Origin of the sequence: Paucibacter sp. XJ19-41 (genome assembly GCF_028462495.1) — a bacterium.
In the GTDB taxonomy this organism is placed as follows: Bacteria; Pseudomonadota; Gammaproteobacteria; order Burkholderiales; family Burkholderiaceae_C; genus Roseateles_E.
The window spans coordinates 1-40786 of sequence record NZ_JAQOWX010000046.1; the positions used below are offsets into that span (position 1 = coordinate 1).

Consider the following 40786-nt stretch of genomic DNA (forward strand, 5'->3'; position numbering starts at 1 on the left):
CCGCCCAGCTGCGGCGCCATCTCGATCAGCGTGACGCGGTGCCCGGCGTCGGTGGCCCGCACCGCCGCCGCCAGGCCGGCCCAGCCGCCGCCGATGACGGCGACGCGCTTCACCGGCCGCGCCAATTGGTCTTCATCGCGATCCAGAGCTTGCGCAGCGGCGTCAGCGAGATGCGCTGATGCAGCACCTGGAACTGCTCGGCCTCGATCTCCCGCAGCAGCGCGCGGTAGATATGGGCCATCATCAGCCCGGGCTTTTGCGTGCGCCGGTCGGTCTCGGGCAGCAGTGCGAAGGCTTCGTCGTAGAGCGCATGGGCACGCCGGGCCTGGAACTGCATCAGCGCGCTGAAGCGTTCGCTATAGCCCCAGGGCTTCTCACGCTTGAGAATTTCGTGGGCCTTGACGTCGAACTGCTGCAGCTCCGAGATCGGCAGATAGATGCGGCCGCGTCGCGCATCGTCGCCAACGTCGCGGATGATATTGGTCAGCTGCAGGGCCTGGCCCAGCTTGTGGGCGTAGGCGATGGTGGCCGGTTCGCTGCGGCCGAAGATGCCCGAGGCCACCTCGCCGACCACGCCGGCCACCAGATGGCAGTAGCGCTGCAGGCCCGGGTAGTCCAGATAGCGGGTCTGCTCCAGGTCCATCTGGCAGCCGTCGATGACGGCCATCAGATGCTCGAGCCGGATGTCGTAGTCGGCCACATGGGGCATCAGCGCCTTCATCGCCGGATGCTGCGGCGAGCCGGCAAAAGCGCCGGCCGCTTCCTTGCGCCACCAGGCCAGCTTGGTGGCGGCGATGCCGGGGTCCTGGATTTCGTCGACCACATCGTCGATCTCGCGGCAGAAGGCGTAGAAGGCGGTGATCGCGGCGCGGCGCGGCGGCGGCAGGAAGAGGAAGGCGTAGTAGAAGCTCGATCCGCTCTTGGCCGCCTTGTCCTGAACGTATTGCTCGGGTGTCACTGGGCCTCCACGCGAGCGTTCTGGCTCGCATTCATACGCAGGGCCCGCCACAGCATCGTGGGCAGGTCTATCGCATGCAGACGGGGGCGGGTGAGCAGGGTGGCGTGATCCATGGCCTTGATTTTCGCAAGAATGCGCAGGCCGCCTTGTACCACCAGGCGCAGCTCCCAGCCGGTCCGACCGGGCAGCCGGTGCACCAGCGGCGCGCCCTCGTGCATCAGGTACTCGGCCCAGTCGCACAGTTCGCGCAGCAGGGCGCGGGCGGCGGGGCTGTCTTCGCAGCGCTGCAGGGCCTCGGCGCTCAGGCCGTGGCGTGCCAGGTCTTGCTGGGGCGCGTAAACGCGGCCGCGCGGGCCGTCGCGGCTCATGTCCTGCCAGAAATTGATCAGCTGCAGGCTGGAGCAGATCGCGTCCGACTGGCGCAGCGCCTGTGCGTCGCCGACGCCATACAGATGCAGCAGCAGCCGACCGACCGGGTCGGCCGAGCGGCGGCAGTAATCGAGCAGCTCGGCGCGGTCGGCATAGCGGGTCTTGACCAGGTCCTGCTCGAAGGCGTCCAGCAGCGCTTCGAGCAGGGGCAGCGGCAGCCGGTGGCGCTGCAACACCGGGCCCAGCGGCGTGAAGACGCGGGCAGCCCAGCGCGGCGAGGGCGGCTGGCCCCGCGAGACCGCCTGCAGATCCGCGCGGTAGGCGCGCAGCTCGGCCAGGCGCTGTTCGGCCGAGGCCTCGCCCTCGTCGGCGATGTCGTCGGCGGTGCGGGCGAAGTGGTAGATCGCGGCAATGGCCGGGCGCAGGGCCGGCGGACAGAGCCAGGAAGCGACGGGAAAGTTTTCGTAGTGTTCTATGCTCACGGCCGGCATTGTGTGCGCAGCCGGAGGGTGTGCTGATGCGCGAGGTCGCCAAAACAAGGCACAGCCGGGTTTGACAGGCCTCAAAGCGACAAATACATTACTGACCAATTAGTCAGTTACTGCGGCGCTGCCGGCTTTGATGAGGTTACCCATGTCCCAAGTCCAATCCCTGGGTCTGCTGCTGGCGTCGGCCCTGCTGCTGTCCGCCTGCAGCAAGCCCGCTCCCGCGCCCGAGCCCGAGCGGGCCGTGCGCACCCTGGTGGTGGCCAGTGACAGCGCCGGGCTGACCCATGAGTACGCGGCCGAGCTGCGCGCCCGCACCGAGTCGCGCCTGTCCTTCCGGGTCAGCGGCAAGCTGCTGGAGCGCCGCGTCAATCTGGGCGATACCGTCAAGCCGGGTCAGCTGCTGGCCCGCATCGATGCGCAGGACCTGCTGCTCGCCCAGGACGCGGCGCGCGCCGGCATGCAGGCCGCCCGCGTCAACCGCGACCAGGCCGGTGCCGACTACAAGCGTTTCATCGAGCTGCACCAGCAGGGCTTCATCAGCGCGGCCGAGCTGGAGCGGCGCGACGCCGCCTTCAAGGCCGCCCAGGCCCAGCTGGATCAGGCCAAGGCGCAGTCCAGTGCGCAGAGCAATCAGTCGGCCTATGCCCAGCTGACGGCCGATGCCGGCGGTGTGGTCACGGCGGTGTATGCCGAGCCGGGCATGGTGGTGGCGGCCGGCACGCCGGTGCTGCAGCTGGCCCATGCGGGGCCGAAAGACGTGGTGTTCTCGGTGCCCGAGCAGATGATTGCCAGGCTGCGCGCGGCGGCCAGTCGGCCCGGCGCGCTGACCGTCAAGCTCTGGGGCAGCGAGCAGGCGGCGCAGCCGGTGCAACTGCGCGAGGTGTCGGCGGCGGCGGACCCGACCACGCGCACCTTCCTGGTCAAGGCCGATGCCGGCAAGCTCGATGCGCGGCTCGGCCAGACGGCGACCGTGCTGCTGGAGCTGCCCAAGCAAGCCCATGTGATCAAGCTGCCGCTGACGGCGGTGCTGGAGCAGCAGGGCAAGACCTCGGTCTGGCTGCTCGACGGCAAGACCATGACCTTGAAGCTGCAGCCCATCCAGGTGGCCGGTGCCGACGGCAATGAGGTGGTGGTGTCCGGCGGGCTGGTGCCCGGCCAGGAAGTCGTGACCGCCGGTGTCCATGTGCTGACTGCGGGCCTGAAGGTCAAGCGTTATGCCGAGCCCGCAGCCGCGGCCGCTTCCCGTTAAGAACAAGGCCAGGCGCGCATGAGCACTTCGACCAAGCCCTATGTGGGCTCACGCTTCAATGTGTCCCGCTGGGCCTTGGAGCATCCGGCCCTGACCCGCTATCTGATGGTGGTGCTGATGGTGATGGGCTTTGCCGCCTATTTCCAGCTGGGCCAGGACGAGGACCCGCCGTTCACCTTCCGCATCATGGTGGTCCAGGCCTTCTGGCCCGGCGCGACCGCGCAGCAGGTGGCCGAGCAGGTGACCGACAAGATCGAGAAGACGCTGCAGGAGGTGCCCCATGCCGACAAGATCCGCAGCTTCACGAAGCCGGGCGAGTCGCTGACCCTGTTCCAGCTGAAGGACAGCACGCCGGCCAAGGAGGTCGCCGGCACCTGGTATCTGGTGCGCAAAAAGGTCGGCGATATGCGCCACACCCTGCCCCAGGGGGTGCTCGGGCCGCTGTTCAATGACGAATTCGGCGATGTCTATGGCTCCATCCTGGCGCTGTCGGCCGATGGTTTCAGCCGCGAGGAGTTGCGCGAGCATGCCGACCGGGTGCGGGCCCAGTTGCTGAAGCTGCCCGATGTTGCCAAGGTCGAGACCTTTGGCGCCCAGGCGGAAAAACTCTTCATCGAGATCTCGCAGAAGCGCCTGGCCGAACTGGGCCTGGACTTCGGCCAGGTGATCAATCAGCTCGGGGCGCAGAACGCCGTCGAGGGCGCCGGCGTGCTGAATGCCGGCAGCGGCAATCTGCAGGTTCGTATCGGCGGCCAGCTCAATTCGGTGCAGGCGCTGAAGGACTTTCCGATCCGCGCGATCAATCCGGCCACCGGCATCGCCAGCAGCATCCGCCTGTCCGACATCGCGGAGATCAAGCGCGCCTATGCCGATCCGCCGTCCATCATGGTGCGCCACCAGGGCAAGGATGTGGTGGCGCTGGGCATCTCGATGTCCAAGGGCGGCGACATCATCGCGCTGGGCAAGGCCTTGCAGGCGGCCAGCGCCAAGATCCGCAAGGAGCTGCCGGCCGGCATCGAGCTGGCACAGATCCAGGATCAGCCGCAGGCGGTGACGCGCTCGGTCAACGAGTTCGTGCAGGTGCTGATCGAGGCGGTGGTGATCGTGCTGGCGGTCAGCTTCATCGCGCTGGGTCTGCACACCAAGCCGCTGCGCATCGACATCTGGCCCGGCCTGGTGGTGGCGATCACGATCCCGCTGGTGCTGGCGATCACCTTTGTGACGATGTTTTACTGGAGCGTGGGCCTGCACAAGATCTCGCTGGGCTCGCTGATCATCGCGCTGGGCCTGCTGGTCGACGACGCCATCATTGCGGTCGAGATGATGGTGCGCAAGCTCGAAGAGGGCTACGACAAGATGCACGCCGCGACCTTTGCCTATGACGCGACGGCAATGCCCATGCTGACCGGCACCCTGATCACGGCGGTGGGCTTCCTGCCCATCGGCATGGCCCAGTCGGCCACCGGCGAATACACCTTCGCGATCTTCGCGGTGACGGCGGCCGCGCTGGTGATCTCCTGGGTGGTGTCTATCTATTTCGTGCCCTATCTGGGCTCGCTGCTGCTGCGCAGCCATGTGGCCGGCGAGGGCGGGGCGCATGAGCTGTTCGACACGCCGTTCTACAACCGCTTTCGCCGCCTGGTGCTGTGGTGCGTGCAGAACCGCTGGAAGACCATCGGCATGACGGTGCTGATCTTCGCGTTGGGCCTAGTCGGCATGGGGCGGGTGCAGCAGCAGTTCTTCCCGGACTCCAGCCGCCCGGAGATCCTGGTCGACTTCACGCTGCCCGAGGGCGCGACGATAGAGCAGAGCCGCGCGATCGCGCAGCGCTTTGAGGCACGCATGATGCGCGAGCCGGGTGTCGACTCGGTCAGCACCTGGATAGGCAGCGGCGTGCCGCGCTTTTATCTGCCGCTGGACCAGATCTTCCCGGCGCCCAACGTCAGCCAGGCCATCGTGCTGCCGAAGAATCTGCGCGAGCGCGAGGCCTTGCGCAAGCGCCTGCCGGCGCTGGTGGCGGCCGAGTTCCCCGAGGTGCGCAGCCGCGTCAAGCTGCTCCCCAACGGGCCGCCGGTGTCGTATCCGGTGCAGTTCCGCGTCGCCGGCAGCGATGTCGCGACCGTGCGGCTGTGGGCCGACCAGGCCAAGGCGATTCTGCGCGCCAACCCGAATATGCGCGGCGTCAACGACAACTGGAACGAGTCGGTCAAGTCGCTGCGCCTGGAGGTTGATCAGGACAAGGCGCGCGCGCTGGGCGTCAGCAGCCAGAGCCTGGCGCAGGCCTCGCGCACCCTGCTGTCCGGCAGCACGATAGGCCAGTACCGCGAGGGCGACAAGCTGATCGACATCGTGCTGCGCCAGCCGCTGGCCGAGCGCGAGGCCATCACCGATCTGGGCAATGCCTATGTGCCGACCGCCAGCGGGCGCAGCATTCCGCTGACCCAGATCGCCAAGGTCAGCTTCGAATGGGAGCCGGGTCTGCTGCAGCGCGAGGGCCGCAATTACGCGATCACCGTGCAGGGCGATGTGGCCGAGGGCCTGCAAGGAGCCACGGTCTCGGCCCAGATCTGGCCGCAGCTCAAGGAGCTGCAGGCCAAGATGCCGCTGGGCTATTCGATCGATGTGGCCGGGGCGGTGGAGGAAAGCAGCAAGGGCCAGGGCTCGATCGCGGCCGGTGTGCCCATCATGCTGTTCATCACTTTCACCTTGCTGATGCTGCAGCTCCAGAGCTTCTCGCGCTCGATGCTGGTGTTCCTGACCGGGCCGCTGGGCATTGCCGGCGTGGCGGCGGCGCTGCTGCTGCTGGACCGGCCTTTCGGCTTTGTCGCGCTGCTGGGCGTGATCGCGCTGATGGGCATGATCATGCGCAACTCGGTGATCCTGATCGACCAGATCGAGCAGGACCGCGAGCGCGGGGTGCCGGCCTGGCAGGCGATTGTCGAGTCGGCCGTGCGGCGCTTCCGGCCCATCGTGCTGACGGCCGCGGCCGCCGTGCTGGCCATGGTGCCCCTGTCGCGCTCGGTGTTCTGGGGGCCGATGGCCGTGGCCATCATGGGCGGCCTGATCGTCGCGACCGCGCTGACCCTGCTGGCGCTGCCGGCGATGTATGCGGCCTGGTTCCGCATCCAGCGCCCCAGCGACGCCGCGTCGCGCTTCTGACAGCCCGGGTTTACCTGGGCCAAATTTTCATGCCGGCGAGAGGCTACAATCTCCGGTTTGCCGAATTGCCACAGGGTTGAGGCGGCGCCGGGGATCTTCTTCGGCGTCAACACAATCCTGGATCCACTCGCGCGGGTGGCGAAATTGGTAGACGCACCAGGTTTAGGTCCTGACGCCTTCACGGGCGTGCCGGTTCGAGTCCGGCCCCGCGCACCAGATAACTTTGTATTGAGTCAACTATGGCTGTCACCGTCGAAACCCTCGAAAAGCTCGAACGCCGCATCACGCTCACGCTGGCGGCCGCTGACATCAACAGCGAAGTCGAAACCCGTTTGAAGAAGCTGGCCCGCACGGTCAAGGCCGACGGCTTCCGCCCCGGCAAGGTGCCGATGAGCGTGGTCACCCAGCGTTATGGCTACTCGGTCCAGTACGAGGTCATGAACGACAAGCTGGGCGAGGCCTTCTCCAGCGCCGCCAACGAAGCCAAGCTGCGCGTGGCCGGCATGCCCCGCATCGCCCAGAAGGACGAGGCCGGCGAAGGCCAGATGGCGTTTGACGCCACCTTCGAGGTCTATCCCGAGGTCAAGATCGGCGACCTGTCGGCCGCCGAAGTCGAGCGCATCGGCAGCGAAGTGACCGATGCCGCGATCGACAAGACCGTCGAGATCCTGCGCAAGCAGCGTCGCACCTTCGCTCAGCGCGCCGCCGCCGAGGCTGCCAGCGACGAGGACCGCGTCACGATCGACTTCGAAGGCAAGATCGACGGCGAGCCCTTCGCCGGCGGCAAGGCCGAGGCCTTCCAGTTCATCATCGGCGAAGGCCAGATGCTGGAAGCCTTCGAGAAGGCCGTGCGCGGCATGAAGTCGGGCGAGTCCAAGACCTTCCCGCTGGCCTTCCCTGAGGACTACCACGGCAAGGACGTGGCCGGCAAGGAAGCCGACTTCCTGGTGACCTTGAAGAAGATCGAGGCCCAGCACCTGCCCGAAGTGAACGAGGCCTTTGCCAAGTCGCTGGGCATCAAGGAAGCCACGGTCGAGGCGCTGCGCGCCGACATCAAGAAGAATCTCGAGCGCGAGGTCAAGTTCCGCGTGCTGGCCCGCAACAAGGGCGCCGTGATGGACGCTCTGGTGGCTTCTGCCGAGCTGGACGTGCCGAACGCGCTGATCGCCAGCGAGACCGAGCGCCTGGTCGCCAATGCCCGCGAGGATCTGAAGAAGCGTGGCATCAAGGACGCCGACAAGGCGCCGATCCCCGAGGAGCTGTTCAAGCCCCAGGCCGAGCGCCGCGTGCGCCTGGGCTTGGTGGTGGCCGAGCTGGTGCGCGCCACCAGCCTGCAGGCCAAGCCCGAGCAGCTGCAAGCCCATATCGAAGAGCTGGCGCAGAGCTACGAGAAGCCGGCCGAGGTGGTGCGCTGGTATCTGAGCGACCGCGAGCGTCTGGCCGAGGTCGAGGCCGTCGTGATCGAGAACAATGTGACGGACTTTGTGCTGTCCAAGGTCAAGGTCACCGACAAGGCCCTGCCGTTCGACGAGCTGATGGCGACCGCCAACTGAGCGTTGGTCTGAGCTGAGCGCAAGGGCGCCGCGCCGCAAGGCCGGCGCCTTTGCCCTTTCTGCGGCCTCCCGTCTTGAAGCGACATAATCAGCCCCAATAACAAAGCCTCACTTGCGAGGACATTCATGAGCGCGCTGGAAACAAGCAATCTGGGCAAGGTGCCCATCGTCATCGAACAATCGGGCCGCGGCGAGCGCGCCTATGACATCTACAGCCGCCTGCTGCGTGAGCGCATCGTCTTCCTGGTCGGCCCGGTCAATGACGCGGTGGCCAATCTGGTGGTGGCCCAGCTGCTGTTCCTGGAAAGCGAAAATCCGGACAAGGACATTTCCCTCTATATCAACTCCCCCGGCGGCAGCGTCTCGGCCGGCATGTCGATCTTCGACACGATGAATTTCATCAAGCCCCAGGTGGCGACCCTGTGCATGGGCATGGCGGCCAGCATGGGCGCCTTCCTGCTGGCGGCCGGCGCCAAGGGCAAGCGCATGTCGCTGCCCAATGCCAAGATCATGATCCACCAGCCGCTGGGCGGCGCCCAGGGCCAGGCCACGGACATCGAGATCCATGCCCGCGAGATCCTGAAGACCCGCGAGCAGCTCAATCGCATCCTGGCAGAGCGTACCGGTCAGAGCCTGGAGAAGATCCAGCTGGACACCGAGCGCGACTATTTCATGTCCGCTCCCGAGGCGCAGAGCTACGGCCTGATCGATCAGGTGCTCGAAAAGCGCCCCTGAACTCGGGGCCGGACTCAACTGGTGCTGGATCGGGGCCCTTATCGACGCAAGGGCCCCGTCGGCGTTTGAACTATCATCCCATCAGGCACTCACGCCTGAATTTGAAGCAGATCCATGGCCGAGAAAAAAGGCAACTCCAGCGAAAAAGTCTTGTACTGCTCCTTCTGCGGCAAGAGCCAGCATGAGGTGAAGAAGCTCATCGCCGGCCCGTCGGTATTCATCTGCGACGAGTGCATCGAGCTGTGCAACGACATCATTCGCGATGAAGTGCCCGCCGACAGCACGCCGGCGCGCGCCAGCAAGTCCGATCTGCCCGTGCCCAGCGAGATCAAGGCCAGCCTCGACAACTATGTGATTGGCCAGGACGTCGCCAAGCGCACCCTGGCGGTGGCGGTCTACAACCATTACAAGCGCCTGCGCCATATGGCCGGCAACAAGGATTCGGTCGAGCTGTCCAAGAGCAACATCCTCTTGATCGGCCCCACCGGCTCCGGCAAGACCCTGCTGGCCCAGACCCTGGCGCGCCTGCTGAATGTCCCCTTCGTGATCGCTGATGCGACCACGCTGACCGAGGCCGGCTATGTCGGCGAGGATGTCGAGAACATCATCCAGAAGCTGCTGCAGAACTGCAATTACGATGTCGAGCGCGCCCAGCGCGGCATCGTCTACATCGACGAGATCGACAAGATCAGCCGCAAGGCCGACAACCCCTCAATCACCCGCGATGTCTCGGGCGAGGGCGTGCAGCAGGCCTTGCTGAAGCTGGTCGAGGGCACGATGGCTTCGGTGCCGCCGCAGGGCGGGCGCAAGCATCCGAACCAGGACTTCCTGCAGATCGACACGACCAACATCCTGTTCATCTGCGGCGGTGCTTTCGATGGCCTGGAGAAGGTCATCCAGAACCGCTCCGAGAAGTCGGGCATCGGCTTTGGCGCGACGGTCAAGACCAAGACCGAGCGCCGCGTCTCCGAGGTCTTCCGCGAGGTCGAGCCCGAGGATCTGATCAAGTTCGGTCTGATTCCCGAACTGGTCGGCCGTCTGCCGGTCGTGGCCACCTTGGGCGAGCTGACCGAGGACGCGCTGGTGCAGATCCTGACCGAGCCCAAGAACGCCTTGCTGAAGCAGTACCAGCAGTTGTTCGCGATGGACGGTGTGGAGCTGGAAGTGCGACCCTCCGGCCTGGCGGCGATTGCCCGCAAGGCCTTGGCCCGCAAGACCGGTGCCCGCGGCCTGCGCTCCATCATGGAGCAGTCGCTGATCGACACCATGTTCGAACTGCCCGCCCTGGATGGTGTGGCCAAGGTGGTGCTGGACGAGCACAACATCGAGGAAGAGGCCAAACCCCTGCTCGTGTATCGCGAGCAGGCCAAGGCCAGCGCCTGATCTATCCTTCCCCTTCGGCGTCTTGCATTTACCCCCTCAGGCCGCAGATGGGCCTGAGAAAGAGAGGTTTTCATGTCCGGTCATCCCGTTCTGCCCGCCGAACCCATCACCCTGCCGCTGCTGCCGCTGCGCGATGTGGTGGTGTTCCCGCATATGGTGATCCCGCTGTTCGTCGGGCGCCCCAAGTCCATCAAGGCTTTGGAAGCCGCGATGGAAGCCGGTCGTCAAATCATGCTGGTGGCCCAGAAGGCCGCCGGCAAGGACGAACCCAAGCCCGACGATATGTTCGAGGTTGGCTGCGTCTCCAGCATTCTGCAGATGCTCAAGTTGCCCGATGGCACGGTCAAGGTGCTGGTCGAAGGTCTGCAGCGCGCCAGCACCAGCAGCATCACCGAGACCGAGGAACACTTTGTTGCCGAGGTCGTGCCGATTCCGCCGGAGGCCGATACCAAGCCCGAGGTCGAGGCGCTGCGTCGCGCGGTGACCCAGCAGTTTGACCAGTACGTCAAGCTCAACAAGAAGATCCCGCCCGAGATCCTTACCTCGATCGCCGGCATCGACGATGCCGGTCGCCTGGCCGACACCATCGCCGCGCATCTGCCGCTCAAGCTCGACGCCAAGCAGTCGGTGCTGGACCTGTCCGAGGTCGGCAAGCGCCTGGAGAAGCTGCTTGATCTGCTCGAGCACGAGGTCGATATCCTGCAGGTCGAAAAGCGCATCCGTGGTCGCGTCAAGCGCCAGATGGAGAAGAGCCAGCGCGAGTACTACCTGAACGAGCAGGTCAAGGCGATCCAGAAGGAACTGGGCGACGGCGAAGAGGGCGCGGACCTCGAAGACCTGGACAAGAAGATCCAAGCTGCCCGCATGCCCAAGGAAGCCCGCAAGAAGGCCGACAGCGAGTTGAAGAAGCTCAAGCTGATGTCGCCGATGTCGGCCGAAGCCACCGTGGTGCGCAACTACATCGAGACCCTGGTCAACCTCCCCTGGAGCAAGAAGACCAAGATCAAGTACGACCTCAGCAATGCCGAAGGCGTGCTGAATGAAGACCATTACGGCCTGGACAAGGTCAAGGACCGCATCCTCGAGTACCTCGCGGTGCAACAGCGCGTCGACAAGGTCAAGGCGCCCATCCTGTGCCTGGTCGGCCCCCCGGGTGTCGGCAAGACCTCGCTGGGTCAGTCGGTGGCGCGCGCCACCGGCCGCAAGTTCGTGCGCATGGCCTTGGGCGGTGTGCGAGACGAGGCCGAGATCCGCGGCCACCGCCGCACCTATATCGGCTCTATGCCGGGCAAGGTGCTGCAGTCGCTGTCCAAGGTCGGCACGCGCAATCCGCTGTTCCTGCTCGACGAGATCGACAAGCTGGGCATGGATTTCCGCGGTGATCCGTCATCGGCGCTGCTGGAGGTTCTGGACCCCGAGCAGAACCACACCTTCGGCGACCATTACGTCGAGGTCGATTTCGACCTCAGCGATGTGATGTTCGTGGCCACCTCGAACTCGATGAATATCCCGCCGGCCCTGCTGGACCGGATGGAGGTCATTCGCCTGTCCGGCTACACCGAGGACGAGAAGGTCAATATCGCCCAGCGCTACTTGCTGCCCAAGCAGCGCAAGAACAATGGCGTCAAGGACGAGGAGATGGACGTCACCGAGTCGGCCATCCGCGGCATCATCCGCTACTACACCCGCGAGGCTGGCGTGCGCTCGCTGGAACGCGAGATCTCCAAGATCTGCCGCAAGGTGGTGAAGAATCTGGCGCTGAAGACCGTCGAGGGCCAAGCTGTCGTTACCGAGGACAACCTCAACGACTTCCTGGGCGTGCGCAAGTACGACTTCGGCCGTGCCGAGAAGAAGAACCAGGTCGGCCAGGTGGTCGGTCTGGCCTGGACCGAGGTGGGTGGCGATCTGCTGACCATCGAGGCGACAGCGATGCCGGGCAAGGGCAACATCATCCGCACCGGTTCGCTGGGCGATGTGATGAAGGAATCGGTCGAGGCGGCCCGCACCGTCGTGCGTTCGCGCGCCCGCCGCCTGGGCATCAAGGACGAGGCCTTCGAGAAGCGCGATGTGCACATCCATGTGCCCGATGGCGCGACGCCCAAGGACGGTCCCAGTGCCGGCGCGGCGATGACGACGGCCTTTGTCTCGGCGCTGACGGGCATCCCGGTGCGTGCCGATGTGGCGATGACCGGCGAAATCACGCTGCGTGGCGAGGTCACCGCGATCGGCGGCCTGAAGGAAAAGCTGCTGGCTGCGCACCGTGGTGGCATCAAGACCGTGATGATTCCGGAAGAGAACGTCAAGGACCTGCAGGACATTCCGGAGAACGTCAAGAACCAGCTCGAGATCGTGCCGGGGCGCTGGAGTGATCGGGTGCTGGACGGGGCGCTGGAGTCGAGGCCGGGGGCACGGCCTGATGAAGAGCCGGCCGGGGCGGCCACGGCCGACGCGGCCGTGGCGGCGCCTCCGGCGGCGACGCACTGAGATTTGAGTCATGCAAGGCCTGGAGGCCTTGCGTGAGTTCTAAAATCCGGTATAGAATAGCTGCTTCAGCGCAAACGGCGCAGGACGATTGAAGAAATTCAAACATCCAGCGAGCAGTGTGTTGAAACTATGCGGGTGTAGCTCAGTTGGTAGAGCGCGACCTTGCCAAGGTCGAGGTCACGAGTTCGAGCCTCGTTACCCGCTCCACAAAAACCGGTTCGCACCGGGTTCGGCCAGCAGGCTTGACAACAGTCTGCTAATGAAATGCGGGTGTAGCTCAGTTGGTAGAGCGCGACCTTGCCAAGGTCGAGGTCACGAGTTCGAGCCTCGTTACCCGCTCCAGGCATATAAATGGGAAGCCCCGGCTTCCCATTTCCATCAGTGCTTCACCAAAAGCAGTGATGGCGGTAAGAAAATCTGATTTCTAAGGCGCGGTAGCAAAGCGGTTATGCCCCGGATTGCAAATCCGGTTAGTCCGGTTCGACTCCGGACCGCGCCTCCAAGAATTCAATGCGGGTGTAGCTCAGTTGGTAGAGCGCGACCTTGCCAAGGTCGAGGTCACGAGTTCGAGCCTCGGTACCCGCTCCAAAAAAACCGGTTCGCCCCGGGGTCGGCCAGCAGGCCGGACACAATGCGTCGAATGAAATGCGGGTGTAGCTCAGTTGGTAGAGCGCGACCTTGCCAAGGTCGAGGTCACGAGTTCGAGCCTCGTTACCCGCTCCAAAAAAACCGGTTCGCACCGGGTTCGGCCAGCAGGCCGGACAAAATGCGGCGAATGAAATGCGGGTGTAGCTCAGTTGGTAGAGCGCGACCTTGCCAAGGTCGAGGTCACGAGTTCGAGCCTCGTTACCCGCTCCAAAAAAACCGGTTCGCACCGGGTTCGGCCAGCAGGCCGGACAAAATGCGGCGAATGAAATGCGGGTGTAGCTCAGTTGGTAGAGCGCGACCTTGCCAAGGTCGAGGTCACGAGTTCGAGCCTCGTTACCCGCTCCAAAATGAAAAGGGAAGCCTGATGGCTTCCCTTTCTCATTTGTGCCGCAGTGATAATGCAGCCCACGCCCGGGTGGTGAAATTGGTAGACGCAGCGGACTTAAAATCCGCCGACCTTGCGGTCGTACGGGTTCAAGTCCCGTCCCGGGCACCATGCCCTTCGAGGGCCATAACGACCAACGAGGGGTGGCGGTGGGACTGTTTGCACAAGAGTTGCTGAATCCGGGCGTCAAGAAGCGTGAGGTGTTCGGCTGGTCGATGTATGACTTCGCCAACTCCGGCTACACCACGGTGGTGCTGACCGCCGTCTATAACGCCTACTTCGTTGGCGTCATCGCGCAGTCCAGCGCTTCGGCCACCTTGCTGTGGACCTCGCTGATCGCGCTGTCCAGCTTTCTCGTCATGCTGATCATGCCGGCGCTGGGGGCTTATGCCGATGCGCGCGCGGCCAAGAAGCGGCTGCTGATGCTGATGACCACGGGCTGCGTCATCTCGACGATAGGGCTGGGCCTGGCCGGTCAGGGACAACTGGCTTGGGCCGCTCTGGCGGTCGTTGTCTCCAACACCTGCTATGCCTGCGGCGAGGCCTTGATCGGGGCTTTCCTGCCCGAACTGGCGCGGCGCGATTCGCTGGGGCGGGTGTCCGGCTGGGGCTGGGCCTTCGGCTATTTCGGCGGCATGCTGGCGCTGGGCCTGAGCCTGGCCTATGTGCTGCATGCGCAGGCGGCGGGGCTGAGCGCCAGCGAGTTTGTGCCGGTGACCATGTACATCACGGCCGGTGTCTACGCGCTGGCCGCGCTGCCGACCTTTGTGCTGCTGCGCGAGCGCGCCCAGGTTCAGACGCAGCCGGCGCCGGCGCAATCGGCGCTGAATCGCCTGAAGGCGTCCTGGCAGCGGGCGCGGCGCTACCCCGATTTCATGCGCTTTCTGGCCTGTGGTGTCAGCTATCAGGCGGGCATTGCGGTGGTGATCGCCTTGGCGGCGGTCTATGCCGAGCAGACCCTGGGCTTCAAGCAGGCCGAGACCATGGCTTTGGTGTTCCTGGTCAATATCGCGTCGGCGGTCGGAGCCTTTGTTTTCGGCTATTTCGAGGATCGTGTCGGCCACAGCCGGGCCTTGAAGTTCACCCTGCTGGGCTGGGTGGCGATGATTCTGCTGGCCTTTGTCGCTCAGGGGCCGGCGTTGTTCTGGGTGGCCGCCGTGCTGGCGGGCCTGTGCATGGGCTCGAGCCAGTCCTGCGGCCGAGCGATGGTCGGCGCGCTGGCGCCGCCGGCCAGCCTGGCCGAGTTCTTCGGCCTGTGGGCTTTTGCGACCCGGCTGGCGGCCATCATCGGGCCGCTGACCTATGGCCTGGTGACCTGGCTGACGGCCGGTAACCATCGCCTGGCCATCCTCAGCACCGGCGTCTTCTTCCTGCTGGGCTGGTGGGTGTTGGCCGGCGTCAATGTGCAGCGCGGCGTAGCGGCCGCGCGCGCTTAGATTCGGACCTGGCGCGTTGACGGCGTGGTTCCACCCATGGCGCTAGCGGCCAGGCGCCTCAGTATGGCGGGGTCGCCGGTGCTTTCCAGGACCAGGCTCGGTTGACCATCCCCGGCCCAATAACGCTGAGCCTGCTTGGCAACGGCCGCCTCGATCTTCAGCAGCTGGACCTCTGGGCCCAGTGCTTGCTGGAACAGGGGCTGGACCAGCGGGTAATGGGTGCAGCCCATCAGCACGGTGTCGACACCGGCCTCGCGCAGCGGTGCGCAGCAGCGCTCGATCAGGCCCCGCAGGGCCGGGCTGTCCAACTCACCGGTCTCGATCAGGTCGGCCAGTCCGGGGCAGGGCTGGCTGAAGACCTGCACGCCTCGGGCATGGGCCTCAATCAAGGTTTGGTAGCGCGCGCTGGCGATGGTGGCCGGTGTGGCCAGCACGCCGATGCGGCCATTGCGGCTAGCCGCCACGGCCGGCTTGATGCCGGGTTCGATGCCGACGATGGGCAGCTCGGGCCAGCGCTCGCGCAAGGCGTTGACCGCGTGGGCGGTGGCCGTATTGCAGGCGACGACCAGCATCACCGCACCTCGGTTCAGCAGGTACTCGCCGATCATCAGGCTGCGGGCGGCGATGAAGTCGCTGCTTTTCTCGCCATAGGGCGCATAAGCGGTATCGGCCAGATAGTGCAGCGGCGCACCCGGCAGGGCCTCGCGCAATTCGCGCAGCACGGTCAGGCCGCCGACACCGGAATCGAAAACGCCCAGGCAGGGGGAAGTGGGGCTGAAGGTGCTTGTCATCAGGTTGCGCAGTCTAGTTTGTCGGGCCGCTCGCGCCCAAGACGTCGCTAGAATAGAACGGTCGTGCTATTTTTTCGGACATTTGACGCCTGGATGACTCAGCGTTGCCGGGGCTGGCCCGTAGAATCCGATTAACGTTAACGTCAATTAGCCTTGGAGTACTTCGATGAAGGTCTTGGTTCCTGTCAAACGAGTGGTCGATTACAACGTCAAGGTGCGCGTCAAGAGCGACGGCACCGGTGTGGACATCGCCAATGTGAAGATGTCCATGAACCCCTTTGACGAGATCGCCGTCGAAGAAGCCGTGCGCCTGAAGGAAAAAGGCGTGGTCACCGAGGTGATCGCCGTCTCCTGCGGTGTGACGCAGTGCCAGGAAACCCTGCGCACCGCGATGGCCATCGGTGCTGACCGGGCCATCCTGGTCGAGACCGACGCCGAGCTGCAGCCGCTGGCCGTGGCCAAGATCCTTAAGGCCCTGGTCGACAAGGAGCAGCCGCAGCTGGTGATTCTCGGCAAGCAGGCCATCGACGACGATTGCAACCAGACCGGCCAGATGCTGGCCGCGCTGGCCGGCCTGCCGCAGGGCACCTTCGCCTCCAAGGTCGAAGTCGCCGACGGCAAGGTCTCCGTGACCCGCGAAGTCGACGGCGGCCTGGAAACCGTCAAGCTGAGCCTGCCGGCCGTGATCACGACCGATCTGCGCCTGAACGAGCCGCGCTACGTGACCCTGCCCAACATCATGAAGGCCAAGAAGAAGCAGCTCGACATCGTCAAGCCGGCCGATCTGGGCGTGGACGTGGCGCCGCGCATCAAGACCCTGAAGGTCGAGGAGCCGCCCAAGCGCAGCGCCGGCATCAAGGTGCCGGATGTGGCCACGCTGGTGAACAAGTTGAAGAATGAAGCGAAGGTCATTTAATGGCCTTGCGGGACAGACCGCCCGAGCGTAGCGAGTAGCTCTGTCCTCAACTGACTAGAAGTCTGGAGAAATGAATGACCTCTCTCGTAATTGCTGAACACGACAACGCCTCCATCAAGGGCGCGACGCTGAACACCGTCACCGCTGCCGCCGCCTGTGGTGGTGATGTCCACGTGCTGGTCGCCGGCTCCAATGCCGCCGCCGCTGCCGCCGCTGCCGCGCAGATCGCTGGCGTCAGCAAGGTGCTGCATGCCGACGCTGCCCAGCTGGCCGATGGCCTGGCCGAGAACCTGGCCGCGCAAGTGGTGGCCATCGCCGGTGGCTACAGCCACATCCTGTTCCCGGCCACCGCCTCCGGCAAGAACGTCGCGCCGCGCGTCGCGGCCCTGCTGGACGTGGCCCAGCTGAGCGATGTCACCAAGGTCATCAGCGCCGACACCTTCGAGCGCCCGATCTACGCCGGCAACGCGATCGCCACCGTGCAGTCCAGCGACGCCACCAAGGTGCTGACCGTGCGAACGACCGGCTTTGACGCCGCCGCCGCTGCGGGCGGTTCGGCCGCCGTCGAAACGCTGGCCGCCGCCACCGATTCCGGCAAGAGCAGCTTCGCCGGCCGTGAAGTGACCAAGAGCGACCGCCCCGAGCTGACCGCCGCCAAGATCATCGTCTCCGGTGGCCGCGCCCTGGGCAGCAGCGACAAGTTCAATGAAGTGCTGACCCCGCTGGCCGACAAGCTCGGCGCGGCGCTGGGCGCCTCGCGCGCCGCCGTGGATGCCGGCTACGCGCCGAACGACTGGCAGGTCGGCCAGACCGGCAAGATCGTCGCGCCCCAGCTCTATATCGCTGCCGGCATCTCCGGCGCGATCCAGCACCTTGCCGGCATGAAGGACTCCAAGGTGATCGTCGCGATCAACAAGGATCCGGAAGCGCCGATTTTCTCGGTGGCCGACTACGGCCTGGAAGCCGATCTGTTCACCGCCGTGCCCGAGCTGATCAACGCCCTCTGAGCGCCCGCTCGAAACCGATGAAGGGCGCCCGACTGTCTGGTCGCGGCGCCCTTGTTGTATCTGGAGACAAGACACCATGAGCTACCGAGCCCCCGTCAAAGACATGCTGTTCAATATGCAGGAGCTTGCCGGCCTGCAGGCGCTGACCGAGATTCCGGCCTTTGCCGACTTCGGCATCGACACGGCCCAGGCCGTGCTGGAGGAATGCGCCAAGCTCAATGAGGACGTGATCGCGCCGCTGAACTTCGAGGGCGACAAGAACCCCTCCTACTTCAAGGACGGCCAGGTCTTCACGACCCCGGGTTTCAAGGAGGCTTTCCGCCAGTTCGCCGACGGCGGCTGGCAGGGCTTGCAGCACCCGACCGAATTCGGCGGCCAGGGTCTGCCCAAGACCATAGGCGCGGCCTGCGGCGAGATGATCAACAGCGCCAATGTGAGCTTCGCCTTGTGTCCGCTGCTCAGCGATGGCGCCATCGAGGCCTTGCTGACGGCCGGCAGCGATGAGCAGAAGGCCATCTACCTGCCCAATCTGGTGGCCGGCAAATGGACCGGTACGATGAATCTGACCGAGCCGCAGGCGGGGTCAGATCTTGCCCAGGTGCGCACCCGCGCCGAGCCGCAGCCCGATGGCAGCTACAAGATCTTCGGCACCAAGATCTTCATCACCTATGGCGAGCACGATATGGCCGAGAACATCGTCCATCTGGTGCTGGCCCGCGTGGTCGGAGCGCCCGAGGGCGTCAAGGGCATCAGCCTCTTCATCGTGCCCAAGTTCCTGGTCAATGCCGACGGCTCGCTGGGCGCGCGCAATGACGCGCACTGCGTCTCGATCGAGCACAAGATGGGCATCAAGGCCAGCCCGACGGCGGTGCTGCAGTTCGGCGACCACGGCGGCGCGATCGGTACGCTGGTCGGCCAGGAGAATCGCGGCCTCGAGTACATGTTCATCATGATGAACGCCGCCCGCTTCGGCGTCGGCGTGCAGGGCATCGCGGTGGCCGAGCGGGCCTATCAGAAGGCGGTGAGCTACGCGCGCGACCGCGTGCAGTCGCGCCCGGTCGACGGCTCGGTGGCCGGCAGCGCCGCCATCATCCATCACCCCGATGTGCGCCGCATGCTGATGACGATGCGCGCACTGACCGAGGGCTGCCGTGCGATGTCCAGCGTGGCCGCCGCAGCCTATGACGCGGCCCACCACCATCCCGACGCCGACACCCGCAAGCATAACCAGGCCTTCTACGAATTCATGGTGCCGCTGGTCAAGGGCTACAGCACCGAGATGAGCCTGGAGGTCACCGACCTGGGTGTGCAGGTGCACGGCGGCATGGGCTTCATCGAGGAGACCGGCGCGGCCCAGCACTACCGCGACGCCAAGATCCTGACGATTTACGAAGGCACGACCGCGATCCAGGCCAATGACCTGGTCGGCCGCAAGACCACGCGCGACGGCGGCCAGCTCGCCCGTGCCATTGCCGGCCAGATTGAGGCCACCGAAGGGCTGCTGAAACAGCGCAGCAGCGTGGCATCCAAGGCCGTGGCCAAGCGCCTGGGCGCGGCCCGCCAGGCCTATCTCGATGTGGTGGACTTCATCGCCGCCCAGGGCAAGGGCAATCCGAACGCGGCCTACGCCGGCTCGGTGCCCTATCTGATGCTGGCCGGCAATCTGGTGGCCGGCTGGCAGCTTGCGCGCGCGCTGATCGTGGCCGAGGACAAGGTCGCCGCCGGCGAGGAGGTGCCCTTCATGAGCGCCAAGATCGCGACGGCGCGCTTTTATGCCGAGCACATCCTGAGCCGCAGCTCGGGCCTGCGCGACGCCATCGTCGAAGGCGCCGACAGCGTCACCGCGCTGGCGCTGGATGCCTTCTGATCGCCCACTGACACAACGAACGGAGACCTTTGTGGCCCTGCCTCCCGTCCTGCAAAATCTGCCCCTGCCCATCATCGGCTCGCCGCTGTTCATCATCAGCAATCCCAAGCTGGTGATCGAGCAGTGCAAGGCCGGCGTCGTCGGCGCTATGCCCGCACTCAATGCCCGTCCGGCCGAGCTGCTGGATGAATGGCTCAACGAGATCACCACCGAGCTGGCGGCCCATAACAAGGCCCATCCCGACAAGCCGGCCGCGCCGTTTGCGATCAACCAGATCGTGCACAAGAGCAATGACCGCTTGGAGCACGATATGGCGCTGTGCGCCAAGTACAAGGTGCCCATCATCATCACCTCGCTGGGCGCGCGCGAGGATGTCAATGCCGCGGTGCATGCCTGGGGCGGCGTGGTGCTTCACGACATCATCAATAACAAGTTCGCGAAGAAGGCGATCGAGAAGGGCGCCGACGGCCTGATCGCGGTGGCGGCCGGGGCCGGCGGCCATGCGGGCGTCAAGAGCCCGTTCGCGCTGATCCAGGAAATCCGCGAGTGGTTCGATGGCCCGATCGCACTGTCGGGCGCGATCGCCAGCGGCGATGCGGTGCTGGCCGCCCAGGCGATGGGCGCGGACTTCGCCTACATCGGCTCGGCCTTCATCGCGACCGAGGAGGCGCGCGCCACCGAGGCTTACAAGCAGATGATCGTCGCCTCCAACAGCGATGACATCGTCTACAGCAATTTGTTCACCGGCGTGCACGGCAACTATCTGCGCGGCTCCATCGTCAACGCCGGCATGGACCCCGACAAGCTGCCCGAGAGCGACCCCAGCGCGATGAACTTCGGCGGCGACTCGAAGAAGGCCTGGAAGGACATCTGGGGCAGCGGCCAGGGCATTGGCGCGGTGCGCGAGATCGTGCCGGCACGAGCACTGGTCGAGCGACTGGCGCGCGAGTACCGGGCGGCCCGCGAGCGTCTGGCCCTGGCCTGATACGGCGCCTGCATTGAAAAGGGCCACCCTCGGGTGGCCCTTCGCGTTGAGGCGCTGCGCGGCCTACTTGATGTTGGTGAAGCGCGCTTCCGGGCGGTCGTCCGAGCGGTGCACGGTCGAGACGCCCTTCTTCATCGCCCAGGGGCGCATCTGGTGATGGATGGGGATGAACAGATGCTCGTCGCGCATGCGCAGCAGGGCCTCGCGGATCAGGCCGTTGCGCTTGGTGACGTCGGACTCGATCTTCATCGCATCGGTCAGCTGGTCGATCTTGGCATCGCTGATGCGGAAGTAGTTCCAGTTGCCATCGGCACCGGTGGTCTTGGTGCGCACCAGGGACTGGATGGTGTAGAGCGCGTCATAGGTCGGCACGCCCCAGCCGAACAGGAAGAGCTGGTGCTCGAAGCCCTGGATCTTGGGGCTGAAGGTCGACATCGGCTCGGTCTGCAGCCTGGCCTTGATGCCTATCCTGGCCCACATCGAGACCACCGCCTGGCAGATCTCCTCGTCGTTGACGTAGCGGTTGTTCGGGCAGTTCAGCGGCACCTCGAAGCCGTCCGCATAGCCGGCCTCGGCCAGCAGCTTCTTGGCCTTGTCGGCATCGACCTTCAGCGGCGTGTCGATGTCCGGTGTGTTGCCGTTGACGCCCGGGGCGACCATGAGACCGGCCGGCACCGACAAGCCGCGCATGATGGCGCGCTTGATCGCCTCACGGTCGATCGCCACCGACAGGGCCTCGCGCACGCGCTTGTCTTTCAGCGGGTTCTTGCCCTTGATGCTGGAGCCGCGGATCTCGTCGCTGCCCTGGTCCATCGCGATGAAGATGGTGCGGATCTCGGTGCCTTCCAGCACCGCCAGCTTGGCGTCGTTGCGCAGCTTCTGCACGTCCTGGGTCGGCAGGTCGGTCAGCAGGTCCACCTCGCCGGACAGCAGGGCCGCGACGCGGGTGGCGTCGGACTTGATCGGCGAGTAGGTCACGCTATCGACATTGCTGGCGTTGGCGGCATCCCACCAGTCCTTGTTGGCCACCATGCTGATCTTCTGGTCGGGCTGCCAGCCGGTGATCTTGTAGGGGCCGGTGCCGTTGGTGTTGCGGGTTGCGAAGGTCTCTTCCTTGACCTTCACGTCCGGCAGGTTGACCGACTTGTTCTTCTCCGCCCAGCTCTTGCTGACCATGCGGAAGTCGACGATGTTGCGCAGCAGGATGGGGTTGGGGGCCGACAGGATGAAGTCCACCGTGTGGCTGTCGATCTTCTTGATCTCGGCGATGCCGTTCACGAAGGCCTGCAGGGTGCCCTGGGGCTGCTTGATGCGGGCCAGCGAGAACACCACGTCGTCGGCGGTGAAGGGTGTGCCGTCATGGAACTTGACACCCTTGCGCAGCTCGAAGCGCACCTGGGTCGGGCTGATGTGGGTCCACTTGGTGGCCAGCGCCGGCTCGATCTGGTAGGTCTTGCTGTAGCGGGTCAGGCCTTCATAGGCATGGGCCAGGATGGCGCTGGTGGTGCCATGGTTCTGCGAATGCGGATCCAGGGTCAGCACATCGTTCTGCGCGGCCCAGTGCAGCGGCACGGCTTGCACACCGCTGGCGGCCATCATGCCAAGCGAGAGGCCCAGCGACAGGCACAGTGCGGCCAGCTTGAACTTGCGATTCGGCATCTTCTTCCTCCGTGGAATACTGAAAAGCGGGCATCCTAGCCCGGCATCCACGGAGCAGCTCTACTGACTTGCCCGGGGCCTATGCCCCGGGCAGCCCCGGCTTACTTGATGTTGGTGAAGCGCGCTTCCGGACGGTCATCCGAGCGGTGCTCGGTCGTCACATTGGCGCGCATCGCCCAGGGGCGGACCTGGTGGTGCAGCGGCACGAACAGGTACTCGTCGCGGGTGCGCAGCAAGGCTTCCCGGATCATCGCGTTGCGCTTGGGGATGTCGACCTCGGTCTTCATCGCATCGACCAGCTGGTCGATCTTGGCGTCGCTGACCTTGGAGTAGTTGAAGTTGCCGTCGGCACCGGTGGTCTTGGTGCGCACCAGCGACTGCAGCGCGTACTGCGCGTCATAGGTGGCCACGCCCCAGCCCAGCATGTACAACGAGGTGTCGAACTTCTGGAAGGTCACGCTGTGCTGGGCCATAGGCGTGGCCACCAGGCGGCCCTTGACGCCGATCTTGGCCCACATCGCGACGACCGCCTGGCAGACCTCTTCGTCGTTGACGTAGCGGTTGTTCGGGCAGTTCATCTGGATCTCGAAGCCCTCGGGGTAGCCGGCCTCGGTCATCAGTTTCTTGGCCTTCTCGACATCGACCTTGAGCGGCTGGTCGATGTCCGGCGTGTTGCCGTTGACGCCCGGCGCCACCATGATGCCGGCCGGGATCGACAGGCCGCGCATGATGGTGCGCTTGATCGCCTCGCGGTCCACGGTCAGGTTCAGCGCCTCGCGCACGCGCTTGTCCTTGAAGGGGTTCTTGCCCTTGACATTGGAGCCCTTGAGTTCGTCACTGCCCTGGTCCAGCGCCAGGAAGATGGTGCGCACCTCGGGGCCTTCGACGACCTTGAGCTTGGGGTCGGACTTGAGCTTGGCGACGTCCTGCGTCGGCAGGTCGGTCAGCAGGTCGACGTCGCCGGACAGCAGGGCGGCGACGCGGGTCGGGTCCGACTTGATTGGCAGGTAGCTGACCTCGGTGATGTTGCTGGCGCGGGCCTTGTCCCACCAGTCGGGGTTCTGCACCATCGAGATCTTCTGGTCGGGCTGCCAGCCGGTGATCTTGTAGGCGCCGGTGCCCATCACATTGCGCGAGGCGTAGTTGTCTTCCTTGGCCTTGTAGTCCTGGGTGTTGACGGTGTTGTTCTTCTCCGCCCAGGCCTTGCTCATGATGCGGAAGTCGATGATGTTGCGCAGCAGGATGGGGTTGGGCGCTTCCAGGATCAGATCGACGGTGAGGCTGTCGATCTTCTTGACCTCCTTGATGCCGGTCACATAGATCTGCATCGTGCCCTGGGGCTGCTTGATGCGGCCGAAGGAGAACACCACGTCGTCGGCGGTGAAGGGCGTGCCGTCATGGAACTTGACACCCTTGCGCAGCTCGAAGCGCACCTGGGTCGGGCTGATGAAGGTCCATTTGGTGGCCAGGGCCGGCTCGACATCGTATTTGGTGTTGTAGCGGGTCAGACCTTCATAGGCGTGCATCAGGATCGCATTGGTGGTCGCATGGTTTTGCGAGTGCGGATCCGTCGTCAGGATGTCGTTCTGCGCTGCCCAGCGCAGCGGTACGGCATGGGCCGAGGTCGCGGCCAACAGGCCCAGGGCCAGCGAAATCGAAGCCAGCTTGAGCTGATGATTCATAGTCTGCGCACTCCACAACTGTTAGGAAGATTGATCCTAGCCCGTGGGTCTGTGCGCTGCTCTAGTGGCTTGCCCGGGTCTCAGTGCGGGCGCTGTTCGCCCGGTGCCGGCTGTACCAGCAGATCGGCATCACAACCCTTGCCGGCGGCGATCATGCGGCGCGCCCAGGCGCCGATCAGGCGGTTCAGCCAGCGCGGCCCGGGGCGGGCCCAGCCCAGAGCCGTCAGCGGCTCGATCAGCATGCCGCACAGATAGCGCCCGCCCTCGTCCGACCAGCGCAGGGCTGCGCAGGCGCCGTGCCGACGCCGGCTCGCCAGCACGCCCACCGGACAGGGCTCGGCCAGGCAGCAGACGCCGCAGCCATTGCATGTCGCGCCCAAGGCCGGCTTGGGCGGCGCCTCGGGATGGATGTGGATGAGCTGGCGCATGGGCCACTGTAGAGCAGACCGTCGCAAAAAAGCCGACCCTGGGGTCGGCTGTGGTGCGCGGCCGGCCTACTTCTTGACGCCCAGCTCGCGCAGCCGCTCTTCCAGATAGGCGTGGGCGGTGTAGCGGTCCGACAGCACGACCTCGTCGCGTGGATGCAGGAACAGCGGCAGCGAGACCCGGCTCTTCTTGGCGCCGTCGCCCGTCGGGTTGACGACGCGGTGCTGGGTCGACGGGTAATAGCCCTGCGAGGCTTCCTGCAGCATGTCGCCGATATTGATGATCAGCATGCCGAAGTCGCAGGGCACGTCGAACCATTCGCCGTCCTTGCCCTGCACCTGCAGGCCCGGCTCGTTGGCGGCCGGCAGGATGGTTAAGAGGTTGATGTCGCCATGCGGGGCGGCGCGCAGCGAGCCGGCCGGCTCCTTGCCGGTCAGCGGCGGATAGCGCAGCACGCGCAGCAGGGTCAGCTGGCTGTCCTGGATCATCTGGGACAGCGGCTCGCGGTAGTGGCGTGCGATCTCGGCCGGCGTGTAGCGCTCGACCCAGGACAGCAGTTCCTGCGCGAGGCCGTTGGCCTGGCTGTAGTACTGCATCGCATCTTCCTTGAGCGGCGCCGGAATGCGGCCCCAGGGGTAGATGTGGAAGTACTCCTTGATGTCCTTCTGGGTGAAGCCCTTGGCGGTCTCCGAGATCTCGGTGGAGAAGTAGCCGTCCTGCTTCTCCTTCGAGAAGGCGTACTGATGCTTCTCGTCGCCGTTGAAGAAGCCCAGCCAGTCTGCATAGATCTTCTCGACCAGGGCCTGCTGGATCGGATGGTTGACGAGCACACCGAAGCCGGTTTCGTGCAGCGAGCGGGTGAACTGCTCGGCCGCGTCGGCGGCCTGGTAGTCGACGACTTTGACTTGCATGGGATCTCCTCGATAGTGTCCCGACGCCAAGCCATTCAATCGCGGGGCTGTGGCGCGCGAGCTGAAGTCTAGGCCAAGCCAGCGACGTTCGCAAACGTTTGCCGGCAAAGATGAAGCGATGAGCCTGCCTCAGAAGAGACTTCAGTTCGAGGTCCACATGGCCGAAACTCCCGGCGTGAAAGTCTCACGATGCAAAAGCGCAGCCGGGCTCCTAGGGTTAGCCAGGAGTGCTACAGTCCGCCCCTTGAGACTTGAGGTCCTTCCCGTCCCCTTTTCTGGCAACAGTGAAGGCGGGTCGCAATCCGCCAACCGGTCGAGCCGTGTCGCGGAAGGTTTATTTACCAGCCAAATCCCTGGAAGCCGGGGTAAGAGGTGAGCGAAATGATGCAGCAATACAGGTCGAACTCGTACCTGTTCGGGGGCAATGCGCCCTACGTCGAGGAGATGTACGAGGCCTACCTCGACAACCCGGGTTCCGTGCCCGACAACTGGCGGGCGTATTTCGACGCCCTGCAGCATGTGCCTGCCACCGATGGCAGCGATGGCCGCGATGTGGCCCATGCGCCGGTGATCGAATCCTTCGCGCAGCGCGCCAAGGCCAATGCCTTCGGCAACAAGGCTTCCGGCGCCGAACTGGCCGTGGCCCGCAAGCAGGTCCATGTGCAGTCGCTGATCGCCGCCTACCGCAATGTCGGTTCGCGCTGGGCCGACCTGGACCCGCTCAAGCGCACCGAGCGCCCCAAGATTCCCGAGCTGGAGCCGGCGTTCTATGACCTGAGCGAGTCCGATATGGACATCTCGTTCAGCGCCACGAACACCTATTTCTCCAAGGCCGAGACCATGACCCTGCGCGAGATCGTGCAGGCCTTGCGTGAGACCTATTGCAGCTCCATCGGCGCGGAGTACATGCACATCACCGACCAGGTCGAGAAGCGCTGGTGGCAGGAGCGCCTGGAGTCGGTGCGCGCCAAGCCCGCCTTCTCGGCCGAGAAGAAGCAGCACATCCTCGGCCGCCTGACCGCCGCCGAAGGCCTGGAACGCTATCTGCACACCAAGTACGTCGGCCAGAAGCGCTTCTCGCTGGAAGGCGGCGAGAGCTTCATCGCCTCGATGGACGAGCTGGTGCAGCGCGGCGGTGAGATGGGCGTGCAGGAAATCGTCATCGGCATGGCCCACCGCGGCCGCCTGAACGTGCTGGTCAATACCCTGGGCAAGATGCCCAAGGACCTGTTCGCCGAGTTCGAGCACACCGCGCCCGAGGACCTGCCGGCCGGTGACGTCAAGTACCACCAGGGCTTCTCCAGCGATGTGACCAGCCCTGGCGGCCCGGTCCACCTGAGCCTGGCCTTCAACCCCTCGCACCTGGAAATCGTCAACCCGGTCGTCGAAGGCTCGGTCAAGGCCCGCATGGACCGCCGTGGCGATGCCAGCGGCGCGCAGGTGCTGCCGGTGCTGGTGCATGGCGACGCCGCCTTTGCCGGCCAGGGTGTCGTGATGGAGACGCTGGCGCTGGCCCAGACCCGCGGCTACTACACCGGCGGCACGGTTCACATCGTCATCAACAACCAGATCGGCTTCACGACCAGCGACCCGCGCGACAGCCGCTCGACGCTGTACTGCTCCGACGTCGTCAAGATGATCGAAGCCCCGGTGCTGCACGTCAACGGCGACGATCCGGAAGCCGTCGTTCTGTGCACGCAATGGGCGCTGGAGTATCGCCAGCAGTTCAAGAAGGACGTGGTCGTCGACATCGTCTGCTTCCGCAAGCTCGGCCACAACGAGCAGGACACGCCGGCACTGACCCAGCCGCTGATGTACAAGAAGATCGCTGCCCACCCCGGCACCCGCAAGCTCTACGGCGACCGTCTGGTGGCCCAGGGCGTGCTGGGCGCCGATGGCCCGGACGCGATGTTCAAGGCCTTCCGCGCCGCGATGGACGAGGGCCGCCACACGGTGGACCCGGTGCTGACCAACTTCAAGAGCAAGTACGCGACCGACTGGTCGCCGTACCTGGGCAAGAAGTGGACCGACAGCTGCGACACCGCGCTGCCGGTGGCCGAGTTCAAGCGCTTGGCCGAGAAGATCACGACCATTCCCGCGAACTTCAAGGTGCATCCGCTGGTCGAGAAGGTGATCGCCGACCGTGCGGCCATGGGCCGTGGCGAGATCAATATCGACTGGGGCATGGGCGAGCACATGGCCTATGCCTCGCTGGTGGCCTCCGGCTATCCGGTGCGCCTGTCCGGTGAGGACTGCGGCCGCGGCACCTTTGTGCACCGCCACGCGGTGCTGCACGACCAGAACCGCGAGAAGTTCGACGAAGGCACTTACATCCCGCTGCAGAACGTCGCCGAGGGCCAGGCCCCCTTCGTCGTGATCGACTCCATCCTGTCCGAAGAGGCGGTGCTGGGCTTCGAGTACGGCTATGCCAGCGCCGACCCGGTGACCCTGACGATCTGGGAAGCCCAGTTCGGCGACTTCGTCAACGGCGCCCAGGTCGTGATCGACCAGTTCATTGCCTCCGGCGAAGTCAAGTGGGGCCGCTCCAACGGCCTGACCCTGATGCTGCCGCACGGCTACGAAGGCCAGGGCCCCGAGCACAGCTCGGCGCGCCTGGAGCGCTTCATGCAGCTGGCCGCCGACAACAATATGCAGGTGGTGCAGCCGACCTCGGCCTCGCAGATCTTCCACCTGCTGCGTCGTCAGCAGCTGCGCATGTTCCGCAAGCCGCTGATCATCATGACGCCCAAGTCGCTGCTGCGTAACAAGGACGCCACCTCACCGATCAGCGAATTCACCAAGGGTGAGTTCAAGACCGTGATCAGCGAGCAGAACGCCGAGATCGACGCCGCCAAGGTCAAGCGCATCATCGCCTGCTCGGGCAAGGTCTATTACGACCTGGTCAAGGCGCGCGGCGACAAGAAGGACGTGGCCATCATCCGCGTCGAGCAGCTCTATCCCTTCCCGCACAAGGCCTTCTCGGCCGAGGTCAAGAAGTACCCGAACGTCACCGACATCGTCTGGTGCCAGGACGAGCCGCAGAACCAGGGTGCCTGGTTCTTCGTGCAGCACTACATCCACGAGAACATGGTGGAAGGCCAGAAGCTCGGCTACGCCGGTCGTCCGGCCTCGGCCTCGCCGGCGGTGGGTTATGCCCATCTGCACCAGGAGCAGCAGAAGGCGCTGCTGGATCAGGCCTTCGGCAAGCTCAAGGGCTTCATCCTGACGAAGTAAGTTTGTGACCGCCCCGGCCCACCGCAACAGGTGCTCAGCCGGGGCGCGACGCTTCAAGAACAGAAAGCAATAGACATCATGGCAATCGTAGAAGTCAAAGTTCCCCAGCTGTCCGAGTCCGTCGCCGAAGGCACGCTGATCTCCTGGAAGAAGAAGCCCGGCGAAGCCGTGGCCATCGATGAGATCCTGGTCGAGATCGAGACCGACAAGGTGGTGCTGGAAGTGCCGGCCCCCAGCGCCGGCGTGATGGCGCAAATCGTCAAGAACGACGGCGAGAGCGTCGTCAGCGAGGAAGTCATCGCCCGCATCGACACCGACGGCCAGGCCCAGGTCAGCCCGCTGGAAGTCAAGGCCGTCGTGACTACCGCGCCCGCCGCACCCGCACCGGCGGCCACCGGCGGCAACAAGGGCGATGTGGCCATGCCCGCCGCCGCCAAGATCCTGGCCGAGAAGGGCCTGGCCGCCACCGATGTGGCCGGCTCCGGCAAGGACGGCCGCGTCACCAAGGGTGATGCGCTGGCCGCATCGGCCAAGCCTGCTGCCGCCCCGGCCATCGCCGTGGCCGCTGCGCCGGCCGTCGCCAAGCCGCTGCCGGCCGTGGCCGCGCCGGTGGCCCCGAACCTGGGTGACCGCCCCGAGCAGCGTGTGCCGATGACACGCCTGCGCGCCCGCGTCGCCGAGCGTCTGCTGCAATCGCAATCGACCAACGCCATCCTGACCACCTTCAACGAGGTGAACATGGCGCCGGTGATGGAGATGCGCAAGAAGTTCCAGGAGAAGTTCGAGAAGGAACACGGCGTCAAGCTGGGCTTCATGAGCTTCTTCGTCAAGGCCGCCGTGGCCGCGCTGAAGAAGTACCCGGTGCTGAACGCCTCGGTCGACGGCAACGACATCGTCTACCACGGCTACTTCGACATCGGCATCGCCGTCGGCTCGCCGCGCGGCCTGGTCGTGCCCATCATCCGCAATGCCGACCAGCTGAGCTTCGCCGACATCGAGAAGACCATCGCGTCCTTCGGCCAGAAGGCCAAGGACGGCAAGCTGTCGATCGAGGAACTGACCGGCGGCACCTTCTCGATCTCCAACGGCGGTACCTTCGGCTCGATGCTGTCGACCCCCATCATCAACCCGCCGCAATCGGCCATCCTGGGCGTGCACGCGACCAAGGACCGCGCCGTCGTCGAGAACGGCCAAGTGGTGGTGCGCCCGATCAACTACCTGGCCATGTCCTACGACCACCGCATCATCGACGGCCGCGAAGCCGTGCTGGGCCTGGTGACGATGAAGGAAGCGCTGGAAGATCCGGCCCGCCTGCTGTTCGACATCTAAGCCGGAGACGAGATCCATGAGCGCTAAGCAATTCGATGTCGTCGTGATCGGCGGCGGCCCCGGCGGCTATATCGCCGCCATCCGCGCGGCCCAGCTGGGCTTCAACGTGGCCTGTGTGGACGAGTGGAAGAACGACAAGGGCGGCCCGGCTCCTGGCGGCACCTGCACCAATGTCGGCTGCATTCCGTCCAAGGCCTTGCTGCAGTCCAGCGAGCACTTCGACCACGCCAACCACCACTTTGCCGACCACGGCATCTCGGCCGACAACGTCAAGATCGACATCGCCAAGATGCTGGGTCGCAAGGACCAGGTGGTCAAGCAGAACAACGACGGCATCCTCTACCTGTTCAAGAAGAACAAGGTGAGCTTCTTCCACGGCCGCGGCTCCTTTGTCGCAGCCAAGGACGGCGGCTATGAGCTGAAGGCCGGCGACGAGACCCTGCAGGCCAAGCATGTGATCCTGGCCACCGGCTCGAACGCCCGCGCGCTGCCGGGTGCCGCCTTCGACGAGGAGAACATCCTGTCGAACGACGGCGCGCTGCGCATCGGCGCGGTGCCCAAGAAGCTGGGCGTGATCGGCTCCGGCGTGATCGGCCTGGAAATGGGTTCGGTGTGGCGCCGCCTCGGCTCCGAAGTCACCGTGCTGGAAGGTCTGCCGACCTTCCTCGGCGCGGTCGACGAGTCGGTCGCCAAGGAGGCCGCCAAGCTGTTCAAGAAGCAGGGCCTGAAGATCGAGCTGGGCGTCAAGATCGGCGAAGTCAAGTCGGGCAAGAAGGGTGTGGCTGTCGCCTACACCGACGCCAAGGGCGAGGCTCAGACGCTGGAGGTGGACAAGCTGATCATCTCGATCGGCCGGGTCCCGAACACCATCGGCCTGAATGCCGAAGCCGTGGGCCTGAAGCTCGACGAGCGCGGTGCCATCATCGTCGACGATGACTGCAAGACCAGCCTGCCCAATGTCTGGGCGGTCGGCGATGTGGTGCGCGGCCCGATGCTGGCGCACAAGGCCGAGGAAGAGGGCGTGGCCGTGGCCGAGCGCATTGCTGGCCAGCACGGTCATGTCAACTTCAACACGATTCCCTGGGTCATCTACACCAGCCCGGAAATCGCCTGGGTCGGCCGCACCGAGCAGCAGCTGAAGGCGGATGGCGTGGCCTACAAGGCCGGCCAGTTCCCCTTCCTGGCCAATGGCCGCGCGCGGGCGCTGGGCGATACCAATGGCTTCGTCAAGTTCCTGGCCGATGCCAAGACCGACGAGATCCTGGGCGTGCACATCATTGGCCCCTTTGCCTCCGAGCTGATCTCGGAAGCCGTGGTCGCGATGGAGTTCAAGGCTTCGGCCGAGGACATCGCCCGCCTCTGCCATGCGCACCCGAGCCTCAGCGAGGCGACCAAGGAAGCCGCGCTGGCCGTCGACAAGCGCACCCTCAACTTCTGATCGCCGCAGGCGTTTCAAAGTGAAAGGGGCGGCCTCGGTCGCCCCTTTGCCTTGCTGGATTCCCGATGACTTCTGTGACCGAGCTCTATCAGCAGACCCTTGCCGAGCGTGGCTACACGGCCGACGCGGCGCAGCTGCGCGCGATCACCTCGCTGCAGCGCTGCCAGGACGAATGGGCCGACTACAAGTCGCGCCGCAGCAATGCGGTGACCAAGCTGCTGGTGCGCCCGCCGCTGCCGCGCGGCGTCTATATGTACGGCGGCGTGGGCCGGGGCAAGAGCTTTCTGATGGACTGCTTCTTCCAGGCCGTGCCGCTGACGCGCAAGACCCGGCTGCACTTCCATGAGTTCATGCGCGAGGTGCACCGCGAGCTGCAGGACCTCAAAGGCATTGCCGACCCGCTCGAAGAGCTGGGCAAGCGCATCGCCAAGCGCTTCCGGCTGATCTGCTTCGACGAGTTCCATGTCTCGGACGTCACCGACGCGATGATTCTGCACCGGCTGCTGGACTCGCTGTTCAAGCACCGCGTCTCCATCGTCACGACCTCGAACTTCCACCCGGACGGCCTCTATCCCAACGGGCTGCACCGCGACCGCATCCTGCCGGCCATCGAGCTGCTGAAGGACAAGCTCGAGGTCATCAATGTCGATGCCGGCACCGACTACCGGCGCCGCAGCCTGGACCATGTCGAGCTTTATCACACACCGCTGGATGCGGCGGCCGACGCTTCGCTGAGCCAGGCCTTCGAGTCGCTGGCCGAGGCCCGCGATGAAGACCCGCTGCTGCATATCGAGCATCGCGAGCTGCGTGCGCGGCGCCGCGCCGGCGGCGTGGGCTGGTTCGATTTCCAGACCCTGTGTGGCGGCCCACGCTCGCAGAACGACTATCTGGAGCTGGCGACCCAGTTCCACACGCTGATACTCTCCAATGTGCCGGCGATGCCGCCGCGCCTGGCCAGCGAGGCGCGGCGCTTCACCTGGCTGGTCGACGTGCTGTATGACCGGCGCGTCAAGCTGCTGATCTCGGCGGCCGTGCCGCCCGAGCAGCTGTATACCGAGGGGCCGCTGGCCCATGAATTCCCGCGCACCATCTCGCGCTTGCAAGAGATGCAGAGTTCCGAATATCTTTCGCTGGCCCGCCGCGAGGTGGACACCTCGCTGACCTGAATCGCCGCCCCATGCCCAAGACCTCCTTGCTGCTGTTGAGCCTGATGCTGCTGAGTGTCGCGTCGGCCGCGTCGGCTGCGCCGGCCGGCGAGCGCGAGGCGCTGGCCGAGCAGCGCCGGCTGATCGAGGCCCGTCATGCCGAGGCGCTGCAGGCCTGCGCGCCGCGCTTCAATGTCAATGCCTGCGAGCAGCAGGCCCGGCTTGAGCGTTCGGCGGCGCTCAAGCCGCTGCTGGCGCGTGAGCAGGAGCTGGACAGCGCCCAGCGCCAGGCGCGCGCCCAGGCCCAGCGCGAGCGGGTGCAGGCCAAGCAGCAGGCCTTTGCCAACGAGGACGGCAAGCGCATGCAGCGCTCCTTGCTGGCCGATCTGCCAAAGCCGGCTGCGGCCGCGTCCAAGCCGCATCGCGTCGTCGATGAGCAGGCCCATGGCCGCGCGGTGCAGGCCGAGATCGCGCGTGGCGAGCGCGCCGCGGAACGGCGTCGCCAGCAGGCGGCCGAGCGCGAGCGGGAGGCCCAGGCGCGGCGCGCGGCGGCACAAAAGCGTCAGCAGCAGCGTGCGCAGTCCAGCAAGCCGGCAGCCAGCCTGCCGCAGCCGACGGCAGACGAGATCGCCAAGCTGCCGCCGGCCCCCAAGCCCTAAGCCCTAAGCCCTAAGCCCTTCTCAGGCCAGCGCTTCGACCCGCACGATGGCCAACGACAGGTTGTCGCCGGCGCCGTGGGCGCGCNGCACAAAAGCGTCAGCAGCAGCGTGCGCAGTCCAGCAAGCCGGCAGCCAGCCTGCCGCAGCCGACGGCAGACGAGATCGCCAAGCTGCCGCCGGCCCCCAAGCCCTAAGCCCTAAGCCCTAAGCCCTTCTCAGGCCAGCGCTTCGACCCGCACGATGGCCAACGACAGGTTGTCGCCGGCGCCGTGGGCGCGCTGGCGCGCCTTCTCGATCAGCAGCTCGGCGGCCTCGCGCGGCGGCAGGCCGTGCACTACGGTGCCCAGCTCGCGCGGGCTGAAGTAGTGCCAGAGCCCGTCGCTGCAGGCCAGCAGGCTGTCGCCGACCTGCAGCTGCTCGGTGATGTCCAGGCTGGGCGTCGGTTCCTGCACCGTGCCCAGGCAGCCGGTCAGCAGATTCGACTGCGGATGCACGGCGGCCTCGGCCTCGCTGATCTGGCCCTCGTCGATCAGGCGCTGCACAAAGGAGTGGTCCAGGCTGCGCTTGAGCATCTCGGCGCCGCGGAAATGGTAGAGCCGCGAATCGCCGGCATGCACCCAGTGGCAGCGCCGGTCCGGGCTGACCAGAAAGGCTGCCAAGGTGCTGTGCGGCTCCTCCTCGGTGGCAATGGCGGTCAGCTTGATCATCAGATGGGCTTCGGCCGCCATCTGGGCCAGGAAGTCGGCCGGCGGTTCCTCGCCGGGCACATAGCGCTCGAACAGCTGGCCGGCGGTCAGCACCACCTGGTCGGCAGCCTTGCGCCCGCCGCTCTTGCCGCCCATGCCGTCGGCCAGCACGGCCAGCAGGCAGCCGGTCTGGCGCGCATGGCTGAAGACCTCGACCTGGTCCTGCTGATAGAGGCGGTCCCCGCGATGGGTGCCGGTGGCGGCGCTGAGTCGAAATCCGGGGGAGCTACGCGTCATGGCAAAAACTATGGGTTTCGCAAAAACTATAATCGTCAACCGATGTCCAGCGTGCACTCAGCGCGCCATCCGTGCCAGCTTACCCTTTCATGGATGAACAGCTTCACTCTTTATCGCGCCGCCTGATCGAATTGCGCATGGAACACGCCGATCTGGATGTGCTGATCGATCAGCTGGCCCGGCAACAGCCGCTCGACGAGCTGGCGCTGCGACGGCTGAAGAAGCGCCGTCTGGCGCTGCGCGATCTGATTTCCCGCCTGGAGCAGGCCAATGACCCGGCCGAACCGGCCTGAACGAGGCACAGCCTGTTGAGCGAACAAGAAGCGGCGTTCCTGCGCGACCAGGACGACATCAGCGAGAAGGTCGAGAAGAGCGAGCTGGAGCAATGGGTGGCCGCCGCCTTCGACCGTGGCGGCCCGTTGTCCCGGGCCGATCCCGGTTATTCGCCGCGTGAGCCCCAGCTGCTGATGAGCCAGGCGGTCGCCCAGGCGATGGCACGGCGCGAGGCCCTGGTGGTGGAGGCGGGCACCGGCGTCGGCAAGACCTTTGCCTATCTGGTGCCGGCCCTGCTGTCGGGCGGCCGCGCCCTGATCAGCACCGCGACCAAGAGCTTGCAGGATCAGCTTTTCCTGCGCGATCTGCCGCGCCTGTGCGAGGCCTTGCAGACGCCCACCCGCATCGCCTTGCTGAAGGGCCGCAGCAGCTATCTGTGCCTGCACCGGATGAAGCATGCGCGCCACAGCGCCGAGCTGCCGGACCGGCGCGCGGTGATGCTGCTGGCCCGCGTCGAGCAATGGGCGCAGCAGACCGTCAGCGGCGATCTGGCCGAGATGGAGGGGCTGGACGAGCGCTCGCCCATCATCCCCATCGTCAGCTCGACGCGCGACAACTGTCTGGGTTCCGACTGCCCCGAGTTCCGCGCCTGCCATGTCGTGAAGGCGCGCCGCGAGGCGATGGAGGCCGATGTGGTGGTGGTCAACCACCATCTGTTCTTTGCCGATATGGCGCTGCGCGACAGCGGCGTTGCCGAGCTGCTGCCCGGGGTTGATGTCGCGGTGTTCGACGAGGCCCATCAGCTGCCCGAGGCCGGCGTGCAGTTTCTCGGCACCTTGCTGGGCACGGGCCAGTTGCTGGACTTCGCCCGCGATGTGCTGGCCCAGGGCCTGAGCGAGGCGCGCGGCCTGCAGGACTGGCAGGGCCTGCACGCCGGGCTGGAGCGGGCCGCGCGCGAGCTGCGCCTGGCCTGCGCCGGCTCGATGAAGGAGGTGCGCGGCATCCTGAAGCTGCGCTGGCAGGAGCGCGCCGGCAAGCCCGGCTTCGCCCCGGCGCTGGGCGAGGTGGCGAGGATGGCCGATCTGGCGGTCGAGATGCTGGCCACGGTCAACGAGATCTCGCCCGACTTCGTGCGCCTGCACGAGCGCGCCCAGCAACTGGCCGAGCAGGCCCGGCATTTCGCGGCGGTGCCCGAGGCCGGCGATGTGCGCTGGATCGATCTGAGCCCGCACCAGGCGCGCCTGGTCGAGTCGCCGCTGGACATCCGCGATGCGATGCAGGAGCAGCTGGCGGGGCCACCGAAAGCCTGGATCTTCACCTCGGCGACGCTGGGCGACGATGAGCGGCTCTCCTGGTTCACCGAGCCGGCCGGCCTGGACAGCGCGCGGGTGCTGCGCGTCGGCAGCCCCTTCGACTATCCCGCGCATGCGCGGCTCTACATCCCGCGTGGCTTCCCCAAGCCCAGCGAACCCGATCACCCGCTCGAAGTGGCGGCAATGGCGGCGCGCTGTGCCCGGGCGCTGGGTGGCCGCACCTTTGTGCTGACGACCACCTTGCGCGCCTTGCAAAGCATCGGCGACGCCTTGCGCGAGGAGTTCGAGCGCGGCTTCGATGCGATCAAGGTGCTGGTCCAGGGCGCGGCGCCCAAGCGCTTGCTGCTGCAGCAGTTCATGGCCGACCCCTGTGCGGTGCTGGTCGGCTCGGCCAGCTTCTGGGAGGGCATCGATGTGCCCGGCGACGATCTGCAGTGCGTGCTGATCGACAAGCTGCCGTTCCCGCCACCCAGCGACCCGCTGGTCGAGGCCCGTGTGCAGCGGCTCGAAGCCGCCGGCCGCAATGCCTTTGCCGAGTTCTTCATCGCCGAGGCCGCGATCGCGCTGAAGCAGGGCGGTGGCCGGCTGATACGCAGCGAGACCGACCATGGCCTGCTGATCGTCTGCGATCCGCGCATGGCCGGCATGAACTACGGCCGGCGCCTGCGCGAGGCCTTGCCGCCGATGACGCGGCTGGCCAGCGAGGACGAGGCGCTGGACTGGCTGCGTCTGCTGGCCGCCGAGCGGGCGTAAGGGCGGGCGTAAGAAAGCCCGCTGCTGCGGGCTTGGTCTTCAGCGCGGCGGCGTACCAGACCTGCCACCAGGCGCGCTTCTTCCCGGCAAAGCCGGCGCTCAGATAGGCGCTGTCCGGAAAGTTCTGCTTCAGCACGCGCTCGGCGTCGTCGCGCAGCGGCTTCAGGTTCAGCTTCTCGTAGCTTTGCATCATGATGTAGAGCGCCTCCTCGGCCGACGGTGCGCGCTGGAATTCGGTCACCGCCTGCTGGGCCCGGTTGGCCGCCGCGACATAGGCGCCGCGGGTGTAGTAGTAGCGCGCCACATGAACCTCGTAGCTGGCCAGCGTGTTGGTGATGTAGTCGACGCGCAGGCGCGAGTCGTCGGCGTACTTGGAGTCGGGGAACTGCTCGGCGACCTGCTTGAAGGCCAGCAAGGCATCGCGCGAGGCCTGCTGGTCGCGCTCCGAGATGTCCTGGCGGGCCAGGCGGCCGAACAGGCCCAGGTCCTCGTTGAAATTGACCAGGCCCTTCAGGTAGAGCGCGTAGTCCAGCGCCGCGCTCGACGGGTTGTTCTTGATGAAGCGGTCCAGCGTGACGATGGCGGCGGCGCGCTCGCCGCTGCGGTACTGGGCCCAGGCCAGATCGAGCCCGGCCTGCTGCGCCATCAGCGTGCCGGCAGCGCGGCCTTCGATGCGCTCCAGCGTCTTGATGCCGCGGTCGTAGCTGCCGCTGGCGATGTCAGCCTTGGCGTCTGCGTACAATTTGTCCAGATTGGCCTGCGAGTTCGGATCATCCGCCGGAGTGGAAGAGCAGGCCGCCAGCAAGGCCAGGGCGCCGGCCGCGACCAACGTGGCGAGCCGCGAGGCGGTTGCTGGGTTCGCCGGCGCCTGGGGGCGCTGCACGCAGTTTTCTGTCATGGTCCATGCCGGTGCCATGGCACCGAACTTCAGCTGAAATTGGAGAATTGATTATATGGTTCAGGCCTCGCCTGCCCTGGAGCTCTCGTCCGAGAGCGACGCCAGTGAAGAATTACAAGAACTCGAACAGGCGGAACAGCGCGAGGCCATGGTGGATGAGGCCGGCCATGGCCAGCGCCTGGACAAATGGCTGGTGGCGCTGGCACCGGAGTTTTCGCGCAACCATCTGCAGAGCCTGATCGAGCGCGCTCATGTGCAGATCAACGGCCAGGTCGCCACCAGCGCCTCGCGCAAGCTGCAGGCCGGCCAGCGCGTGCAGGTCGAGTTGCAGCCGACCGCCGAGAGCCTCGCCTTCCGCGCCGAGCCGCTGGTGCTGAACATCGTCTTCGAGGACGAGCATCTGATGGTGCTGGACAAGCCGCCGGCCATGGTCGTTCATCCGGCCGCCGGCAACTGGTCGGGCACGGTGATGAACGGCCTGCTCGCTCATCACCCGGTCGCCGCGACCTTGCCGCGCGCCGGCATCGTCCACCGCCTGGACAAGGACACCTCGGGCCTGATGGTGGTCGGCAAGACCCTGGAGGCGGTCACCGCGCTGAGCCGCATGATCGCGGCCCGCGAGGTGCATCGCGAGTATCTGGCGCTGACCCACGGCCGGGTGCCGGAGCAGATGACGGTCGATGCGCCGTTGCGGCGTGATCCGGCCTCGCGGGTCAAGATGGCGGTGCTGTCCAGCGGCAAGCCCTCGCGCACCGATGTCTATGGTCTGGCCCAGACCGAGATCGAGAACCGCAGCTACAGCGCCGTGCACTGTGTGCTGCACAGCGGCCGCACCCACCAGATCCGCGTCCATCTGGCCTGCAAGGGCTACCCTCTGGTGTCCGATGCGCTCTATGGCGGCGCGCCGGCTTTCGGCCTGGCGCGCCAGGCCCTGCATGCGGCGCGGCTGAGTTTTGCCCATCCGATCCAGGGGCGGCCGCTGGTGTTTGATGCGCCGCTGCCACAGGATTTGGCCAATAGTTGGGCTTTGGCCGGGCTGCCGATGCCGGAGCTGCCACCGTTGGCGGATTGAGCGCGCTACAATCGCAGCAACTTGGTTCAGCCGAGCGCGGCGGATGTCGTACCAATCCGCAGCGGCGCCTGGATCGAGGCCGTGCAGGCCATGCTCATCCCCGTGAGGGCTAGTTTGAAACCGCCCGGCCGATATGCCCCGCCTCCCATGCCGCTGAACAGGTCAGCCCCGGAGCCGGTTGCCCTGACCCGAACAGCCCGCTGAGAACAGCGACTTGATCAATGCCCGCCCGTACCGGTGAGCCAGCCGACAGCAGTCGATGAACACACAGGATGCAAAGCGCGTCCTCGAGACCGCGCTGATTTGCGCCCAGCAGCCGCTCACCTTGCGTGAGCTGCGTACCTTGTTTGCCGACGGTGTCGGCCCGGATACCTTGCGCAGCCTGCTGGACGAGCTGGTGCGCGACTGGGACGGGCGGGGCGTCGAGTTGGTGGCGGTGGCCTCGGGCTGGCGCTTCCAGAGCCGACCGGAGCTGCGCGAGTATCTGGACCGCCTGCATCCGGAGAAGCCGCAGCGCTATTCGCGGGCCGTGATGGAGACGCTGGCCATCATTGCCTACCGTCAGCCGGTGACGCGTGGTGATATCGAGGATATCCGCGGCGTCGTGGTGTCCACACAAATTGTCAAACAGCTGGAGGACCGGGGCTGGATCGAGGTGATAGGCTATCGCGAGGCGCCGGGTCGTCCGGCTCTGTATGCGACGACCCGCCAGTTTCTCGATGACCTCGGGCTGTCCAATCTGGAGCAATTGCCCCTGTTGAGTGCCGGTGGTGAGCCGGGCCCCGAGTTGGGCCAGCTGCTACAGGCACAGAGTTCGCTGCTGGAAGACGGCAGCCAAGAGGCGCAGGCCGCCAGCGAGCCTGCCGCCGCATCTGAATCCGAATCCGCGCCCATGGCTTCCCATGCGGGCGCTCCCGTTCCGGCTCTGCCGGACTCCGACCCTGAAGCCACCGAGAAGGTGCAAGCCGACGCATGAATTCCAACGACACCGATCCCAAGGCCGCCGAGGCCCCGAGCGACGCTCCCGAAGCCGCACCGAAGCGACGCCGTGCGCCGGCGCGCGCCAAGGCCGAGACCTTGGCCGAGACCGTGGCCGATGCAGCGGTGCCTGAGGCTGCGGCCGAGGCCAAGCCTGTGAAGCCGCGCGCACCGCGCAAGACGGCGGCCAAGAAGGTCGACGAGGCCGTGGCCGAACCGGTGATCGAGGCGGCGGCGCCGGTCGAGGCGGCCGTGGCGGAAGAGGCTGTGGCGCCCAAGCGCCGCGCGCCGCGCAAGACGGCGGTCAAGGCCGAGTCGGTCGACGCGGCGCCGGTGCAGCTGACGCTGGAGGCGGCGCCTGCCGCCGAGCCGGTCGTTGTCGATGCCGGCGAGCACCAGGAGTCGGCAGAGAGTGCCGAGGGTGCCGAGTCTGCTGGCGAGCGCGAGCCGCGCGGCAACCGCAACCGCCGTCGTGGCCGCAAGGATCGCAATGAGGCTGCCGATGGTGCCGAGCCTCGCGAGGCCCGCGAGCCCCGTCCCCCGCGTCAGGACGCCGTCGCGCCCGAGCAGCTGCAGGCCGAGACGGTCGAGCGCTTCGCCCAGGTGCTGGCCGGTGAGTTTGATACGGCTGATGAAGAGCCGGTGGCCGAGGTCGAGGAGCAGGAGGTCGAGACCAAGCGCGTGCTGGCGCCCGAGCCCGATGCCCCCAAGCTGCAGAAGGTGCTGGCCCAGGCCGGCATCGGCTCGCGCCGCGATATCGAGGACATGATTGCCGAGGGCAAGATCGAGGTGAACGGCGAGGTGGCCCATATCGGCCAGCGCATCTCCTTCGGTGACCGCGTCCATGTGGCCGGAAAGCCGATCAAGGTGCGCATCTCGCCCCCGCCGCCGCGCATCCTGGCCTATCACAAGCCGACCGGCGAAGTGGTCAGCTTCAATGACCCGGAGGGCCGTCCCACCGTGTTCCGCCACCTGCCCAAGCTCTATCAGGGCAAATGGCAGTCGGTCGGCCGGCTGGACCTGAACACCGAAGGTCTGCTGCTGTTCACCAACTCGGGTGAGCTGGCCAATCAGCTGATGCACCCGCGCTTCGGCGTCGAGCGCGAGTACGCGGTGCGCGTGCTGGGCACGCTCAGCGACGAGCAGCGCAGCCGCCTGCTGGAAGGCGTGATCATCGAAGGCCAGAAGGCCGGCTTCAAGAGCATCGAGGACGGCGGCGGCGAGGGCGTCAATCGCTGGTACCGCGTGGTCATCACCGAAGGCCGCAACCGCGAGGTGCGCAAGCTGTTCGAGGCCGTCGGCCTGGTGGTCAGCCGCCTGATCCGCATCCGCTACGGCACCGTGGTGCTGCCGCGCGGCCTCAAGCGCGGCGTCTGGGTGGAGCTGGGCGAGGACGATGTGCGCGTGATCCGTCGACTGGCCGGTGGCCCGCAGCAGCCGCGGGACGCGCAGCGCGAGTCGCGTGAGCCCCGCGAAGGTCAGGCGCCGCGTGGCGAGCGCGGTGGCCAGCCGCGCAATGAGCGCGAGCGTGGCAACGAGCGCTCGAACAATCGCCGCAGCGACGGCCGCCAGGCCGGCGTCGGCCCGCGCCCGAGCCGTCCGGAGGCGCCGCGCGAGCGT

30 protein-coding genes, 9 tRNA genes and 1 pseudogene are annotated in these 40786 nt (G+C 66.0%); 30 read left to right on the plus strand and 10 right to left on the minus strand.

Annotation, left to right across the window (positions count from 1 at the left end; all coding sequences use genetic code 11):
- The 3 genes from PO768_RS13515 to hpnC form a co-directional block, all read right to left on the minus strand.
- On the minus strand, positions 1-113 hold a 113-nt coding region (locus PO768_RS13515), incomplete at its 3' end, for an FAD-dependent oxidoreductase (protein WP_272646499.1).
- On the minus strand, positions 110-958 hold the full coding sequence (hpnD, locus tag PO768_RS13520; protein ID WP_272646479.1) for a presqualene diphosphate synthase HpnD: 849 nt from the start codon (positions 956-958) through the stop codon (positions 110-112). The genes hpnD and PO768_RS13515, both read right to left, overlap by 4 nt.
- Positions 955-1818, minus strand: coding sequence for a squalene synthase HpnC (gene hpnC, locus PO768_RS13525; protein ID WP_272646480.1), 864 nt, complete (start codon positions 1816-1818; stop codon positions 955-957). The genes hpnD and hpnC overlap by 4 nt, the downstream gene beginning before the upstream one ends.
- 142 nt (positions 1819-1960) lie before the next feature.
- Here hpnC and PO768_RS13530 point away from each other — a divergent pair, with 142 nt between their 5' ends.
- The 16 genes from PO768_RS13530 (at position 1961) to PO768_RS13605 (ending at position 14847) form a co-directional block, all read left to right on the plus strand.
- A complete protein-coding gene (locus tag PO768_RS13530) occupies positions 1961-3064 on the plus strand; it encodes an efflux RND transporter periplasmic adaptor subunit (protein WP_272646481.1) in 1104 nt (367 codons plus the stop codon).
- Between the two features lie 18 nt (positions 3065-3082).
- Positions 3083-6223 (plus strand): efflux RND transporter permease subunit, encoded by a 3141-nt coding sequence (locus tag PO768_RS13535; protein WP_262969587.1) that lies wholly within the window; start codon positions 3083-3085, stop codon positions 6221-6223.
- 129 nt (positions 6224-6352) lie between these two features.
- Positions 6353-6439, plus strand: a tRNA-Leu gene (locus PO768_RS13540).
- A 23-nt stretch (positions 6440-6462) separates the two neighbouring features.
- Entirely contained in the window at positions 6463-7776 is a 1314-nt protein-coding gene (gene tig, locus PO768_RS13545; protein ID WP_272646482.1) for a trigger factor, read from the plus strand.
- A 126-nt stretch (positions 7777-7902) separates the two neighbouring features.
- Entirely contained in the window at positions 7903-8511 is a 609-nt protein-coding gene (clpP, locus tag PO768_RS13550; protein WP_272646483.1) for an ATP-dependent Clp endopeptidase proteolytic subunit ClpP, read from the plus strand.
- A 114-nt stretch (positions 8512-8625) separates the two neighbouring features.
- Complete coding sequence (gene clpX / locus PO768_RS13555; protein WP_272646484.1) at positions 8626-9894, plus strand: ATP-dependent Clp protease ATP-binding subunit ClpX; 1269 nt, start codon at positions 8626-8628, stop codon at positions 9892-9894.
- 72 nt (positions 9895-9966) lie between these two features.
- Positions 9967-12378, plus strand: coding sequence for an endopeptidase La (gene lon, locus PO768_RS13560; RefSeq protein ID WP_272646485.1), 2412 nt, complete (start codon positions 9967-9969; stop codon positions 12376-12378).
- A 131-nt stretch (positions 12379-12509) separates the two neighbouring features.
- Positions 12510-12585, plus strand: a tRNA-Gly gene (locus tag PO768_RS13565).
- 59 nt (positions 12586-12644) lie between these two features.
- A tRNA-Gly gene (locus PO768_RS13570) sits at positions 12645-12720 on the plus strand.
- An 86-nt stretch (positions 12721-12806) separates the two neighbouring features.
- Positions 12807-12880, plus strand: a tRNA-Cys gene (locus PO768_RS13575).
- A gap of 10 nt (positions 12881-12890) precedes the next feature.
- A tRNA-Gly gene (locus PO768_RS13580) sits at positions 12891-12966 on the plus strand.
- A 59-nt stretch (positions 12967-13025) separates the two neighbouring features.
- Positions 13026-13101, plus strand: a tRNA-Gly gene (locus PO768_RS13585).
- Between the two features lie 59 nt (positions 13102-13160).
- Positions 13161-13236 (plus strand) — tRNA-Gly (locus PO768_RS13590).
- A 59-nt stretch (positions 13237-13295) separates the two neighbouring features.
- Positions 13296-13371 (plus strand) — tRNA-Gly (locus PO768_RS13595).
- Positions 13372-13435: 64 nt separating this feature from the next.
- Positions 13436-13522: transfer RNA gene (locus tag PO768_RS13600), tRNA-Leu, on the plus strand.
- Entirely contained in the window at positions 13522-14847 is a 1326-nt protein-coding gene (locus PO768_RS13605) for an MFS transporter (protein ID WP_440401928.1), read from the plus strand. Before PO768_RS13600 ends, PO768_RS13605 begins: the two co-directional genes overlap by 1 nt.
- Here the strand turns inward: PO768_RS13605 and murI are convergent.
- Complete coding sequence (murI, locus tag PO768_RS13610; protein ID WP_272646486.1) at positions 14844-15638, minus strand: glutamate racemase; 795 nt, start codon at positions 15636-15638, stop codon at positions 14844-14846. The two genes, PO768_RS13605 and murI, sit on opposite strands and share 4 nt — an antisense overlap.
- A gap of 166 nt (positions 15639-15804) precedes the next feature.
- On the opposite strand from murI, the gene PO768_RS13615 reads away from it, so the two are divergent.
- The 4 genes from PO768_RS13615 (at position 15805) to PO768_RS13630 (ending at position 20413) form a co-directional block, all read left to right on the plus strand.
- Positions 15805-16554, plus strand: a complete 750-nt coding sequence (locus tag PO768_RS13615) for an electron transfer flavoprotein subunit beta/FixA family protein (protein WP_137941728.1) — start codon at positions 15805-15807, stop codon at positions 16552-16554.
- 74 nt (positions 16555-16628) lie between these two features.
- Positions 16629-17561, plus strand: coding sequence for an electron transfer flavoprotein subunit alpha/FixB family protein (locus PO768_RS13620; RefSeq protein WP_272646487.1), 933 nt, complete (start codon positions 16629-16631; stop codon positions 17559-17561).
- Positions 17562-17637: 76 nt separating this feature from the next.
- Positions 17638-19428 carry an acyl-CoA dehydrogenase gene (locus tag PO768_RS13625; RefSeq protein ID WP_272646488.1) on the plus strand — a complete coding sequence of 597 codons (1791 nt, stop codon included), beginning with the start codon at positions 17638-17640 and terminating at the stop codon, positions 19426-19428.
- Positions 19418-20413 (plus strand): NAD(P)H-dependent flavin oxidoreductase, encoded by a 996-nt coding sequence (locus PO768_RS13630; protein WP_272646489.1) that lies wholly within the window; start codon positions 19418-19420, stop codon positions 20411-20413. Before PO768_RS13625 ends, PO768_RS13630 begins: the two co-directional genes overlap by 11 nt.
- Before the next feature lie 63 nt (positions 20414-20476).
- Here the strand turns inward: PO768_RS13630 and PO768_RS13635 are convergent, their stop codons facing one another.
- From PO768_RS13635 to PO768_RS13650, 4 genes are all read right to left on the minus strand, one after another.
- On the minus strand, positions 20477-22072 hold the full coding sequence (locus tag PO768_RS13635; RefSeq protein ID WP_272646490.1) for an ABC transporter substrate-binding protein: 1596 nt from the start codon (positions 22070-22072) through the stop codon (positions 20477-20479).
- A gap of 101 nt (positions 22073-22173) precedes the next feature.
- Positions 22174-23754, minus strand: coding sequence for an ABC transporter substrate-binding protein (locus PO768_RS13640; RefSeq protein WP_272646491.1), 1581 nt, complete (start codon positions 23752-23754; stop codon positions 22174-22176).
- Between the two features lie 80 nt (positions 23755-23834).
- Positions 23835-24182 (minus strand): hypothetical protein, encoded by a 348-nt coding sequence (locus tag PO768_RS13645; protein WP_137941733.1) that lies wholly within the window; start codon positions 24180-24182, stop codon positions 23835-23837.
- Positions 24183-24248: 66 nt separating this feature from the next.
- Complete coding sequence (locus PO768_RS13650; RefSeq protein ID WP_272646492.1) at positions 24249-25091, minus strand: isopenicillin N synthase family dioxygenase; 843 nt, start codon at positions 25089-25091, stop codon at positions 24249-24251.
- A 381-nt stretch (positions 25092-25472) separates the two neighbouring features.
- Here PO768_RS13650 and PO768_RS13655 point away from each other — a divergent pair, with 381 nt between their 5' ends.
- The 5 genes from PO768_RS13655 (at position 25473) to PO768_RS13675 (ending at position 32896) form a co-directional block, all read left to right on the plus strand.
- On the plus strand, positions 25473-28325 hold the full coding sequence (locus PO768_RS13655; protein WP_137941735.1) for a 2-oxoglutarate dehydrogenase E1 component: 2853 nt from the start codon (positions 25473-25475) through the stop codon (positions 28323-28325).
- A 78-nt stretch (positions 28326-28403) separates the two neighbouring features.
- Positions 28404-29654 (plus strand): 2-oxoglutarate dehydrogenase complex dihydrolipoyllysine-residue succinyltransferase, encoded by a 1251-nt coding sequence (gene odhB, locus PO768_RS13660; RefSeq protein ID WP_137941736.1) that lies wholly within the window; start codon positions 28404-28406, stop codon positions 29652-29654.
- 16 nt (positions 29655-29670) lie between these two features.
- Positions 29671-31092 carry a dihydrolipoyl dehydrogenase gene (gene lpdA, locus PO768_RS13665; protein ID WP_272646493.1) on the plus strand — a complete coding sequence of 474 codons (1422 nt, stop codon included), beginning with the start codon at positions 29671-29673 and terminating at the stop codon, positions 31090-31092.
- 65 nt (positions 31093-31157) lie between these two features.
- Positions 31158-32258, plus strand: coding sequence for a cell division protein ZapE (zapE, locus tag PO768_RS13670; RefSeq protein ID WP_272646494.1), 1101 nt, complete (start codon positions 31158-31160; stop codon positions 32256-32258).
- A gap of 11 nt (positions 32259-32269) precedes the next feature.
- On the plus strand, positions 32270-32896 hold the full coding sequence (locus tag PO768_RS13675) for a hypothetical protein (RefSeq protein WP_272646495.1): 627 nt from the start codon (positions 32270-32272) through the stop codon (positions 32894-32896).
- 215 nt (positions 32897-33111) lie between these two features.
- Here PO768_RS13675 and PO768_RS13680 read toward each other — a convergent pair whose 3' ends face one another.
- Complete coding sequence (locus tag PO768_RS13680; protein ID WP_269840571.1) at positions 33112-33879, minus strand: PP2C family protein-serine/threonine phosphatase; 768 nt, start codon at positions 33877-33879, stop codon at positions 33112-33114.
- An 89-nt stretch (positions 33880-33968) separates the two neighbouring features.
- On the opposite strand from PO768_RS13680, the gene PO768_RS13685 reads away from it, so the two are divergent.
- Both PO768_RS13685 and PO768_RS13690 read left to right on the plus strand, forming a co-directional pair.
- Positions 33969-34172 carry a YdcH family protein gene (locus tag PO768_RS13685; RefSeq protein ID WP_269840570.1) on the plus strand — a complete coding sequence of 68 codons (204 nt, stop codon included), beginning with the start codon at positions 33969-33971 and terminating at the stop codon, positions 34170-34172.
- Positions 34173-34346: 174 nt separating this feature from the next.
- On the plus strand, positions 34347-36218 hold the full coding sequence (locus tag PO768_RS13690) for an ATP-dependent DNA helicase (RefSeq protein ID WP_272646500.1): 1872 nt from the start codon (positions 34347-34349) through the stop codon (positions 36216-36218).
- Positions 36219-36273: 55 nt separating this feature from the next.
- On the opposite strand, the pseudogene PO768_RS13695 reads toward PO768_RS13690, so the two are convergent.
- Positions 36274-37116 (minus strand): annotated as a pseudogene (locus tag PO768_RS13695) (outer membrane protein assembly factor BamD); the annotation flags it as partial.
- Between the two features lie 55 nt (positions 37117-37171).
- On the opposite strand from PO768_RS13695, the gene PO768_RS13700 reads away from it, so the two are divergent.
- The 3 genes from PO768_RS13700 to PO768_RS13710 form a co-directional block, all read left to right on the plus strand.
- Positions 37172-38188 carry an RluA family pseudouridine synthase gene (locus PO768_RS13700; protein WP_272646496.1) on the plus strand — a complete coding sequence of 339 codons (1017 nt, stop codon included), beginning with the start codon at positions 37172-37174 and terminating at the stop codon, positions 38186-38188.
- Positions 38189-38447: 259 nt separating this feature from the next.
- Positions 38448-39164, plus strand: coding sequence for an SMC-Scp complex subunit ScpB (gene scpB, locus PO768_RS13705; protein WP_272646497.1), 717 nt, complete (start codon positions 38448-38450; stop codon positions 39162-39164).
- Positions 39161-40786: pseudouridine synthase (locus tag PO768_RS13710; RefSeq protein ID WP_272646498.1), on the plus strand; the 1626-nt coding region annotated here is incomplete at its 3' end. The genes scpB and PO768_RS13710, both read left to right, overlap by 4 nt.

What these genes read in the sequence shown, in the direction of transcription:
- hpnC (WP_272646480.1), bottom strand. Translation starts at nt 1,818, where the DNA reads ATGCCGGCCGTGAGCATAGAACACTACGAAAACTTTCCCGTCGCTTCC.
- PO768_RS13530 (WP_272646481.1), top strand. Translation starts at nt 1,961, where the DNA reads ATGTCCCAAGTCCAATCCCTGGGTCTGCTGCTGGCGTCGGCCCTGCTG.
- PO768_RS13535 (WP_262969587.1), top strand. Translation starts at nt 3,083, where the DNA reads ATGAGCACTTCGACCAAGCCCTATGTGGGCTCACGCTTCAATGTGTCC.
- tig (WP_272646482.1), top strand. Translation starts at nt 6,463, where the DNA reads ATGGCTGTCACCGTCGAAACCCTCGAAAAGCTCGAACGCCGCATCACG.
- clpP (WP_272646483.1), top strand. Translation starts at nt 7,903, where the DNA reads ATGAGCGCGCTGGAAACAAGCAATCTGGGCAAGGTGCCCATCGTCATC.
- clpX (WP_272646484.1), top strand. Translation starts at nt 8,626, where the DNA reads ATGGCCGAGAAAAAAGGCAACTCCAGCGAAAAAGTCTTGTACTGCTCC.
- lon (WP_272646485.1), top strand. Translation starts at nt 9,967, where the DNA reads ATGTCCGGTCATCCCGTTCTGCCCGCCGAACCCATCACCCTGCCGCTG.
- PO768_RS13605 (WP_440401928.1), top strand. Translation starts at nt 13,522, where the DNA reads ATGCCCTTCGAGGGCCATAACGACCAACGAGGGGTGGCGGTGGGACTG.
- murI (WP_272646486.1), bottom strand. Translation starts at nt 15,638, where the DNA reads ATGACAAGCACCTTCAGCCCCACTTCCCCCTGCCTGGGCGTTTTCGAT.
- PO768_RS13615 (WP_137941728.1), top strand. Translation starts at nt 15,805, where the DNA reads ATGAAGGTCTTGGTTCCTGTCAAACGAGTGGTCGATTACAACGTCAAG.
- PO768_RS13620 (WP_272646487.1), top strand. Translation starts at nt 16,629, where the DNA reads ATGACCTCTCTCGTAATTGCTGAACACGACAACGCCTCCATCAAGGGC.
- PO768_RS13625 (WP_272646488.1), top strand. Translation starts at nt 17,638, where the DNA reads ATGAGCTACCGAGCCCCCGTCAAAGACATGCTGTTCAATATGCAGGAG.
- PO768_RS13630 (WP_272646489.1), top strand. Translation starts at nt 19,418, where the DNA reads ATGCCTTCTGATCGCCCACTGACACAACGAACGGAGACCTTTGTGGCC.
- PO768_RS13635 (WP_272646490.1), bottom strand. Translation starts at nt 22,072, where the DNA reads ATGCCGAATCGCAAGTTCAAGCTGGCCGCACTGTGCCTGTCGCTGGGC.
- PO768_RS13640 (WP_272646491.1), bottom strand. Translation starts at nt 23,754, where the DNA reads ATGAATCATCAGCTCAAGCTGGCTTCGATTTCGCTGGCCCTGGGCCTG.
- PO768_RS13645 (WP_137941733.1), bottom strand. Translation starts at nt 24,182, where the DNA reads ATGCGCCAGCTCATCCACATCCATCCCGAGGCGCCGCCCAAGCCGGCC.
- PO768_RS13650 (WP_272646492.1), bottom strand. Translation starts at nt 25,091, where the DNA reads ATGCAAGTCAAAGTCGTCGACTACCAGGCCGCCGACGCGGCCGAGCAG.
- PO768_RS13655 (WP_137941735.1), top strand. Translation starts at nt 25,473, where the DNA reads ATGATGCAGCAATACAGGTCGAACTCGTACCTGTTCGGGGGCAATGCG.
- odhB (WP_137941736.1), top strand. Translation starts at nt 28,404, where the DNA reads ATGGCAATCGTAGAAGTCAAAGTTCCCCAGCTGTCCGAGTCCGTCGCC.
- lpdA (WP_272646493.1), top strand. Translation starts at nt 29,671, where the DNA reads ATGAGCGCTAAGCAATTCGATGTCGTCGTGATCGGCGGCGGCCCCGGC.
- zapE (WP_272646494.1), top strand. Translation starts at nt 31,158, where the DNA reads ATGACTTCTGTGACCGAGCTCTATCAGCAGACCCTTGCCGAGCGTGGC.
- PO768_RS13675 (WP_272646495.1), top strand. Translation starts at nt 32,270, where the DNA reads ATGCCCAAGACCTCCTTGCTGCTGTTGAGCCTGATGCTGCTGAGTGTC.
- PO768_RS13680 (WP_269840571.1), bottom strand. Translation starts at nt 33,879, where the DNA reads ATGACGCGTAGCTCCCCCGGATTTCGACTCAGCGCCGCCACCGGCACC.
- PO768_RS13685 (WP_269840570.1), top strand. Translation starts at nt 33,969, where the DNA reads ATGGATGAACAGCTTCACTCTTTATCGCGCCGCCTGATCGAATTGCGC.
- PO768_RS13690 (WP_272646500.1), top strand. Translation starts at nt 34,347, where the DNA reads ATGAGCCAGGCGGTCGCCCAGGCGATGGCACGGCGCGAGGCCCTGGTG.
- PO768_RS13700 (WP_272646496.1), top strand. Translation starts at nt 37,172, where the DNA reads ATGGTTCAGGCCTCGCCTGCCCTGGAGCTCTCGTCCGAGAGCGACGCC.
- scpB (WP_272646497.1), top strand. Translation starts at nt 38,448, where the DNA reads ATGAACACACAGGATGCAAAGCGCGTCCTCGAGACCGCGCTGATTTGC.